The organism is Fibrella rubiginis (genome assembly GCF_017353185.1).
In the GTDB taxonomy this organism is placed as follows: domain Bacteria; phylum Bacteroidota; class Bacteroidia; order Cytophagales; family Spirosomataceae; genus Fibrella; species Fibrella rubiginis.
Genome location: NZ_JAFMYV010000001.1, coordinates 692,059 through 749,729, shown reverse-complemented (window position 1 = coordinate 749,729; position 57,671 = coordinate 692,059). Strand labels below are relative to the sequence as shown.

Below are 57,671 nucleotides of genomic sequence, written 5' to 3'. Positions count from 1 at the left end.
GAGTGTTTCTACGTCATCTGCCCCACCAACCCGAACAATCCGGCGAACGGGAGTGTAGCCTACCAGCCGCACCACCACAGTATGTTCGCCCAGACTGAGCCGGATGCTAAAGTGGCCGTCGCCATCGGAGGTGGTGCCAGTCAGTAGTTTACGGTAGTCGACCACCACGGCCACGCCCGCCAACGGCCGCCCCGTGAGCGAATCGCGTATGGTGCCGTTCACCGTGCCAGTTTGGGCAAGGGCCGTGGTGGATAGACACAGAAAGAGAAGAGCTATTTTCATGAATAATGTTGAGCGAAGCGTTGCTCCGTAGTCAGTGCTGTTGCTTTATCACAGCGGGGCAATGTCCTGCTTAGCAACTATTTATTGATTCCAACCCGGCGGAAGTTGATCGGTGCGGTAGCGACCGGGAACACACAGAGCCGAGGGCAGCCCTTTGCCATATTCCGTTTCACCCTTAGGCACCTCCACGTTGGGGACGCGGCCATTTTGAGCATAAAAAAGCCCCTGAAACTTTCCCGTCGACGTCACATTTTGCCGGTTAATCTTGTACCGGTTCACGGCCACCGACGAGGCGGCAAAATAACCTATCACGTTTTCGGCAGGGTTGGCCCTATTTTTTACATTACCCGAAATTGGGGCCGGGGGGGCGTCGGCCAGGGTGCCGGTGTTCTGCACCTGATCGGCAAAGAGTTTGTAGTACCGGTACGCATTAGCCGATAGCGACAACTGTTCAACCACGATCAGGGCAGGGTCGCGCTGGTAAACAGGTATACTAGCTACTTTATGCCCCACCTGCCGTTGGCCGTTGGTGTAGGTGTCGGCAAACACGTCGATGTCGGAGTTGTAAAATATGTCCCAACAATTTCCCCGGCAAGTGTAGTCGAAGAGGTTCCTGACAGAGAGCGATGAGTCGGGTACACAGCCAATGACTTCAATCGGGCCAGAGCCAACGGGACCAATATCACGCAGCACGTAGCGGCCTTGCTGGCATGTAGCGCACCAGGCCTGGGTTTCGTAGAGTCGCCACCGCCAGAGGTAAAAATTGCGCGTGGCAGCCGGATCAGCAAAGTCGATATAAATATCATTGGCGGGAATGGGCAGCCCGTCGGCGGTCGTTTTGGGACCACGCAGCGTAAACTCATCATAGGCCCGGCTAATGGCCGGCACCGTCGTCATTTCTTCCACCGACGATGCATACTGTGCGCCTTCGCTGGTTCGAAACCGAAGTTGATAGGTGTTGCCCACTTTCCCGCGAAAACCGACGGGCAGCACATAAGTACCCGGCTGCGTTTCGGTCAGCAGCACCGTTTCGGCACCATTCACAATAACCTCAACCAGGGCATTGCTGATGGGTGTGCTGACATTGACGCTGTCCTGGCTCGACCGCGATTGATTTAGCGTAACGGTCTGTTGGTCGGCCAGGTCAGTGATGGTTCCGCTTACCACCACCAGCCGGGAGTTCAGTGCCAGGTCGGGGTCATACGTGCTGACGCAACCCAGCAATAGCCCCAGCAGACCAATAAGACTATACTGTCGAACCTGCATAAACAAAAGGTTTAATATGACTTCCCCGCCCCGCTTACGCCTGGGTATGTACCCACGGCCACTTCTTTCTGGGCAGCCACAGGGCTGGATACCACTACCCCACCCGTCTGAAATGACCAGCGAGCCTGCTTCGTTACCCGGTTGATAGCATATACCCGACCATCGTTACTGCCGACATAAACGGTCTGGCCCGTCACAAACGGCGTTCCATACAGATCGTACTGGGTTTTATAGGTCCATTGCACGGCGCCGGTGGTGGCACTAACGGCATACAGGGCATGGTCGCGGCTACCGATATAAACCGTTCCGATGGCTACCACCGGGCTACCGTTTACCCCCCCGCCCGGCTTCACCGCCCACCGTTGCTGACCGGTAGCGGCATCCAGTGCGTAGACCGTGCCATCGACGGCAGCCAGGTAGAGTACACTGCCCGCCACCACTGGACTAGCTTCAATAGCCGAACCGGCCTGTACCACCCACCGAGGCTGCCCCGTAAGTGCATCTACGGCATAGCACTTTTTGTCGCTGCTGCCTATGTAAACTAAACCGCCTACCACCACAGGGCTGGAAAGAATGTAATCGTTTGTTTTTGTCATCCATTTCAGCGCACCCCGGTCGGCGGTAAAAGCGTATAGATTGCCGTCTAAGCCACCTACATACACGAGTCCGTTGGCTACGGCGGGACTGGAATAGAACCCATAAGCCGCTTTATAAGACCATAATTGCCGCCCTGTCATGGCGTCGAGGGCATAAAAAACCTTATCAATGCTGCCCACAAACACCCGTCCGTCTACCACCGTAGGGCTGGCATACACGTAGGTGCCTGATTTGAAACGCCACCGCTGTTTGCCCGTTTCAGCGTCTACGGCATAGACATACTGGCCATTACTGCCAAAAAACACCAGTCCGTAGGCTATTACGGGGCTGGATCTAATGGCCGTGTCGGCCCGGAACGTCCAGCGGGGTTGACCAGTGAGGGTATCCAGCGCATAGAGGTTTCCGTCGAAACTGGCTGCATAGAGCAGCGGTGCCGTGATGGATACCGCCACGGGTGGCGTTACGCTGCCCGAAGCAGGCTGGGTAACAGGCGTGAGGTCGGGGGTGTTGTGCTGCTTACAACCCGACAGACTGGCTCCGGCACCTGCCAGACCACTCAACAGCCCGGCATAAAGCCAAAGACGGCGAACCGCAAATCGGTAGAAAAACGGCATAAAAGGAGTGTAAACGTTGAGTTAACCGAAAAACCTAGTTAGTTGGTTGATTTACTTTATTGCAGAACGGTTGCTGCTGCCCTGTAGTGGGCTGACGTGGTAGCACCGAAGCTCCAGCTTCGGTAGTTAATGCCTGGCCCGTTGTTCACTCCCGAAGCTGGAGCTTCGGCGCTACAACGGTCTGTCACCTTGAGCCTGTCGAAGGGCCGCGCGTCAGCTCACTACAGCGCGTAGCTAGACCCCGTTCTGTGTCTCTACGGGCTAGGGTGATGAGCTACTCAACAGCGGTTAGTTTGTCAGACCAGTTACAGGATTAGCAGAGCTAATAGGATTAGTTAACAAACTGACAACCAGTTCTCAACCTATCTTACTATAAACCATTAACCAGATTTATATAATCCGTCGCGGGCGGAATGCGTTGTAGAAGAGCGTCTTTATTCTACTCTCTATGCGTTCATCTGCCGGTCTGCTGGCCGTATGTATTGGTTTATCACTGTCGGGTTGCCACCGACCCACGGCCACGTTTCAGCCATCCAGGCGCGAGGTTTTCTACACGCCGATCACGCCCCGCTCCACCGCCGAACCGGCACCAACAACCAGCCAGCCTACCCCCGCCGAACCTGCTGCGCCACCCGTTGCCTACGCCGACGCTACCCCTGCCATCCCATCTGCGTCTGTGCCCGCCACCCAGCGCATTCAGGAACACCACGTCCGCGCCCAACGGCTGTTAATGCCCCGCCCCGCACCTACCCCACCCGTTGCGCCCGACCAGGCAAGCCAGCCAGCAGACGATTTACAAAACGGCCCCGGACCAGGCCCTAAGCAACGCAAAACCCTGCGCGAGATTTTGGGCTTGCCCCCCAAGAAAAAGCTGAACTGGTGGCAACGCATCTCGTGGCAGTTAAAAGCGTCGATTGTGGTGATTCTGGTGGCCGTTGTTTTTGCCATTCTGAACATCACCATCCTGGCCATCATTTTCGGCATCATTGGTGCCTACCTGCTTATCCGGGGCCTGAAAAAGAGCTTCAAAGTGCGCCGGGGCATTTTCGGTCTGGGTGGCGGTTGATCTATCCTGTCTCAGTTAGTGCAGCCATAGAATCGCACTGGAAACGATATGGATTTTAGGGAAAGGGTCATCTACTGTGAAACAGCCCCTTAGCGTTTTATGCTTTTGCAATCAGGCAAACAGAGATCAATCATTTTACTGGTAGTATGTCTACTTGGCGCACTTACCCGTGTGCATGCGCAGCAAGGGTACATCCCCGGTGTAACAGACATTACCACCATAACTACACCGTCGGAATTAGATTCAGCGGGTCACGCTCGGTTCCTGAAAAAGAGCTGTCAGGACTCTACTTGTTTTGTGCGACAGCTTACCGACGTTGAAGGGTTTGTAAACTATAGAAAAGACCTTAGATCTTATGTGATCGAGTATGCCTGGCCCAATACGATTGACAGTAAATGGATTGGTATTGTTTGTCAGTGGCCTCAAGCCACTCATTGGCTGGGTAAACGCGTAATTTTCAGTGGCCGGTATTTTCAAGCTCGTGGATTTGAACCGAAATATGGAGGCGAATCCATTCTGTATCTGCATTTAACGGCTGTCCGATAATATCCTGCCGTTTACGTGCCAGGTCCGGCTAGTCAGTTCTCCTGCCGCGTTGCTTCCTGCTCACTTCTGTATTTCACCGCCAGCCCTTCCATGCTGTACCCGTTGGTGGTGGCGGTGGTGTAGTATTGGTAGGTTACGTTCACCAGCGCAGTGGCCCCAAGGCGCTGCGCCTGTACGGTCAGTTTAGCCAGCATAGCGTCTTTTTCAAGCATGGAGTTGCCCCGGCTCAGCATCCGTCCGCCGCGCACTTTTTGCTTCGTCTGAATGGGCACTTCCTCGCTGATGTAGAGCAGCTTGATGTCGTCATACGGCCTGCCCGGCTGCTGATCGGCGTAGAAGATGTCGATAGGGTATTTAGGGCCAGTCGAGATCGGGATGACAGGACGAAAGCAGGCTGTCTGCGATAGCAGCAAGATGATGCCTATCAGAACAGAACATTTATTTTTAGTCATAACAGCGCAGGGTATAAATCTGGTATAGTAGTTGTTATAAATAGGTAATTACATACAATCATAAGATTTTAACATCATATGAGTAATTCCCTAGTATACGCATTAATTCTGTTTGCACTAAATACACTTACCGGGCTCTCCGCAAGAGCACAAGTATTCTCTGAGAACTTTGAAAACGTGGCCAATACGGCGGCGTTAACAAACAAAGGATGGGTAATTTCCAGTACAGTAAGCATCATCGCCCCCGCATCTTCGCCCCCACCTATCAGTGGCACAGCCAGCATTCAATATGGTTCTGTTTCCAATACAAGCTCCGATCAGATCAATACGCCAGCCATAACTATACGCTCAGGCACGACCGTTTCGTTCAAAGCAACGGCCAATAATACAGGTGGCAATAAAGCAAGTCCTACATTAACTGTATACCTGGCTACATCGGCGGTATCGCCAACGGTTGTCGCCACCATAGCGGTCATTCGTACGGGGCCCGGGTCAACTTCGCTGGGCAGCACGGCTAACTCATTTAATTTTGTCGTGCCAAACACAGTCTCCTATCCAGCTAATTACCGAATCCAGTTTTCGGTGGTTGGTAGTGGCGGCAACGGCACGGTTACGCTCGACGACATCGTCACGACCAACACCACGGTATTACCCGTTACGCTTGTTTCCTTTAGCGGGCAACCTGACCCCGAAGGTAACATGCTGCTCAACTGGAAAACCAGCAGTGAGGCATCTAACAGAGCCTTTGTGGTGGAACGAAGTCATGACCTTCAGCAATGGCACATGTTGGGCGAAATACCAGGTGCTGGCACATCTGGCCAAAGCCATACCTATCAGTTTATCGACACACAACCACTCCGGACAGGCTACTACAGGCTGAAGCAAATCGATGACAACGGTATGTTTACGTACTCCAAGCCTATCGTGCTGATTAGCAGGACTAAAACAGACCCGCTTAGTATCAGTTACAAAGCGAATCAGCGCGAGGTAGCGTTTCAACAAAATCCCGACGATATAGCTTTCCCGGTTGCTGTGCAGTTCTATTCATTGTCGGGGCATCTGCTGTCAACGGATTTGGTTGCTCAGCCAGCAAGTCTATTCACTATAGCTGCCCCTTCGGCAAGAAATCCACTGGTCATTGTACGCGTGGTAGACGCTGTTCAACAGGTACTGGTGACGAAAAGAATTTTATTGACCGATTAAGCCGTCAAGGACTTCCACCACCACACGAGGATAATGGGCATATTCGAGGGCGTGAATTTTCTGCGCCACGTCGTCGGGGGTATCGGTCGGCTCGACGGGGCAGGCAGCCTGGAAAATAACGGCACCTTCGTCATAGTGTTCGTTCACAAAATGGATGGTAATACCGGTTTCGGTTTCGCCCGCCGCCACAACCGCCTCATGTATGTGATGACCGTACATGCCCTTGCCCCCAAATTTGGGTAGCAACGCAGGATGGATATTGATAATCTGTCCCGAAAACGCCTTCACCAACGCAGGTGGCACCAGCCACATAAACCCCGCCAGCACAATCAGGTCGATCTGCTGCGCCTTCAACAGGCGCACAATACGGTCGGTTTGGTAAAACGTGGGCCGGTCGAAGATGAGTACGGGCACGTTTAGCCCACAATCGAACCCACGTCGCGCCCGGTCGATAACCCCAGCGGCAGGGTTGTTTGTCAGGATCAACGACAACTCTATATGCTGATTACCAACAATATACTGAGCAATTTGCTGGGCATTACTGCCCGAACCGGAAGCAAAAATAACGAGTTTTTTCAAGGGAGAACGGAGAACAATGAGCAACAAAGGTAGGAGAGCCTGATTTGGGGAAGCAGGCTTTTATTGAGGCCGTCACCCGGAGTGATAGGCTCAATAAAAGCCTGCTTCCCCAAATCAGGCCAACATTAGGCACGCAGCCGGGTTTATTCCTGTTGACATACCAAAGAACTACTTTATGGAAACCAACCGCGTAAAACAAATACATGATTTCGAGCAAAGTATCTGGCTTGACCTCATCGACCGGCAACTGATGAACAGCGGGTCGTTGCAACGGCTCATCGACGAAGACGGCGTACGGGGGCTGACCTCTAACCCGGCCATTTTCGAGAAAGCCATCAGCGGCAGCAGTGATTACGACGACGATATCCGGCGGCTGGCGCAGGAAGGCAAATCGAACGACGACATCTTTTACGGGGTAGCCATCAGCGATATTCAACGCGCCGCCGACATTTTCCGGCCCGTGTATGACGACGAAGTGGTAGGGGCCGATGGCTACGTGAGCCTGGAAGTGTCTCCCCGGCTGGCCCTCGATACCGACGGCACCATCAAACAGGCCCGCGAACTGTGGAAAGCCGTTGACAAGCCCAACGTGATGATCAAAATTCCGGGAACGGAAGCCGGACTGCCCGCTATTCAGCAGGCCATTGCCGACGGCATCAACGTCAACGTAACGCTGCTTTTTGGCCTGGAACGCTACGAAGCCGTTGCCGAAGCCTACATTGCCGGGCTGGAAGAACGCGCCGCCAAAGGTCTGGCTATCAATAACATAGCCTCCGTAGCCAGCTTTTTTCTCAGCCGTATCGACGTGCTGGTTGACCCGATGCTTGACGAAAAAGGAGCCGGTGACCTGAAAGGTGAAGTGGCGATTGCATCGGCGAAAAAGGCCTACGAAATCTACAAGCGCGTGTTCAGCAGCGACCGTTTCCAGAAGCTGCGCGACAAGGGCGCCACGCCGCAACGCGTACTCTGGGCCAGCACCAGCAGCAAGAATCCGGCGTTTTCGGACGTGAAATATGTGGAAGCGCTGATTGGTCCCAAAACGGTAAATACCCTGCCCCTGGAAACCCTCGAAGCCTACCGCGACCACGGCCAGCCCGAAGCTCGCCTAGAGCAGGACATGGACCACGCCACGCAGGTGTTAGCCCGCGTAAACGAAGTAGGCATCGACCTGCTGGCCGTGACCACCCAACTGGAAACCGAAGGCATCGACAAGTTTATTAAGCCCTACGATAAGCTGCTGGCAGCCATCGACGAGCAGAAAAAGGCACTAGTGTAAGGGCATGCCGTTGTGTGCCGTTGTCGCTTGGCTCTGGCCGAGTGACCCATATCAAAGGGCCTCCGGCCCGTAGTGCGACGTTGAGATAGTTGGTAAAACCCTCTCAAGTTCAAACTACGGGCCGGAGGCCCTTTGATATGGGTCACTCGGCCAGAGCCAAGCGACAACGGGACAACGGCACCCCCGGCAGAGCCGAGCGACAATGACCTGGCAACGTCTCCCCTTACGACAGCACCTCTTTTTCTTCCATTTCCTCGGCATTGCCCGCCATGACAGCCTGGGCTTTTTTCACGACGTTGTCTACCGTAAAACCGAAGTAGGCCATCACCTCGTCGGCGGGGCCAGAAAGGCCGAACCGGTTCATGCTTAGGGAAGCACCCTCGTCGGTGACGTATTTGTGCCAGCCAATGGGTGATCCCATTTCTACCGAAAGCCGCTTGCGAACGGTGGGTGGTAACACCTCGTGCTGGTAGGCTTTGTCCTGCTTTTCAAACAGTTCCCACGAGGGCATACTCACCACCCGCGCTTTCACACCCTGTTTTTGCAGCTCGGTTTGGGCCTTCATCACCAGTTGCACTTCCGAGCCGGTGGCAATCAGAATCAGGTCGGGTGTACCACCCTCGGCTTCGCTGAGGATGTAGGCTCCCTTTTCCAGCCCCCGCGCCGAGCCGTATCGGGTCTGGTCGAGAACGGGCAGTTTTTGCCGCGACAGGATCAGCACAACCGGCGTTTTGGGTTGCAGCATCGCCACACGCCACGCCTCAACGGTTTCGTTGGCATCGGCGGGACGAAGCACAATAATGTTGGGAATGGTACGCAGGCCAACCACCTGCTCCACAGGCTGGTGTGTAGGCCCGTCTTCGCCGAGACCGATGCTGTCGTGGGTGAACACAAACGTGGCCGCCGACTCGGCGAGGGCGGTAAGGCGAATGGCCCCGCGCATGTAGTCTGAGAAGTTCAGGAACGTGCCGCCGTAGGGACGGACGCCGCCATGCTGCGACATACCGTTGAGGGCCGCGCCCATGGCATGTTCGCGCACACCGAACCAGATATTTGTGTCTTCGTAACGCCCCGGCTGGAAACTCACATCACCTTTGGTGGGCATCTCATTGGACGAAGCCAAATCGGCCGACCCGCCAAACAAGTACGGAATACTATCTTTCAGGGCTGTCAGGGCCTTACCCGATGCCTGTCGCGTAGCCATGTCGCCATCGGCGGGAGTGAACCTGGGCAGGTTGGCGTCCCAGCCGTCGGGTAACGATCCGGCCCCGGCAAACGACGTTTTGAACTGCTTCGATTCTGCCGAAAACGCCTTTTCAAACGCAGTGAACCGGTTGTTCCAGTCGTCCTGCACCGCTTTTCCGCGCTGACCGAGTTCGTGTAGATGGGTACGTACCTCATCAGGAATAACAAATGACTGGTTGGGGTCGAAGCCGAAAAATTCCTTCGTCTTGCGAACGTTTTCTTCCCCCAGAGGGCTGCCATGTGTTTTGCTGGTGCCCTGTTGCGGACTACCAAAACCGATGATAGTGCGCACGGCGATAATCGACGGTCGGTCATCCGCCTGTGCGGCTTTGATAGCGGCTTCGATAGCGCCCAGATCGTTGCCATCGGCTACGTGCTGGGTATGCCAGCCGTAGGCGTCGAAGCGGGCCATGCGGTCTTCGGTAAACGCCAGATTGGTTGGTCCGTCGAGCGAGATCAGGTTATCGTCGTAGAGGTAAATCAGCTTGCCCAGTTTCAGATGGCCCGCCAGTGAGGCCGCTTCAGACGCGATGCCTTCCATCAGATCACCGTCGCTCACGATGGCGTAGGTATAATGGTCCATCACGTTATGCCCTTCGCGGTTATAGGTAGCGGCCAGGTGCGCTTCGGCCATAGCCATACCCACGCCGTTGGCGAATCCCTGCCCCAGCGGTCCGGTGGTCACTTCCACGCCCGCCGTCAGGTTCGATTCGGGGTGGCCGGGCGTTTTGGAATGCAGTTGGCGGAACCGTTTCAGCTCGTCGAGCGGCAGGTCGTAGCCGTACAGATGCAACAGGCTATACAGCAAGGCCGACCCGTGCCCCGCCGACAACACAAAGCGGTCGCGGTTGGGCCAATGCGGATCCTGCGGGTTGAAATTGAGGAATTTCGAGAACAGCACGTAGGCCATCGGTGCGGCACCCAACGGCAAGCCGGGATGGCCCGAATTGGCCTGCTGCACCATATCGACAGATAATAAACGGATGGTATTGACGCTTAACTGGTCAAGATCGACAGCGTGGTCAGTCATGGTTGTAGAGGTTGTTTCTCCATACAACCCGTTTAACCAATGGACTGCTTAATTTTTTTATTTCAGCAGCAGCACCTTTTCTGTCCGGTTGTAGGCAGCGAAACAGCCAAGCCCCCCCGCAATATTAGACGGAATCAGTACGGGTTCGGCAAACGGGCTATTGCCCACCTGACGTTGCCGAAAAACAGCGTCGGTATAGCGATAGTAGCTTTCTTCTGTGCTCAACAGTTGCGCCACCACCCGCGCACCCGGATACGTGTAGGTCACGTATTCGGCGGCTTTGGGATCGCCCTTCTGCACTGCAATTGAGGCTACATTGGCCGACTGCGAGGTGAGCAGCCCCCCCTGCTGGCGGTCGTCGCTGAGCACATTACCTGTAACTCTGTCGCGGTTGAATGAGAGGACGAGGATATTGGGCACGGGCACTTCGCTCTGCCCGCCAATGGGGTAGGTAAACTTGCTGTCGCGCCATTGAAAATAGCCCCCATACTGATAGAAGTTGGTTTCGGTGGCCGGGTCCTCCCACACAAAACTGATCCGGTAAGCTTTGTTTTTGGTGGTGCCGGTTGTGGTAATCGTAGAATCGAGGCTGATGGCACTGATGGGTACGGGTTGAGGTACAGTAGCCTGCGCAGTGACCTGCTTGCCGTCGGGGGTAGAGACCGTGAGCGTATACGTTTGCCCCGTACGGATAGGCATGAGCGCTGGGCGGGCCTGATACAACTGCCGGGCACCGTTGTAGCGCATAACCACTACCTGACCACCTGTTGAGAGGGTGACGGTTGCGTTTTCGACCACGTATGGCTGCGCTTCACTGGGCTCAATAAGCACCGGTTTCGACCGCGACACCTTCACCGTCAGCAGGGTATCCTGCGGCGAGATATAGCTGTTGACCACCAGCTTTGCGCCCCCCGCGCTCAACACCGAGGGGTTCACCTCATTGCGCAAACTGCCACAGCCGGTCAGTAGCATCAGGGAAACCAGGTAGACTAAGGTTTTCATCAGCGGATCAGAATTTGTAGGCGTAGCTCACCGATGGCACAATAGGAAAGACCGAATACTTGTACAACGCCGTCATGTCGGGCTGCCCAACGGGCTGTCGCTTGCTTTCGATGTTGTAGAAAAATGGGTTGCGGCGGTTGTAGGCGTTGTAGGCACTAAACTCCCAGACACTCTCGTGGGTAGGGCGTTTTCGGTGAAACTGCACGCCCAGATCAAGCCGGTGGTAGGGTTCAGACCGAAATGTGTTTTTCTCCGGGCCAAAGTCCCGCACCCCCACACTGGTGTAGAGCGTAGGCTGCACGTTGGTCACTGCCCCCTGGTCGTTTTTAATGTAATCAATACCATTGCTGAGGCCATAGGCACGGTAGCGGGCGGTAGGCACGGTGAGCGCCTGGCCCGTACCGTAGACCCACGTAGCCGAGAGGGTAATGCGGGGGCTGAGGTCATACAGGCCCACCACCGAGATGTCGTGCCGACGGTCGTAGCGGGGAAAAAACGGGCGTCCTCCGTTCAGTTCGGCAAACTGCCACTGCGTCCAGGAGAGGGTGTAGCCCACCCAGCCGCTAAACCGGCCTTCTTTCTTTTGCAGCAGCACTTCGGCCCCATAGCTCCAGCCCCGGCCCGCCGTCACGTTGTCTTCCCACTGCACCCGCCGCGCTGAGGTAGGGTCGTCGATAAGCAGAAAACTGGCCCCTTCGCGGTAGTTGATGATGTTATCCATCCGCTTATAGTAACCCTCCAGGGTGAGGGCAAAGCCGGTTGAGGCAATGTCTTTGGCCAGTCCCACCGCCACCTGTTGCGACTGCTGGGGCTTTACCCGGGCAGTGGTGGGCACCCAGAGGTCGGTAGGTAACCCAATACCGGTGTTGCTCAGCAGATGAACATACTGGTTCATCAGTGAATAGGACGCCTTCAACGACAGGTCGGGCCGAATGACATACCCCAACGAAAGCCGTGGTTCGGGCCGAACGTAGGAGACGCCACTGCCTGTAAATGAACTAACCCGTAGCCCCCCGTTGATGCGCCAGTGGTCGTCGGGTTTCCAGGTGTCTTCGGCATATAGACCAGCCTCGATCACGTCGATCTGGTCAATCTCACGCCGGATGTTGGCCAGGCTGTTGTTCTGCAACACAATGGCGCTGGGCGTGAAGCGGTGGGCGGTTGCCTGCACCCCAAACCGCAACGCGTGGGTAGGCACGGGGTAGTAATCGAGGTCATGTTTGACGGAAAAGTCGCGGATACCCGACGTGTAATCGAGCACAAACCGGCTCTGCGCGTCAATCAGCTGGTTAGCGGCAATGTCGAATTTATAATCACTGAAAATCAGCGAGGTGTTGGCAAATAGTTTCTGCGAGAACTGGTGGTTCCAGCGCACCGTGGCGGTGGCATTACCCCAGCCCATGCCCACGCTGGTACCGTCTACATTGTCACTGGCATAGAACCGGTCGCGCCCGAAATAACCACTCACGTAGACCCGGTCGCGGGGGCTAAGGTCATAGTTGATCTTGGCGTTGAGGTCGTAGAAGTAATAACCCGCTGATGTTTCGCCATTGGTCTGCGCCTTCACAATTGGAGCCGACACAATATCGAGATACGTGCGCCGGGCCGACACGATAAATGATGAGCGGCTGGGCTTGCCCGGCGCTGGTTTATTAAGGGGGCCTTCAAGCAGTAACCGACTGGCAATCAGGCCTATTCCTACCTCGCCGTGGAGTTTGTCGCGCGCCCCGTCTTTCATCGTCAGGTCGAGCACCGAGGAGAGCCGCCCCCCGAACCGGGCGGGAAAACCACCCTTGGTCAGTTCCACGCTCTTAAGCGCGTCGCCGTTGAAGACCGAGAAAAAGCCGAACAGGTGCGAGGCGTTGTAGACCACCGCATCGTCGAGCACGATCAGGTTTTGGTCCGGCCCGCCGCCCCGCACATACAGGCCGCTTTGCCCTTCCGAGCCTTTCTGCACACCGGGCATGAGCTGGAGCACCTTGAGCACATCCTTCTCGCCCAGCAGGGCGGGAATCTTTTTGATCTGGGCGATGGGCAGGTCGATCTGGCTCATCTGCGGGCTGTCGCTCACCCGTCCCTGTCCCCGTCTTTCGCTAATAATTACTTCGTCCAGCTGCTGCCCCGGCACAAGATCAACAGACAGCGTCTGACTTTGGCGAAAGGACAGCGTACGGGTTTGGGACTGGTAGCCCACCAGTGAGAAGATCAGCGTAACCGAATCGGCTTCGGGCAGGGTAAGCGAGTAGAAGCCAAATGTGTTCGTCTGGGCACCAACCGGCCTGTCGGCTAATCGGACAGTAGCGCCCAGCAGGGCCTCACGGCTACCCGCTTCACGAACGTAGCCGCTGATGGTGGTGCGGGTGGGTGATTGGGCAATAGCGGTGACTGTCAGCACCAACCAGCATAGCAAAAGGTAGAGCGTTTGTCTCATACGTATAGTTACGCGCAAAACTGCGAAAACTACGTGACATCGCCTGCTACACCTACCGATAAGTCAGTATTGCCTACGGTAGCTCAATGCCTGGTGGTCTGCTTTGGCCCTGAGCCGACCTTAACGAGGTCGTCTGACAAGAACCTCACTATCAACTACAAATCAATTTTATATCATGCGTCTTCGCACTACCTCCCTCATCGCCGTAACGACGATTATTTTTTTGTTTGGCTGTAAAAAAAGCGATTCCGTCGCCGCAGTAGACTCCTGCCAACTGGCCGGTACGCGGGCACAAGCCTATTCCGACGCCATAGTAGCTTATTCTAAAGCGCAGACGCCAGCTAACTGCACGGCCGTCAAAACTACTGCCAACGCTTATCTGGATGCCGCTGCCGGCTGTACAACCGTAACGCAGGCCCAAATCACGGCCGCAAGGGCATCGGTTAATGATCTGAAATGCTAGGGTATTTCAGGACCAGCGGGGCGTAACATGCGGATACCAGAATGAATATTTCTGGTCCGCCTGTTACGCCCCGCTGGGGCTTTGCGTTGGTGAGCCTGTACTATGTGTAGGCTACTACCGATGTTGCGCCCCGCCGGGCCTGGCGAATCTTGCAACTAAACCCCAGTTCCTACTTTAACAGCAACACCTTCTCGGTCCGGTTGTAGGCGGCAAAACAACCCAGGCCGCCCTTCACGTTGGTCGGGATGGGTACCGGCTCGGCAAAGGGGTTGGTACCTGCCTGCTTCTGCCGCAATACGGCCGATGTGTAGGTGTAGAAAAACGCATCGGTATTGGCCAGCCGTAAGGTGAGCCTGGCGCCGGGCAGGCTTTTGCCAACCGACAGGTGTTTGATGGCTTCTGCCGCGTTGGCTTCCTGTTTGTTTATGGTCAGCGTAACCACATCTGCCGATTGGGTGCTCAGCGCACCACCCTGCTGCAGGTTGTCGCAGATCAGGTTATCGGTTGTGGCCTGGGTGATAAACGGGAGCGGTGCTACTGCTGGCACGGTCGACTTTACTTTTCCATTGGCCGTGGGGGCTATTTTGCTATTCCAGGCAAAATAACCGCAATACATGTAATAGTTAGTTTCAGCCGTTGGGTCCTGCCACGTAAAATGAACGCGAAACGATTTCTGCCACTCGGTGCTGGTGCTGGAAATGGTCGAATCGAGCGAAATAGAACTGATCGGCACCTGGTTGGGAACCGTAGACTGAGCCGTTACCTGCTTACCGTCGGCAGAGGTCACGGTCAGGGTGTAGGTTTTGCCGGTCTGGATGGGCAACAGCGTTGCCTTGGCCTGGTAATATTCAGCCGTGTTGTTGTAGGTAAACAAAATGCTTCGGCTACCGTCTGATAGGCTTACCGTGGCATTATTGACGTTGAACGGAGGCACTACAGCCGCCCCGGATACCGCCGGTTTCGAGCGCGACACTTTCACTTTCAGGAGAGTATCCTGCGGGGAGATATAGCTATTGACCACAATTTTTTCACTCTGATCATTCAGCATCGACGGGTTGACCTCCGTTTTCAAATTAGTACAGGCAGTTATCAGCAATACGGGCAACAGGTAAAAAAGAGATTTCATGTTGATAAGAATGTTCACGGTTTGGTGATCTCAATAGGTTAAAAAAGAACGGTTAAAACTTGTACGTGTAGCTCACGGACGGCACTACGGGAAACACAGAATATTTGTAGAGGACGGTAGCCACCGGTTGACCAACACCCTGCTTTTTGCCTTCCAGGTTGTAGAAAAACGGATTGCGGCGGTTATATACATTGTAGGCACTAAGCTCCCAGATACCTTCGTGTTGAGGGCGTTTGCGGTGGAACCGAATGCCCAGATCGAGGCGATGGTATGGCTCGGCACGGAAGGCATTCCGTTCGGCAGAAAAGTCAGATACACCGGTGTTGTTGAACGCCGTCGATGTGCTGGCCGGGGTACCGCCCTCCTGCATGTCCGCGTTGGTGTTCAATCCAAATGCCCGGTAACGCGCCGTGGGTATAGTCAGGGCCTGCCCCGTGCCGTAGACCCACGTAGCCGATAGCGTAATTTTGGGGCTGAGGTCATACATGCCCACCACCGAGATGTCGTGCCGACGGTCGTAGCGGGGGAAAAAGGGGCGGCCCTCATTCAGATCGCTGAACTGCCACTGCGTCCAGGAGAGGGTGTAGCCCACCCAACCGCTAAACCGGCCTTCTTTCTTTTGCAGCAGCACTTCGGCCCCGTAGCTCCAGCCCCGGCCCGCCGTTACGTTGTCTTCCCAACGTGCCCGCCGCGCTGAGGTAGGATCTTCGATAACCAAAAAGCTGGCTCCTTCCTTGTAGTTGATGATGTTGCTCATCTGTTTGTAATAGCCTTCTACGGTCAGCGCCAGCCCCGCATCAGCGAAATCTTTGGCCAGCCCCGCCGCCCATTGCTGCGACTGCTGGGGTTTTACCAGGTCGGTAGTGGGCACCCAGAGGTCGGTAGGCAACCCAATACCGGTGTTGCTTAGCAGGTGAACGTACTGATTCATAAGCGAGTAAGACGCTTTTACCGAAAAGTCGGGCCGCAACATATAGCCCAGCGAGAGGCGGGGTTCGGGGCGGAGGTAAGCCACGCCGGCTCCCGTGAATGAACTCAGCCGCAACCCACCATTAACCCGCCAGTGGGTATCAGGACGCCACGTATCCTCCAGGTACACACCACCTTCCAGCACGTCGGTGGGAGCAGCAGGGCGCTGAATGTTGGTAAGCGTGTTTTGTACAACACTGGCACTGGGCGTGAAGCGGTGAGCCGTAATCTGCACGCCCAGGCGCAGCGCATGGGTTGGGGTTGGGTAAAAATCTAAGTCATGCTTAAACGAGAAATCGCGGATACCCGACGTATAATTCAGCAGGAAACGATTTGTAGCGTCGATGCACTGGTTAGCGTCGATATTGAGTTGGTAGTCGCTGAAAATGAGCGACGTATTGGCAAATAGTTTTTGCGAAAACTGGTGGTTCCAGCGCAGGGTGCCGGTGGCATTGCCCCAACTCAGGCCCACGCTCAGATCGCTGGTGGTATCGCCCGCCCAAAACTTATCCCGGCCCGTGTAGCCACTCAGGTAAATACGGTCGCGGGGTCCGAGGTCATAATTGACTTTGGCGTTGAGGTCGTAGAAGTAGCCCCCGCTGGTGCTGCTACTGTTTTTCGACTTCATGATAGGCGCCGACAGCAGATCGAGGTAGGTGCGCCGGGCCGAGATAATAAACGAGCCACGGCTTGGTTTGCCGTGAGCCGCCTTCGCTAGCGGCCCTTCCAGCATCATGCGGGCGGCAATCAGGCCAACGCCCACTTCACCATGAATTTTGTCGCGGGCTCCGTCTTTCATCGTCAGGTCGAGCACCGAAGAGAGCCGCCCCCCAAACCGGGCGGGGAAACCGCCCTTGGTCAGTTCCACGCTCTTAAGCGCGTCGCCGTTGAAGACCGAGAAAAAGCCGAACAGGTGCGAGGCGTTGTAGACCACCGCATCGTCGAGTACAACTAAATTTTGGTCGGGACCACCCCCCCGTACGTAGAGGCCCGCCTGGCCTTCCGACCCTTTCTGCACACCGGGCATAAGCTGGAGCACCTTGAGCACGTCCTTCTCGCCCAGCAGGGCCGGAATTTTCTTAATCTGAGCAACAGGCAGGTCGATCTGGCTCATCTGTGGGCTGTCGCTGACCTGCTTTTGCTGACCATGCAGGCTGATCACTACTTCGTCAAGTTGCTGGCCAGCCGTCATTTCTACCTCCAGTGTCTGGTGATGACGCAGGGCCATTGTACGGGTTTGGGGCCGGTAGCCCACCAGCGAGAAGATCAGCGTAACCGAATCGGCCTGGGGCAGCGTAATCGAATAGAAGCCAAAGGTGTTGGTCTGGGTGCCTAGCGAGCGATTGGCCAGGCGGATCGATACGCCGGGTAGTGCTTCGTGGCTACCCGTCTCGTGAACATAGCCGCTGATGGTAAAGCGGTTGGGTGTCTGAGCCAGTACAGGCAACAGTGTAAAACAGCAAAATAAAAGAGTAAGTGTTTGTTTGATTCGTAAAGAAACGGACATAAATCGCTGAGAAAAGTTGCGTACAAATCAGGTGGTTTTACGTTTACATGTAGCTACATGGATTCTGGCGCAAACATACAACGTTGTGACAGTCAATGTATTAATATTGAATTAAGTCGTTGTAAATTTTAACATATGTAATTTGTTTCATTCAAAACAAACACAGAATTATACTATTACTAAGCCCCGACAAAACGTCTTGAGTATATATCCTGAGTAGACAGATGGTCTCGGGCTTAAGAGATGAGTCATGTTCAAGGGGGTATGTTGCGGTACAATCGACTACCAAAAAGAAAGGAGTGATTGCCATAGCTATTGCTAAAACAACCACTCCTTAGACATCTGCTGCAACAAGGTGTCACATCAGTCCGCTACTTTCCTCTCGTTTGTGATACTTTTTGTTCAACTTTCACCTGCGTAGTTTCGCTCTGGAATAGGCCGGTGACGGGCCAGATACACATGAAAGCATGAGTAGTTCCTACAAAATTAAAATAATTGTAAACCGAAGTCACTATACGTTAAACGGTCTATAGCGTGTATCCCCCAGCATAGTTGCGCTTCACAAACTGATTGGCGTAATCGTAGTTGGTGATTTTCATGTTATCACCATCCCAAAGCAGCTTTTTGCGACCAGTGAACTGACCGTTTTCACGGGCGAGGAAACTACGGGTAGCAAGGTTACCCATCAGCACGGTCTCGGTCAACGGTCCGGCCTGATCGAAGCCCGACGAGGTGTAGGCGCCAAATCCTTGCTTGCAGGCCTTCACCCACTGCTGCTGATGGCCTTCGGTCTTGCCCTCCACCAACGGACGGATGGGCGCCGGAGCAGCCTGGTTTGCAAATTTCTCAACAGGAAACAGTTTGAAGTTATCGCCGAAAAGCCCTCCCGACAGCATGCCTTTGGTACCAATAAACAACATGCCCCCGTCCTGCGAGGCAAACAGTTGCTCATAGGGTACGCCGTCGGGCAGGGCGGGCCGGATGCCCCCATCGAACCAGGAAAACTTGATTTCTTTTACTTTCCGGTCGTTCGACGGAAACGTCATGTGCACCGATGACGAGGGTGGACAAACGTCGTCGAAGTAAGCCTCCTGGAAAAAATCGGCATAGACCGACCCCACACTGCACTCTACTGAGGTGGGGTATTTGAGGTTGAGCGCCCGGAAGGGTACATCCATAAAGTGGCAGCCCATGTCGCCGAGGGCACCGGTGCCAAAATCCCAGTAACCCCGCCACCGGAACGGCATGTAGGCCGCATGGTAGTCGCGGTAAGGGGCCGTGCCCAGCCATTTGTTCCAGTCTACTTCGGCGGGTACCGGCTGCGATTCCTTCTTGTCTTTTGGCGATTGCACCCCCTGTGGCCATACGGGGCGGTTTGTCCAGCAGTAAACGGTGTGGACGTGGCCAATGACTTTGTCCTGAATCAGTTGTTCAATGTAGCGGGTCGAGTCGCCGCTGCTACCCTGATTGCCCATCTGCGTCACCACCTTGTTGCGGCGGGCGGCTTCAGTGAGCATCCGGGCTTCGTAGATGTCGTGGGTCAGGGGTTTTTCCACATACACGTGCTTACCCATATTCATAGCCGCCATGGCAATGGGCGCGTGCATGTGGTCGGGCGTGGAGACGATCACCGCGTCGACTGTTTTGCCGGCTTTATCGAGCATCTCGCGGTAGTCGCGGAAGTAGGGCGCATTCGGAAACTGCCCCCGGAACTTCACCGCCTGCCGGTCGTCGACATCGCAAAGGGCCACGATATTATCGGTCCCACCGTTATGGGCCAGCCGGATGTTGACGTCGGCCTTGCCGCCGCAGCCCACAGCGGCAATATTGAGTTTGTCGGAAGGGGCCACAAACCCCCGCCCCAGCACGTGGCGGGGCACAATAGTAAACGCGGCAGCGGCCAGCGAAGCCGACTTGATAAAGGTTCTGCGGGAAGTCATGAAGGGTAGTTTAGGGGTTGTTTGTCTGTTTGTGCGTTTGTTTGTTTCTGTCCGTTGTGGTAACTAAACGCTTAACCGCAACGGACAGAAACAAACAAACGCACAAACAGACAAACAACCTAACCTCCTTCCCTTACCCCATTACCTGCCCCATTTTCATGGCGATGCCCATGTCGCCTTTCACTTTCAACTTACCGGTCATGAACGCCATCATGGGGTTCAGGTCGCCGGTGGCCATGCGTTCCAGATCGTCCACTTTCACGTGCAATTCGGTATCGGCGGGCAGGTCGTCGTTAGACACAACGGCGGGGCTCTGCTTACTGTCGATGTAGACAACACCCTGATCCGTAACGAGTTTGGCGGTAGCGTCGAGGCTATCGGCAGTGGCAATGCGGGTACGAATGTTGTCGGTCAGCTCCTGTAGGGTCATATTATTGATCGAAATGCGGTTGTTTTGTGCATCTCCTGTAGTAAAACTATCGCCGTGCCTGCAGGTTTACAAAAGAGTTTAACGTTTGAAGTCCAACGTCTAAGGGTCAATGCCGTTCTGAAGCTCTTTAATCCTGGATGACTTGAGGGATGTTGTTCCTACAACAACTTCGCAGGCGGCCTGGGCAGGGTCGTGTCTGGGCGCGAAGCAACCGCGACGGCGGACCGTTTAAACTTTAGACATTAGACTTTAAACTTCTCCCTAAAATGCGCTCTCAATTCCTCACTATCCTGTGCGTCCTGTCTTTCTTAAGCTGCGGCTGGGGCCTCGCCGAAAGCGGCATTGCGCTTTTTAACCCTGATCGGGTGGCTCAGACGCCTTATACGGGTCATAAAGACACGGGAGCCGGGGAGGAAGATCGCCTTGACCCCAAAAATTTCTATCAGGACAACAGCGCCAACAGCGACAACCCCACCCCCGCCGACCCTGGCCTGGTTCGGCGGCAGAGCCTGGCGCAGTTTGTGTATTCGCTGGTGACGCTGATTGGCGTCATACTGATGTTCCGACTGCGTAGAACAGGCTTTTATGTTTACCTGGCCGGAGTGCTCCTGGGTATCATCATGCCAATTTATTTCGTTGGGTTTGCGGCACTCATTACCTCGTTTGGGGTCTTCGGCAGCGTTCTCTTCGCCGTGATGTATGGGTTTTGTTTACGTGAAATGAAGTAAGGTTTTTTGGACAGGACTTCTTTCTTTGTCCTAACACAACTCCGCTGAATCGAATAGAACCCCCGTTCCTCTACTGAATCCAATCAATCTTGTCCAGAAAATGCGGCTCCTGCTCGAATCTGTGCTGACCTGCCCCAACTGCCGGCATCAACAGGCCGAAACGATGCCGACCGATGCCTGTCAGTTCTTCTACGAATGCCCCGCCTGCCACACGCTTCTGCGTCCCCTTGCGGGCGACTGCTGCGTGTTTTGCTCCTACGGTACTGTGCCCTGCCCACCCATCCAGGCTGGAAAAGGGTGCTGCCAGTAGCCTCCCTGGTTAGCCGCCTGCTGAAACGGTCCGGTTACGGCAACGGCTGAGCCAAGCTGTTGAGCACTGGCGGAACGAAGCGCTGCCAGCCCCCAAAAGCACATTATACTTTTTGCAGCGGTCCAACATGCCGATACGTGTTGATGAACACGCCCGTGGGCGTTACCTCATCGACCTGCCCTGAGTGATCTCCCCACCTTTGGGGATTTACAAGCATTGGTACATGGGCCACCTTTGTCTGGTTGTTTGCTTATCAACCAGCTTCTTCACCTTCACCAGCTAAGACAATGAAAAAGTTAATCGTCTTCCTATACGGGGTACTGGCCTACGTTATCTTCCTGTTTACGTTTCTTTATGCCATCGGATTCGTCGGCAATTTCGTGGTGCCAAAATCAATTGATTCCGGCACTGAAGGCCCCTTTGCACGCTCCTTACTAATCAATGAACTATTGCTGGGGCTGTTTGCCATACAACATAGCGTGATGGCACGGCCCGCTTTTAAGCGATGGTGGACCCGGCTGATTGATCCCGTACTGGAACGTAGTACGTATGTGCTATTGGCTAGTTTGGCCCTGCTTCTACTGTATTGGCAATGGCAACCCTTACCGGCTCTGATTTGGAAAGTAGACACAAAGTTGGGGGCCACGTTGTTGACGGCAATTTCTCTTTCTGGGTGGCTAATTGTCCTTTTATCCTCGTTCATGATCAATCATTTCGACCTGTTCGGTTTAAAGCAAGTCTATAACAACCTGATTAACAGATCAGATCAGGCCATGCGGTTTAAGACCAATCTCTTCTACAACATCGTGCGCCACCCAATCATGCTGGGTTTTCTGATTGCATTTTGGGCCACCCCGGTTATGACACTGGGCCATCTGGTGTTTTCGCTTACAACCACGACCTACATCGTGGTTGCCGTAAAATTTCTGGAAGAAAGAGACCTGCTCAAATCACTCGGAACGGACTATGAGGTATATAAGCAGCAAGTGCCCATGCTCATTCCATTTACAGGCAGACGAACCAGCAAAGCGGCCCCCCCGAAAGCAAAACTGATTGGTTGACATAGCATCATTGATTTTCACGCAAAAAGCCTGCGCATGTTCCTGTGCAGGCTTTTTGCGTGAAAATCACCGAACTCAGTGACAGAAAATCACGCATTTCGGTGGTTTTCTGCGATTGAGATAACCAGGAGCTTTGCTGTACGACTACTGATGTCCAGCCATGCGTGTTATTGTTTATGAAGATACCAGCGCCACGCGCGAAGCCCTTTCTATCCTGCTAGGCGGGACGGTGGATGTTGATTTGGTCGAGATGAAAGCCGGGTTCTTTTTTCGGCCCGCAACGTCCCCTCATACTATGCAATCCGATGCGGAACGCCTGACCCCCCGTGAACAGGAAACCCTCACCTTTTTGGTGGATGGGTTGAGCTATAAAATGATTGCCGACCGCATGGGCGGCATCAGCTACGAAACGGTCCGCTCGTTTATGAAAAGCATCTACCGCAAGCTGCACGTGGCATCGATGACGGAGGCCGTAGCCAAAGCGCTGAAAGACGGGCTGGTATAGTGGGTGCGGTGAATCAGATTCATCGAACCCCCGGCGCGTAGTGGTGTTGCTTGGGTATCACCAGCCTGTCGCGCTAATGCAACCCACGTTCCGAAACCTGAATCCTACCGAAAGTCAGCCCGTTCCGGCGGCACCGGCCCCCTCTCCCATCAACGAATTGCCCCGCGCCGTTTTGCGGCCCAACACCTACATGCTGCTCGACGGCGAGTGGCGGTTTGCCGAAGATGTAGATAACGTGGGCCTGACCGAAAAATGGCAAAACGGCCATAAATACGCCTACACGGCCCATTGGCCCGGCTCCATCGAGTCGCATATTGCCCAGATACGGCAGGACAACGACGGCATTAGCTGGCAGGATTCGGTGGTGGTGTGGTACGAACGCGATTTCGATTTACCCGCCCGTGAACCCGCCACCGGTGACAAGCCAGAGATGATGTATCAGCTTACGTTTGGTGCCTGTGGCTACGAGACGCAGGTATGGCTCAACGGCAAACAGCTCCAAACCATTGAAGGGGAGACGGTTCACTACGGCGAATACACGTCGTTTTCCTACGAACTGGGCGAGAAGTTATTGAAACCCACCAACCGCCTCACTGTGCGCATTGCCGACACCATGGACGCTGATATTCCGCGGGGCAAACAGGAATCGTCGGTGTATAAACGGGGCGGCATCTGGTACCAGACCTATACCGGTGGGGTGCGGTCGGTCTGGCTCGAGCCGGTAGAGCGCAACCGGCTGCGGTCGCGGGTAGGGGTGGTGAGTCAGATCGAAGACAACCTAGTGCGGGTTAACGTGACTACCCGTATTCATGATGCCGGCGACTACATCCTGCGGCTGATCATCACCGATAAGACCAAACCAGAGGCAGGCACGTTGGCAACGTCGGATTTTCCGCTGCACCTTGAATTTGGGCAAAAAAACCAGCGCGTCGTGGTTGAATTACCCGATGCTCAATTCTGGTCGCCAGGAGAACCGCAACTATACAAGCTTACGGCCCAGCTTATTGACAGCCAGGGCAATAAAGCGGAGATAGACGCTCATTTCGGGATGCGCAAAGTAGAGGCGCGAGGCTGCTGCGTCTACCTCAACGGGCAGTCTACCTACCTCGACGGCATCCTCTACCAGCCCGGCACCGCCACCTACGACGAGATGCGGCGGCACTTCTACGCCATGCAAAAATTAGGTTGCAACCTGGTCCGCGTTCACATTGCCGGGGTTGACCCACGGTTGTATAACCTGGCCGACGAACTGGGTTTGCTGCTCTGGGTGGAAGTGCCCAGCCCGCACCGGTCCAATCAACGTAGCCGCCAGAATCACCGCGCCGAGCTAGACCGGATGCTATCGCTGATTGAGGCGCACCCGTCGGTGATCATCTGGAGTTTGTACAACGAAGACTGGGGCGCTGAAGACATTGCTCAAAATGCTGAAACACAGCAATATATAGCCGACACTTATCATTATATGCAGATCAACCATCCCCAGTTTCTGGTGGTCGACAATGACGGCTGGCACCACATTTCGCAGGAAGGGCGATTGAAATCAGACCTGCTTACGGCCCACCTCTACACCCCCGACCTGGAACATTGGAAGAGCCTGCTCGACCGGCTGGTGGCGGGTGACCTGGCCACGGTAGCTTACCGCCCGCTGGTGGTGGGCGACCCCTATTTTTACCGGAAACAGGTGCCGCTGGTGGTGAGCGAGTGGGGCGGTTTTGGGTTTGCCAACTACGGCGGCCCCGCCGACAGCGACGACCGTACCGAGCGGATACGGCAGTTTAAAACCGAACTTCGTGCCCGGTCTATCGCGGGTGACGTATATACCCAGGCCACCAACATCGAAGACGAACGCAACGGCCTGATCGACTTCCACACCGGCGAGCTAACCGTGCCGGAGGGGTTGCTGGGGCCAATACAACCGTCTTCATAAATCCTGTTGCTGTTGTCGCGTTTCGGCAAAGGCAAGCAGGTCCTGCAAGGTTTGAGAAAAATTGGTTAGTCGGCCTTCGCCCAGCACGTTGGCGAAGGCCCAATTCAAATCGGCCAGTGTTGCCGCCAGGTACGTGAGGAAAGCCGTGCCACGGGCCGTTAATAGCACCCGCTGTGCCCGGCTGTCGGTGGGATCAACAGATATCGTTACATAGCCAGAGTTGGCCAGTTCCTTCACCAACCGTCCCATAGTCTGCTTTGTAATGTGTGCCCGTTGAGCCAATACGGTGTTTCGGGTGCCTTCAGGGTCCAGATTACGTAACAACTGCACATGCCCATTCCGCACGTCGGGGTAGCCATCTTTTGCCCAACGATGCTCACTCAGGCCACCCAATAGTCTTGACAATCGGTGTAGATGCCCGACGATGTTGTTTTGCTGAATGTGTTCAACGAGCGCTTTGTGCGTGTCCATAAGCAAAATTAGTCAGCAGGGGTTATTATTTGGTCAGTATAGCTTACTATTGTCTTTTGTTTAACTGGCTTGGCACCACAAAGGACATGCAACAACAGCTGATTGATCAATTAATAAAGGCTGCCCGGCAGGCATCACAACAACAGGGCATTGCTATAACGATAACCCTTGTTGATACTGGTGGCCATATCTGCGCCGTATGGCGGCAGGAGGGCTGTAGTTATTTTGCGCTGGAGAGCAGTCGTCAAAAAGCCGTCACGGCATCACAACTTCGCATTCCGAGCCACGTGGTGGGTGAGCTTGGCCAGAAGTTTCCCACGCTTCAAACTTCTTTTTCCAGTAACAAAGACATCTCCGGCCTACCCGGTGGCTTCCCGGTCATGTGGCAACAATCGCTGGTTGGCGGCCTGGGTATTTCGGGAGGAAACTTTGAGCAGGACCAGGCAATTGGCAGTGCCGTGGTTGCATCACTTACACCCGCAAATTAGCCGGGAAGCCGTACCAAATGCCCTACTGCCTGTCATGAAAAACGGCGGCAAAGCGGTTTCTTTGCGTATCGTCAATCCGTTGCTCACCGCGCTATGCCCCTCCGCTCCTACCGCCCGTTGCTGGCGTTTGTGTTGTTTTTCTGGTCTATAACAACCGGTTTCGCCCAGGCCGTTTTTCAATCGACGCAGCCCGCGCCAACAACCAATAAGTGGCAAAATAGCCTCTGGGAGGCCAAATGGCTGGTTCACCCCACGGCCTCGGCGCGTGCTTACGGGGTGTATCACTTTCGTAAAACGATTAATGTAGCCCAGAAACCTGCCCGCTTTGTGGTGCATGTATCGGCCGATAACCGGTACCGGTTGTTCGTGAACGGGCAGGCCGTGGCGATGGGTCCGGCGCGGAGCGACACGCAGCACTGGAACTACGAAACCGTTGATCTGGCTCCCTTCATGCAGGCGGGCAACAACACACTGGCGGCGCAGGTATGGCACCTGGGCGAGTCGGCCCCGATGGCGCAGATGAGCTACCAACTGGGGTTTGTGATGCAGGGCGACGGTGACGCCGAAAAGGTTGTGAATACCAATAACACCTGGAAAGTGTGTCAAAACCCCGCCTACTCGCCCGTAAAAAACGACATGGCGCGGCTGCATACCTACGTGGTGGTGGGCGACGGCGACCGGGTCGATGGAGCCTTGTACCCCTGGGGTTGGGAACAGCCAGGTTTCGATGATAAGGCATGGACCGCCGCCAGACCGCTGTGGTTTTTGGCCAAAACGCGGGGCCTGGGCAGTGATGGCAACTGGGCGTTGGTGCCGCGTTCTATTCCACCCATGGCCAGTGCGACGGTGCGGCTGAACACCGTGCGACGAGTGGCCGGAGTGACCGTCCCGCCCGATTTTGTACAGGGGAAATCGCCGATTATAGTCCCGGCCAATACCCAGGCTACTGTACTCTTCGACCAAAAAACGCTCACCAACGCCTACCCCGAATTGACCGTTTCGGCGGGAAAAGGGGCTTCACTCACCCTGACCTACGCCGAGGGGTTGATGGACGCGAAGGGCCAAAAGGGCAACCGCGACGAAATCGAGAACCGCACCATGCTGGGCATCGACGATCAGTTCGTGGCCGACGGTGGTCAGAAACGCACCTTCCGTCCGCTCTGGTTCAGAACGTACCGCTACCTGCAATTGAGCGTTCAAACGAAAGACGAGCCGCTGACAATCAACGACCTGACAGGCAAGTATACGGCTTATCCATTTGAGCAGAAAGCCCGTTTCTCCTCGCCCGACAGCAGCCTGAGGCGGGTGTGGGACGTGGGCTGGCGTACGGCTCAACTCTGCGCGGGCGAAACCTACTACGACTGCCCCTACTACGAACAACTACAGTACACAGGCGACACCCGAATTCAGGCCCTGATTTCGCTCTACGTATCGGGCGACGACCGGCTCATGCGCAAGGCCATTCTGGACTATGACGACAGCCGTATTGCCGAGGGCCTCACCCAAAGCCGCTACCCCTCCGCCGACCAGCAGGTGATTCCCACGTTTTCGCTGTTTTGGGTTTGCATGGTCCACGACTACTGGATGCACCGCAAAGACGACGCGTTCATTAACGCCCGGCTGGCGGGTATTGAGAGTGTACTGCGCTGGCACGAAGAGCGGATCGACCGCACAACGGGCCTCAACGGCGCACTGACGTGGTGGAATTTTGTGGACTGGTCGTGGCCCTGGAATCCAACAGACGGTATTGGCGGCGTTCCCGACGGGTCGCACGGGGGCGGGTCGAGCATCTTGAGCTTACAACAGGCCTATACCTACCAAAAAGCGGCGGATGTGTTTGCGCACTACGGCCAAAACCAGAAAGCCGAACACTACCGCGAACTGGCCCGGCGTATCAACAAAGCGGTGATGGAACGCTGCTGGGTGTCCGCCAGGGGCCTTTTGGCCGATACACCAACCAAAAGACAGTTTAGTCAGCATGCCAACATCTTCGGCATCCTGACCAACGCCATTCCCGCCACTCAGCAGCGCGACGTGCTGAAAAAGGTCCTCACCAGCACTCCCTCCGACAGCCTCCGCCCAGCCACGTATTACTTTAAATTCTACCTGTTTCAGGCCCTGAAAAAGACCGGCATGGGCGACGAGTTTCTGCCGCAGCTACAACCCTGGCACACCATGATTGCCAACGGCCTTACCACCTTCGCCGAAGCCCCCGAACCTACGCGCTCTGACTGCCACGCCTGGAGTGCCTCGCCCGTTTACGAATTTTTGTCTACCGTTTGCGGCATCAACCCCGCCGAGCCGGGCTTCCGGTCGGTGCGCATCGAGCCATTTTTAGGCAGCCTCCCCAGCGCCGACGGCACCATGCCCCACCCCAACGGCGACATCTCCGTCCACTTCGAAAAAGCCCCCGGCGGCCTGTTGCGCGGCACCGTCACCCTCCCCCCCGGCCTCACCGGCACCCTCCGCTGGCAAGGTCGCAGCAAAGCATTGGTGGCGGGTAGGCAGGAAGTGAGTTTGTGAAATCAGTGATAAGTTTCTCAGTCGTCTAATCCCGTTTATTTGCTCTATCAAATAATTTTTTCATGTCGTTTAACGCAAAAAACCGGCTAGCCGGTTTTTTGCGTTTTTGGTCGGTCACTCGGATTCTTTATCGTTTTTAGCTCTTTGACCTCTCACAAAAACAAAAGCCAAGGAAGCTAAAACTCCACATGCTATAGTAGCTGCCGCGGTGGAATTACCCATGTAAACACAATACGCGCTAAGTGCGGAAACAATAACAGTGGTTGTGAATCCTAATATAGTGCCCAATCTAGCTTGACCAAATTGACGACGAACAATCGTTTTGTCAGTTTCTCGACGATGCATCCCCTCTGTCTCTGACATAAGCACGATTCGGTTTGCTAAGCCAGGCTGTATTTCTTCGTATCGTGCTAATATATCAGGGTGTGGTAATGGCCCCAGAAACACACTTCTCTGCTCAACGGAAATGCCTTGATTTTGCCTTTTTATGTGTTCAGCAGACACATTACGATTAGCAGGGTGCTTAGCCATCTATAATTAAATGTCACAGCTTTCGAGATCGCCGATTTTAATAACTTCTTGGTCGTAAACCCTTCTGACATCTTGGGCAATTCTCATAGCGTCACTCCGAAGAGCTTCTTCTACAGTTTGATGTTTCAAATCGTCAGTAATAATAGACGCCATACTTCCTGTGAAGTCGAATAGCGATGCTACCCCCCACCAGAAGCGGGGGAGCCTCCTCGTATGATGAAATGTGACAAATTTCATAAGTAGAAGTTTTTGTGTTAAAGCAGCATAAGACAGCCAGTCCGTAGATATACCACATGAAGCCACAATTGTTGTGCTAAAGTACTCTGCGGACCTCTTAACGCTCTACAAAGTAACGAACAAACTGTGTTAATCGTGCTATTCCACTAACCGCTGCTATCATTTGCACGTTAATTAATGGTATAGGTAGCAGACTTGTTATTATATCTCTAAACATGCCTTAGCCAACGGTATGAGCCTTTACTATAAGTGGAGTGCCTCGCCCGTCTACGAGTTTCTTTCCACCGTGTGCGGTATCAACCCCGCCGAGCCGGGCTTCCGCTCGGTGCGCATCGAGCCGTTTTTGGGCACCCTCCCCGCCGCTGACGGCACTATGCCCCATCCCAACGGCGACATTTCGGTTCACTTTGAAAAAGCCCCTGGTGGTACCCTGCGCGGCACCGTCACCCTGCCCCCCGGCCTGGGCGGCACCCTGCGCTGGCAAGGTCGCAGCAAAGCATTGGTGGCGGGCAGGCAGGAAGTGAGTTTGTAATGTCGATTTTGTCGTTGTCGCTCTATCGCTGTCGCTTGGCTTATGCCGTCGTTGTCGCTTGGCTCATACTGTTGTTGTCGCTTGGCTTCTGCCGAGTGACTTGTATCTGAGGGCCTCCGGCCCGTAGCTGGCCTTTGAAACAAGTCAGGCAACATGCTTTAACGTCGCACTACGGGCCGGAGGCCCTCAGATACAAGTCACTCGGCAGAAGCCAAGCGACAACGACAGAGCGACAGCGATAGCGAGCGACAGCAATAGAGCAACGATACTGTATGAGCTTGTAAAAGCGGCTTATGCCTGTTCGGCTTGCAAACTACTTACGTCGGTGGGGGCTTGTTCACGGTCGTGCTTGCCGTAGTCGCGGATGACATTCAGGACGCGTAGCCGGTAATCGGCAAACAACCGCTGGTAGCCGATGGGCATCGTTTTTTGGTGGAAAAGGTTGTTACGCCAGGCCACTACGCTGGCTTCATCGCGCCATGTTTGCAGGGAAAGCAGTTTGTCGGGGGTGGTAAGGCTCTCGAACCGCTCCACCGAGATGAATCCATCCTGCTTTTCCAATTCCGACACCAACGCTTTCGCCAGGTTCAAATACGTCTCCCGCTGACCGGGTTGCATGGTTACTTCAAACAAAACAGTGATCATGTAAAAAAAACGTTAGTCAATCCGAAGATAACTCACTTTTGGTCTGGACTATCCGCGTTTAAACCTCGTCGTAGCTTCATCCGGGCTTAGAATAAGGCAGTAGACCCTACACCTTTAAGCGACTACCTCTAATTGATTTGCGTTTAAACCGCCCTGCCAGACCCTGACTCATCTCCTTTCAGGCCTTTAGGTTCTGCGCCAGTGTACGGTGCCGTCTTCATCAAGCAAATTGCCGTGCATGGGTTCGCCAAGTTCGTGGGTGAGCATGTTCAGGCCGGGGTTCCAGCACACTTCGAGGTCAGGCTCATTAAGGGCCTCGAACTTGGCCCACCACAGAGCCGGGGGGTGGCAGTCGGGGCGGTAGATATTAGCCGTTTCGGCAACGACAACTTTTTTGTCGGGAAACAAGCGGCGCGCCGCGACCAGCATATCGGGAATATCATTCTCAAAATAAATGTTCAGCCCCACAATGTCGAGCAGGTCGGCATGGCCCTGCTGCCAGGTGTAACACTGGTTATCAATCGCTACTGGATCATAACGCCCCAGTATGGTGGTAAAAGGCCGCGCCTGGTCATCCCAGGGCATATCGCCCCAGCCCCAGGGTTCGCTCATGGCGGTCAGGCAGTGGGCATCGCCGGCTTTGAGACCCTGGGCAATGGCGATCGTGATGGCACTGGTCTGTTTGTACACCGCCCACCAGTCGCGCCCGCCAAAGGGCCACTGACGGTTGTTGGGGAGGGCAATCCAGTCGGTCCAGATGCCCAGTTCAACGCCCAGATTATAGCTGCGAAACGCCCCGGCATAGCGTCGGGCAATGACATACGACAGTTCGTACATGGCTTCGGCGGCCTGTCCGTTCCAGAACATGGTCTCGTTTATCCATTCGGGCAGGCCGTAGTGATTCAGGGCCAGTTCGATTTGCCCGTGGCTGACGGCCTGCAGCCGATCGAGCCAGTGGTAGTCGGGGCGGCGGTTGGCCTCATCCCAGAGCACGGTGTCGCGGAAGCGGGTAAGGCCCATCTGACGTGCCCGCCCGTAGTTGATTTCCATCTGACGGACATGCCCCGTAGCGCGGGTGTTGGAGAAATGCAGCAGCCGGCCATCATCGCCCCGGCCCCGCACCACGCTCCCGTCAAAACACATGCCGTAGATCATTGCTGCTGCACCATCGGCCGGATCACTCTCCAGACGTTCTCAGTCACGATGCGGTGGCCCTGCACGTTGGGGTGGATGCCATCGGGCTGGTTTAGTTTGGGAATACCGCCTACGTTTTCGAGCAAAAACGGAATCAGCACCGCTTTGTTTTTGGTGGCCAGTTCCTTGAAAATCCCCCGAAATTCGGCGGTATAGGCTTTACCCAGGTTAGGCGGAATCTGCATACCCGCAATCACAATCTGCGTGGCGGGGTTTTTCAGCCGGACGGTGTCGATGATAGCCTGCAAATTCTCGCGCGACGACTTTAGCGGAATGCCCCGGAGGCCATCGTTGCCCCCCAGTTCAAGCACAAAAATATCGGCTGGCTGGCGTAAGATCCAGCTGATGCGGCTGCGGCCCCCGGCGGTGGTTTCGCCGCTTAATCCGGCGTTGACTACGCGGTAGGGTAAGCCCAGCGAATCGAGGCGGGCACCAATGCGGTTGGGAAAGGCGTCGGCAGTGTTATCGAGGCCATAGCCTGCGGCAAGGCTGTTACCAAAGAAAACGATGACCTTCTTTTTGTTGGAAACAGCTGTTGAAGAGGCCGTTATAGAATCGGCAGCTGCCCTGTCGGTCTTGGTCGTGTCTGTTTTGGTCCCGCAACCGAGGCAGAGAGCGAGGCTGGCAAGGGCAACTACTAGGCAAATGCGCTGCATGTGAAACGAGGTTTCTAGTACAAACCGAATGCAACGCAACAGGTTCAACGGCAGGAATTGAGCCGTTGCGACAACGACAGCTCGTCCTTGTCGCAACGGTAGACCACCCGCTTCTACTCTCTTATTTATGGCAATTTGCCACGATGTTCCACTGGGAGGCCTGACAAAGCGTAATGTCTTCTACCTTACACTCCGATGCATCCTCGGCTACAAGCTTAACGTCCCACTTACCGCAGTCAACTTCCACGTCTACGGTTTCGCCGGGTTTCGGCAGTTCGTCATCGTCCAGGATGTCGTCGCCCCAATGGTCTTCATCGTCGGGCGAAATGAAGATTTGATCGACGGTAAAATTCGTCGTGTTCTTGATATGAATCGTCTTTCTGTCGCTACGCTGGGCGGCTTCAGGGGTAAAACCGGTTATGCCGACCAGGGCAACGAATAGGGATAACAACAATGGGTAGTGTTTCATCTGGACTTGGTTTTTGTGAATTACTGAGCAATACTACGTCGTAGAATTACCCAGCCATATAATTTAGTTACTGAGCGCGGCAAAAGCCTCGTGGCAAACCAAAGGTCAACGGAAAACGAATCCAGTCTGGCGGGGGTTATGTCCACAGAATAGTACCTGAATACAACCGATTTATGAGTTTACGCGTCGAAAACCTGACGAAGACCTACCAGAGCGGAGGGCAAACCCTGACTGTGCTCCACGACGTTTCGTTTGACTTGAAAACTGGCGACAGTTTCGCCATCGTTGGCCCCAGTGGCAGCGGAAAAACGACCCTGCTGGGCCTCTGTGCCGGACTAGACCGGGCGTCGTCGGGTAGTGTGTGGCTCAACGGGGTGCAACTCGATACCCTTGGCGAAGACCAGCGGGCAGCGGTGCGTAACCAGCATGTGGGCTTTATTTTTCAGAATTTCCAGCTATTGCCCACCCTCACGGCCCTCGAAAACGTGATGGTGCCGCTCGAACTGCGGGGCCAGAAAGGGGCCGAGCGCATTGCCCGTGACCTGCTCGACCGCGTTGGGCTGGCCAACAGGGGGCATCACTACCCGCTGCAACTGAGTGGCGGCGAACAGCAGCGCGTATCGCTGGCACGAGCTTTTTCCAACCGTCCTGCTGTACTCTTCGCCGACGAACCCACCGGCAACCTCGACGAAGACACCAGCGCTACCGTAGAGGGCCTGCTCTTCGACCTTAACCGCGAGGCGGGCACCACGCTTGTAATTGTGACGCACAACCTTGAGCTGGCCGCCAAAACCGGGCGCATGATCCGCATTCGGGGTGGGCACGTGGTGGAAGACGTGATGCAGGCGTAACCATCGGCCTAGGGTTTATCCTGAATTATGGCAGGGTAGGGTTTTTGGCAGGGTACCAGCCCTCCATCAACCTTATTTTTGCTGTTGGCAACTGGGCAGCCAGCGCTGAAGATACCTACCCTTTTCAACCCGACTGATGGGCAACTTCTTTTCCTTGTTTCGCCCCGGCCTCCTGCTGGGCTGCTGGCTGGCTGCGGGGCCGCTTTGTGCTCAACCCGTAGCCGAAACTATTCGCCTGAATCAGCTCGGCTTTTACCCCAACGCGGCCAAAGTAGCCATTCTGGTAAGTGAAACAGGTGGTGATACCAGTACCCGGTCGTTTCAGGTAATGACCGCCGATGGCAGGCAAGTGGTGTTCAATGGCCTGTTGAGCCACACCCGCACCAACCCTATTTCCGGGAAACTTGCCCGCACTGCCGATTTTTCGGCGCTACGCACCACCGGCACATTCAGGGTGAACGTGCCGGGCCTGGGGCATTCTTACCCGTTTGCCATTCGTGAGGCCGTGCACCGGAACCTGGCCATTGGTGCCCTGAAAAGCTTTTATTTCCAGCGGGCATCGACCGATTTGCCCGAACCATTCGCCGGACGATGGCACCGCCCGGCGGGACATCCTGATCAGCATGTACTTATTCATCCGTCGGCAGCATCGGCTACGCGGCCTGCTGGCACCACCATTTCGTCGCCCCGGGGGTGGTACGACGCGGGCGATTACAACAAGTATATCGTGAACTCGGGTATTTCGATGGGTACGCTGCTGTCGCTCTACGAAGATTATCCCGATTTCTGCAAGTTGCTGACTACCAATATCCCCGAAAGCAATAACGCGCTGCCCGACTTGCTCGACGAGTCGCTCTGGAATTTGCGCTGGATGCTGACCATGCAGGACCCCACCGACGGGGGCGTGTACCACAAACTGACCAACCCCCGATTCGATGGGATGGTAATGCCCAGCAACGCCCGGCCCGACCGGTATGTGGTGCAGAAAAGCGTGACCGCCGCCCTTGATTTTGCCGCCGTGATGGCGCAGGCCAGCCGGGTTTTTAAAGACTACGCCAACGAGCTACCCGGCCTCGCTGATTCCTGCCGGACCGCCGCCGTGAACGCCTGGCAGTGGGCCAGGCAAAACCCCAACGCGCTCTACGATCAGGACGCGATAAACAACCAGTTTGACCCCGACGTGAGCACGGGTACCTACGGCGACCGTAATGCCGCCGACGAGTGGATATGGGCCGCCGCTGAACTGTACCTGACTACCCGGGACGAAACCTATTACACGGTAGTCAACCTGTTTCCCGACGACAAAACGCCACTCCCATCCTGGCCGCAGGTACGTACCCTGGCCTACTATTCGCTGGCCCGGCTGAGCAATCAGCTTACGCCACGCGGCAGAAAGGATCTGCCCACCATCAAAAACCATATCCTGACGTTAGCCAATACTCTTCGGCAAGACGTTAATAGTCAGGCATTCCAGACACCGATGGGCAAAACGGCCAGCGACTATAGCTGGGGCAGCAGTGCGGTGGCGGCCAACCAGGGTATTGCTCTGCTGCAAGCCTACCGACTCACCAACGACAAATCGTACCTGGCCGCCGCCCTGGCCAATCTGGATTACCTGCTTGGCCGTAACGCCGTGGGCTACTCCTTCGTGACGGGTTTCGGCAGCAAAACGCCCATGCACCCACATCACCGCCCATCCATTGCCGATGGCGTCGAGGCGCCGGTGCCGGGGCTGCTGTCGGGTGGACCCAATGCCAATGCCGCCCGGCAGGACAAATGCGCCGGGTACACGACCACCGTTGCCGACGAGGTCTTTCTCGATGCCGACTGCTCGTACGCGTCCAACGAAATTGCCATTAACTGGAACGCGCCACTGGTGTATCTGGTCACCGCCCTGGAAGCCCTGCAACATGCCCGGCCGGCGCCCGCGAAACAGGCCTCTAAGGGCAGAACAGGCCGTTAGGGCTGGTGATAGTAGGATGTTTCTCGGTTCACGGTGATATTGAGAAATCATATAGCGATTCCCATGAAAAAGCACGTTCTCTTTTTTGCACTGTTGCTGGTCAACCTGGCCGCATCCGGACAGGTGCGGATGGCCCGGCTGTTTTCCGACCACGTTGTTTTGCAGCGGCAGCAGCCTATTCTGGTTTGGGGCTGGGCCAAACCGGGCGAAACAGTGAAAGCAACGCTGGCTGGTCAGCACCAACAGGCCAAAGCCGATGCGGGCGGTAAGTGGCTCGTCCGGTTCGCCCCTCTTGAAGCTGGCGGGCCACACGTGCTGACCGCCACCGCCAAATCGGGCAGTGCCCAGGCCAGCGACGTGCTCATTGGCGAAGTGTGGCTCTGCTCGGGGCAGTCGAACATGGAGTGGCCGGTGAAGCAGGCCGACAACTACGCTGCCGAAAAGAAAAACGCCAACTTCCCGCAGATCAGGCATTTCCGGGTCGAACACGAACTGGCCCTGACGCCACAAACCGACTTAAAAACGGGCGACTGGGCGGTGGCTTCAGCCGAAACAGTAGGCGACTTCACGGCGGTTGGCTTTTTCTTTGCCCGCGAGCTGTACCAAAAACTAAACGTGCCTATCGGGCTTTTGCATTCGTCCTGGGGCGGGTCGCAGGTCGAGGGCTGGATCAGCAAGGAAAGTATGCTGAGCAACCCCGAACTACGCCCCACAGTACAGCAGCTGCCTACCAACTGGGCTGCCGCCGACAGCCTGGTCGACCTGAAACTTCGGCAGCGATTGAAGGTGCCCACCAACCTCACCGCTGCCGACGAAGCCAAATACCTGAGCCCTAACTATGACTTTGCGGGCTGGCGCAAAACCGACCCCATGGGCCAGTGGGAATGGAAAGACATGATGGGGTTCACGGGGCAGGGCTACATGGCCCGCCTGGTGACCATTCCCGACGACATGGTTAACGCCCCGACTACCCTGTCCCTGGCCGAAAACGACAGCCCCAACCAGATTTATATCAACGGGAAGCTTGTCTCAGAAGGCACGATCAGCGGGGTTCGGAAAATTACCATCCCGCCTAATACCTGGCAAGCGGGGCAGAACCGGCTGGTCCTGAAAATGGGTGGCATGGTCAATCCCGCCTGGTATGGCCTGGGCCTGAAGGGATCGAGCAGCGATTTGTACGTAGAAGCTGGCCCTCAGCGCATTAACCTGGCAAACGACTGGCTGCTCATGCCTGCTTTCGGCGAAAAACACCAGTACAAGCGGTTCATGAACAACGTGGCCGTGAGCCTCTACAACGCCATGATTGCCCCGCTTGAGCCGTTTGCCCTGCGCGGGGTGCTGTGGTATCAGGGCGAAACCAACGCGGGGCGGGCCTACCAATACCGGCAGTCCTTTCCACTGCTGATTACCGACTGGCGGCAGAAATTTGGGCAGAACCTGTCATTCTACTTTGTGCAGCTGTCCAGCTTTGGGGCTAACCTGAGCAGCAACCAGGGCAGCAACTGGGCCGAACTGCGCGAGGCGCAAACCATGACGCTCAAGCTGCCCAAAACCGGCATGGCTGTCACCACCGACGTTGGCAATCCCAAAGACATTCACCCCACCAACAAACAGGACGTGGGTCACCGGCTGGCCCTGCATGCGCTCAAACTCGATTACGGTCAATCCGTAAACTATGCTTCACCTACCTTCAGCGGTGTGGCTTTTGAGGGCAACAGGGCCATTGTTTCTTTCGCCAACGCAAAAGTCGGTTTAGTGGTGAAGGACAAATACGGCTACCTGAAAGGATTCGAGATTGCGGGCGACGATCATGTTTTCCACTATGCGCAGGCTCAGATCAACGGCGCTACTGTTGTTGTTTCGAGCGCCGACGTACCCAAACCCGTGGCCGTACGCTACGCCTGGGCCGACGCACCCGAAGAGGCCAACCTGTTCAGCGCCGATGGATTGCCCGCCAACCCGTTCCGCACCGATACGTGGCCCGGTCTAACCACCAACGTTCGGTTTGAGTAGCAGGCGTTAAAGTCAGGTGCTCTAGAGCATGGCCGCGGTGCAGGGCTGGTGCATAGCCCTGCACTGCAACCATACCTTAATCCATTACTGCTACTAAAAATAGTTTGCTTATAATCAACGCTTTATGAACAAAAAAACCTTCTTTTCATTCCTTACCCTGCTTAGTTTGTCACCAGCGGTATTTAGCTATGCCGTACCAAAACCTAAACTGATTGATGCGGGGGCAACCAAAGAAACGCAGGCACTTTACTATAACCTGAGCAAACTGTCGAGGAAGCATATTCTCTTTGGCCATCAGCACGCTACCGAATACGGTCACGGCTGGACGGGCGACGCCAACCGATCAGACGTGAAATCGGTGAGTGGCTCACATCCTGCTGTCATCGGCGTTGATTTCAGCGGGTTGTCGGGCAGGTCTGCGGCGGCGGTGGAGCGAACCAAAGCAAGTTTGCGGACGCAGATTGCCGATACCTACAACCGCGGTGGCGTGACCACCGTGGCCTGGCACTTCTCGAACCCCGTAACGCCCCATACGGGATTCTACTGGAAAGACTCGGTGTCGGCCCCGGCGGTGGCAAACCTGGTTCCGGGCGGGTCGCATCACGCGCAGTACAAAGCCATTCTGAAAACCGTGGGCGACCTGGCAGGCTCGATCCGGGGGCAGGATGGCAAACTCGTGCCCATGCTCTTCCGGCCCTACCACGAGCTTGACGGGGGCTGGTTCTGGTGGGGTAAGCCGCACTGTTCGCGCCACGATTTCACGTCGCTCTGGCGGTTTACGGTCACCTACCTGCGCGACAGTTTGCAGGTGCACAACTTCATCTACACCTTCTCGCCCGACTGCCTGTTCACCTCCGAAGCCCAGTATCTGGACCGGTATCCCGGCGACGACTGGGTCGATATGGTGGGCGTGGACAACTACGCCGATTTTGGCCGAAACGGCAACTACAACGTGCAGGCGGGCATTGCCAAACTCAAAATTGTGTCGGACTACGCCCGGAAAGCCCACAAGCTGGCGGCCTTCACCGAAACTGGGCTGGAGTCAATTCCTGATACGACCTGGTGGACCAATACGTTGTTGAAAGCCCTGAAGGCCGAAAAATTGAAGCTGGCTTATGTGCTCGTCTGGCGCAACGATGCCCGTAGCCCAACGCACTTCTACGCCCCCTACCCCGGCCAGGCCAGCGTGGCTGATTTTCTGCACTTTTACCAGGACCCCTACACGCTGTTTGAAAGCGACCTACGTAAAGTATATCGCCGGAAAAAACTGCTGTTTTTCTAACAGATTTGCTGAGGCGTAAGGCTTCGCGCGGAACGTCCTTCGACTGGCCGTCCTGTGCGAAGCCTTACGCCTCAGCGATACCCAGTAGCAAACCTGATTTAACGGGGGCAAGCCACTTACTTGACCAGCATGATGTTATCGAAGTAGAACGTTTCGTCCTGCTTATCGGGGCCTTTAATGCGGAAACCAAGTTGCTTCATGGTGCTGCCCGGCGTCCAGAAATCCATGTCGGCCAGCTTGATTTTAACGTAATTCCAGACATTAGCCTTCACGTTGACCTGGTTGGCATCAACGAAATTACCAAAGCCTGCTTTGCTGGCATCGGTGGTGACGTAGAGCGCGTAGTCAGCCGAACCGCCCTTGATCCAGCCCGTCAGGTAGGTGTAGGATGGGTCGTAGGCAATCCCCGTCCAGTTGGCAAACGCAATGAGGTGCCAGTTGCCTTTCTGGTATGTTTTGGTGGCCGAGGATACCCCAAAGACGGCAGCTTTGGTTGACACGGCACCCGCGTCGCCCCAGGAGTTATCCTGGAAACCTTTGGCGTAGCCGTCGGTGAAGATCGGGAACGCCTTGTCGATGTTGACAAACTCCTGCCTGGTCCTGATCCGGCCGGTGCCGTTGGTAATCGCCAGTGTGGCCCGGTTGAGCGTGGTAGCTGGCATCTCAATGACCAGTTCCTTCTTCGACTTCGACACAATGGTCGCGGCATCCGACACGCCTTTGACCGAGTCGGCCACAGCCACCGACGTCACATCGTCGAAATTATTGCCGGTGATCGTGATCCTGGTGCCTTTCGTAAAATCATACATCGACACGTTCGTTACCGTTGGGTAGGCCAGCACTTTAAACGGTACCGACACCGTTTGGCCCGCGCTGTTGGTAAACGTCACGTTCTGTTTGCCCCCGGCGGCATCGGGGGGTACGCGGAAAATAAGGGCCTCGCCGGTGTTTAGCGTTGGCTGAAAACCAGCCGGTACGCTCAGCTTTTCGAACAGAATGGTGCGCATATCGCCCAGCCCACTGCCCACTATCGTGACGGTGGTACCGGCCGCTGCCGAGTCGGGCATGATCTTGGTTACCTGCGGATTACCGGGACCGATCTGCGGGCTACCGTCGGTGTCTTTTTGGCAGGAGAGCGTCGCCAGCCCCGCCATAACGGTCAGGACAGACAGGCCCACAAGCCTATTGAGGTGTGTGAAGTTCATGTGATTGCTTTGTTTGGAAGGGTCAACAGCTTATTTGTAATAAGGAACCGGGTCTTTTCCCAGGGCAGGGTCCTGCACAATTTCGCCCGCCGGGATAGGCAGGAATAGCTTGTCTTCGCTGAAATTGGTGAGGTAGGTGCTGTAGGTAGCTGTGCCCCGGTTCTGCTTCTCAATGATGGCTTTTGCCTTCGCATAGCCCTGCCGCTGAATATCGTACCAGTAGTCGCCTTCAAAGGCAAACTCTACCCGGCGCTCGTGCAGGATGTCGGCGTTGGTAATGGCGGCCTTGGCTGGCAACCCCGCCCGGCTTCTGACCTTGTTCAGGGCCTCCAGTGCCTTCGGATCCGTTGTCGAGGCGTTACCGGCCAGCACAGCTTCGGCGTAAATCAGCAGAATGTCGGCGTAGCGCAGCAGCACTACGTTGTTGCCCGAGTTCTGGCCCAGCACCGGCTCACCGCCATAGCCTTTGCCGGGACCGGCGAAATACTTTACGATGTTGGCGCGGGTAGGGCTCAGGCTGCCACCGTCGTTAACCGGCTGGAGGGTATCATACTTGAACCCATTGGCCATGAACGCGTTATAGGCCGGTGCGTTGGCGCGCTGGGGTTTCCAGCTTGGGTTGGTCCAGCCCTGCTCCATCACTGACCATTTGCGGCGCAGGTCGCCAAACTCGTATTCTTTCAGCATGTCGATAGACGGCACGTACATCTCCCAGGCGTCGGCCTCCGACGTGCGCAGGGCACCGGCACCGCGGTCCGGGTTTTTGATGTTGCCCGTTCCCCAGGGGTCCTGGGCAAACTGGTGCTGAATCGAGAAGAGCGACTCGGCGTTGTTATTCATGCTCGCTTTGGTGAACATGCCGGGATAGTCGCTCACCAGCATATACTTACCTGAGTTGATCACCTCTTCGGCCTTGGCTTTGGCGTTGGCGTAGTCTTTCGAGTACAGGTACATTTTCGCCATCAGGCCCTTGGCGGCGTATTTGGTCACCCGGCCCGGCACGTCGGTTTCGGGCAAACCGGCTTCGGCCATTTTTAACTCTTCCAGGGCAAAGCGGAGCACATCTTTCTGCAGATACCGCGGAATGTTGAAATCGCCCGACAAGGCCGTGGCACCCGGATCAGTGATGATCGGCGCGGCGCCCCAGGTGCGGGCAATGAAGAAATACAGCATGCCCCGGATAAAGTGGCATTCGGCAATGGCGGGGTCCAGATAAGCCGCACCACCCCCGGCGGCTTTTTTCTCTTCAAACGTTTTGATCATCACGTTGGCGTAGCCGATGATCTTGTAAAACGCCCCCCACGACGCCCCAATCCGGTCGGAGGCCGACGAGATCGAGAAGTTGAGGTACTCCACATCGGTGTAGGTAAACATGTTGCCGGCCATTACGTCGCCGATGGCGTCCTGCGCCCGGCTTTCGTAGTTGCGCCAGGGCAGGCCGCTGTAAAGCGTGCTGGTGGCACCCCGCACCTCATCGGCGTTGTTGTAGTAGTTGCTGGTGGTGGTACCCGACAGCGAGGGTCGGTCAATGAAGTCTTCCTTACAGGCCGAAGCCGAGAGCAGTGAGGCAGACACCAGCAGGGTATAAACTGATTTGCGTTTCATGGCATTTTATTGAGTGAATGAGCGAATGAGTGATTAAGGAAAGACGCCCTAAGCGATTACGGGAAGAGCGTTGTTCGCTCAATCACTCATTCACTCAATGTTTTTAGAATTGCAGGTTCATGCCGACCGTAAACGTGCGTGGGTTCGGGTAGTGGCCCGTGTCGACGTTGGTGAGCTTGATGCTGTTGTTGAACGAGCCGATCTCCGGGTCGTAGCCCGTGTAGTTCGTGAAGGTCTTCAGGTTCTGAATAGTCCCGTAGAACCGCAGATTCTGAATCTTCACCCGGCTCAGCAGCGCCTTCGGCAGGCGGTAGCCAATGGCAATGTTCTGGATACGCACGTAGGAGGCGTCTTCCACGTAGCGGTCCGACATGGCGGTGTTGTTTTTGTTGGTGTTCGTAAACCGGGGCAGCGCGCCGTTGGGGTTGGCATCGGTATAGCGGTCATTCACCGAGTTCATCTGGTTGGTGTAGGCGTTGTTCATGCCTTCCAGTTGCCAGCGGAGGAAATTAAACGCCTTGGCCCCCTGGCTTCCCTGCAGGAACACCGAGACATCGAAATCGCCGTAGTTGACCGTGTTGGTGAAACCCCAGGTGAACTTGGGCAGCGGACTGCCAATGTAGGTGTAGTCACCCGCGTCGATCTTGCCGTCGCCGTTGATGTCTTTGAAGCGGATGTCACCCAGCCAGGTTTCGGTGGGGTTCACCTTGTAGCCAAACTGCGGCAGCGCTTTGTCCAGTTCAGCCTGCGTGCGGTAGAGCCCGTCGGTAACCAGGCCCCAGAACGACCCCACGGGACGGCCCGGCGTGGTGTGCGTGATGAGGTAGTTGTTGTAGTATACCTTACCGTCGAGTGCCGAGGCCGCGCTGGCCGCCTTGTCGTAGCTGTTGGTGAACTGCGTAAACACAGCATTGGTCTTCCAGCTGAAATTGCCTTTCTTGACGTTGGTCGATGTTACGCTGAAATCAATTCCGGTATTGGTCATCTGACCGGCGTTGCCGAGGGGTGCTTTCAGGTCGTCCCACTGGTCACCCACGCCAATCAGGTTGGGACCGGTCAGGAAGATGATCATGTCGGACGTAATCTTTCTGTACATGTCGATGGTGGCGTCGAGCCGCCCGCCAAAGAAGCCCAGATCGACACCCACGTTGGCCGTTTTCACCGACTCCCATTTCAGGTTGGGATTAGGAATGCCGTTGATCATGTTCGACGACCCGAAGCCCACCGGCCCTGAGAAAAACTGCACCGCCCCTACGTAGGCCGGGTTGGGTGCGCCACCGGGAAAATTCTGGTTACCCACCACGCCGTAGCCCGCCCGCAACTTAGCGTAGTTCAGCACGTTGGCGATGGGTCCTTTCATAAACGGTTCGTTGGATACCGTCCAGCCCGCCGACACGCCGGGGAACGAACCCCAGCGGTTGTTCGGGCCGAAGTTCGACGAACCGTCGGTGCGGAAACTGGCCGACAGCGAGTACTTTTCGTTGAAGGTGTAGTTGGCGCGGGCAAAATAAGACTCCATAGCCCACTGTCCTTTACCACCGTTCAGGCCCCAGGTGGTCTGGTCGGCACTGCCCGTGCTGAGGTCGAAAATGTTGGCCTGCAGATCGACTTTGGTACCCGAAATAGCCTGGTAATACGAGTTCTGCACCTGGTGGCCCGCCGTGGCCTGGAAGCCATGCTTGCCCACATACAGGTTGTAATTCAGGTAGTTGGTGAGTGACCAGTAGTAGCTGTCACTGCGCCCGTCGATCAGCTTGCTGCGGAACGAGGTGGTACCCACGTTACCGGCTTTCTGGTAGGCAACGCTGTTGTCCTGCCCCAGCGAATAAGACAGTTCATTGCGCAGCGACAGCCCCTTCGTGAACTGGAATTCGGCGTAGAGGCTACCGAAAATGTTGTTGGTCGTTTTGGTATTACCCCGGAACTGGCTGTTACCCACCAGGTTGGAGCCGTAGTACTGCACACCACCCACTGTTTGGCCGCCCCCCCATGTGCCGTCGAGGTTTTTCACCGGCGTGAGCGGGCTGGTCGACGCCCCCCACCAGATCGTACCCTCGGCGGCGTCGGCCAGGGACACGTTCTGGATACTGCGCGACACGTTGGCGCTGATGCCTACTTTAGCCCATGTCTTCAGCTGGGTGTCGAGGCTCAGGCGCGACGAATACCGCTTAAAATCGGACCCCAGCAGAATACCCTTGTTGTCGAAGTAGTTGAGCGACAGGTAGTACGTCGTTTTTTCGCGCCCGCCCGAAAAGCTCAACTGGTGGTTGTTGATGGCCCCGCGCTGAAACATAGCGTCCTGCCAGTCGGTGCCTTTGCCCAGCAGATCGGGGTTCTTGAACTCGTCGGCCACGGGGTTGCCAATGATGGGCAGCACCGCATTCTGGTACTTGGCAAACGAACGCAGGTCCATCAGGTCCAGGCGCCGCGCCACCTCCGACACGCCCGTGTAGGCATCGTAGTTGATCTTGCCTTCGCCCTGCTTGCCTTTTTTGGTGGTAATCATGATGACCCCATTGGCCGCCTGCGACCCGTAAATGGCCTGCGCCGAGGCATCTTTCAAGACGTCGATGCTCTCGATGTCGTTGGGATTGAGCATGGCCATGACCGAGTTGCCCGTTTGTCCGTCGCCACCGCCCAGCCCCGCGTAGCCCGTGCTCGATGAGGTATTGCCCCCCACAAACGGTACCCCGTCGATCACAAAAAGCGGGTCGTTGCTGTTGATCGACGTCACGCCGCGCACCTTCACCGACACCCCCCCACCGGGTTGACCGCCGTTGCTGGTGACCGTGACCCCCGCCGCTTTGCCCTGCAACAACTGGTCGATACCCGCCGCCGGAATGTCTTTCAGTTCAGCCGCCTTCACCGTTGTGATCGACGACGTGACGTCGGCTCGTTTCTGAGTACCATAGCCAATCACAACGACCTCGTCGAGCGACTGCCCCATGTTCTGAAGCGTAATGTTCAGCACGCTGCGGGTGCCTACGTCCACCTCCTGCGTGTTCATGCCGATAAAAGAAATGACCAGTATCCGGGACCCTTCCGGCATGTTGATCGAGAACGCCCCGTTGGCGTCGGTGGTGGTGCCCAGTTGCGTACCTTTTACGGATACGGTAGCCCCCGGCAGCCCGCTGCCCTTTTCGTCGGAGACGGTGCCTTTAATCAGGCGTTGCACGTCGGCGGGGGTGGCAGGGCGGCCATTTGCCCGGTTGGTTGAGGCCAGCATCGGCCGACTTTTGTCGGTGGCTGATCGTGCGGTCGTCCGGTCCTGCGCACTGACGGTAAGCCAGCTGCTCAGGATAACGACCCCCGAAAGCATATGTTTAAGCATATGAATTGAGTTGTTTTTAAAAGCTATTTGATTAAAAGTAACAGTTGAGGATACAGTTGAAGCAACCGCCCAATGGGCAGACTGGTCCGCCTCAGGCCAGCATCGGGCTTGTTTTGACTAGTTTTTGCATGGGCAGCGAGATCATGACCGACGTACCCGTTTCGCGCGTGCTCTGCCACATCACCTGCCCACCCAGGTAGGCTATGCGGGATTTGATGTTGCTGATGCCATTACCTTTCGACGGCGCACCGGGCGCATCATCGGGGAAGGTGCCACCCCGCCCGTCATCATCGACGCTCACCAGCAGGGCTTCGTCATTTACCACAATCTGCACGTTGACCGTGTGGGCGTGGGCGTGTTTCAGGGCGTTGTTGAGCAGTTCCTGCACCACCCGGTAGAGCATCACCGATGCCTCGTCGAGCAGGTCCGGCATATCCCCGTAATGTTCGAGCACCAGGCTGGTTTCGTTTACCAGATTCAGCTTCTGAATAAGGTCTTCCAGGGCGGGCAGCAGCCCAAACGTCGAGAGGGCGTAGGGGCGCAGGTTGTTGGAAATGAGCCGGGTTTCGGTGCAGGCTTCATCCAGAAACTGGTTTAGCGGGTCTTTCACCGACAGGGGCAGTTGATCCTGATGCGCCTCGACAAACAGCTTGATCCGCGATAGCTGAATGCCCAGTCCGTCGTGCAGGTCGCGGGCAATGCGGCTGCGTTCGCCCTCCTGCCCTTCAATCATGGCCTGCAACGACTTCAGTTCGAGCTGCCGAATCTGCTGCTGCGAGATAACAGCCTGCTGATGCGCAATTAATTTTTGTTGACGACGCAGAAAAAACAACGCAAAAACGCCCAGGGCACTAATAAATAAAATACCGATCAGCACGGTGTTGATTATACGCTGGTGGCTGCTCTGTTCTTCAGCCAGTTGCTTTTCAACGGCCAGCGTTTTTATCTGACTATCAAGCTCCTGCAGCCGAATACTTTTGGTTTGCTGCGAGTAATAAAATTGATTGGTAAAGGCCAGTGATTTTAGCGATATTTTATACGCATTTTCGTAATCATTGAGGTAAGAATAGCTATCGGCCATATGCCGCGACAACTCACGCAGGGTAGACAAATTCTTTTCAGCTTCGGCCAGCGCGTAGCTCTTTTGGTAATTGTAGATGGCGAGCCTGTGCTGATTTTTAAATTGGTTGACAATGCCGGCGTAAAAATAATTTAGCGCAATCAGCCAGTTCACGTTTAACTGCTTAGACAACACCAGACTACGGCTGATGAAATACTGAGCCGAATCCGGATTTTTTGACCGTAAATAGGTGTCTGCCAGCAGATTTAGGGCGTATGCCTGAAAATTAGGCTGTTTATACAGGATACACATTTTCTCGGTTGCCCGGAGCTGGGCTATCAGCGTCTTCGAAACAGGCGCTTTCTTCTCTTCGATATTGGCTATACCCAACCGGCACTCAATTACTTTGGGGTAATTATGGGTGCGGGCAAAATAAGCCAGGGCCTGCTTCAGGTATTTTTCAGCATAGGTCTGCATGAAATAATCCTGATTGTAATAATTACCAATAAGAATATGCACATTATAATAACCCAGCGAATCGCCGGCCATACTGTAGTTTTTTAAGCCATTGAAATAAGCATCCATGGTGTATTTATTATAACCATACCGTTGATGGTACAACCAGCTCAACTGTTCGTAAGCCTTGGCGGCTTCCACATACTTTTTATCAGCCTGTAATTGCTTTATTTCCCGTTTAACTTTTTCGATAGGTGGCACCTCGGCCGCTACCACTGCCACCAGCGGACCCAGCAGAAAAAAAAGCAGCAGGCGCACAATCGTTGCAGTCAGTGGCATAGGCATGATGGCTAATCAATGCAGTGCATATCCATGGCCGACTTCACCAGCAAAGCCGTATTCGACACACCAAACTTCATGAGCAGGCTACTCCGGTGAAACTCAATGGCTTTGGCGCTGACAAACAGATGGGTAGCCATTTGTTGCGTGGTGAGGCCCTGGGCAATCAGCGACAATACCTCCGACTCGCGGGGGGTAAGGTGCGGTTTCATGCCCATCCCCGTCGGCGACTTGCGGGCTTTGGGGCCATCATTCAGCAAAATGTGGGTGATGGTTTCGTTGAAATACTGCTTCTCGCCATGTACCGTCTGAATCGCCTGGAGCAGTTCGTTCCGGGTGGTGTTTTTTAACAGGTAGCCCTTGGCTCCTTTTTTCACCATCCGCTTAATCAGGCTTGCCTCGTCGTGCATGGTCAGGGCAATCACTTTCGTTTGCGGGTACGTGCGGGCGATCTGTTCGCAAAGCCCCAGGCCATCGTCGATCTGCGGAAACGAGATATCCAGCAGCACCACGTCGACGGGCGATTTGCGAAGCGCATCGACCACCGACGCTACGGTATAACAGCGTTGTGTCACCTCGATCCCGGACGTCCCTGATATCAGCGACTCAATACCCTCCACAAACACATTGTGGTCGTCCGCGATCAATACTCGTATCATAAAGGCGTTGAGTGCTGTGCAGCAGTACTGGCACAGATAGTATTTTGTCTAGCAAAAATAGGACGAATGACACTGGTCGGGAAATAGTGAAAACCCGACACTGACAAAAATTAGGGAATACCCTATATACATACAAGACAATGGCCCGAACTCCTACTGCCCCGACAATTGAACCCAGGTAAACTCATTGTTGGCTCCGGTCGTTGTCAGCATACCTGGTTTGACGGCGCACGTCGGTCGGCAAAAAATCTATGTCATTCATTCTCAACATGGCCTGGCGCGACAGCCGCCGGAGCCGGTCAAGGTTGCTGCTGTTCATTTCGGCCATTGTGCTGGGCATTGCGGCCCTGGTCGCTATCAACTCCTTTGGCGATAACCTGGCCCGCAGCATCGACGAGCAGGCGCAGGAACTGCTCGGTGCCGACCTGACCATTTCGGCAGCACAGCCGCCCTCGCAAAAGATTAAAAATATCCTGCAAAGCCTTGGCGATGAGCGCAGTACCGAAACCGCCTTTGCGTCGATGGTGCTGTTCCCGCGCACCGGTGGCGTGCGGCTGGCGCAGGTGAAAGCCCTCGACGGCGGCTTTCCGTTCTACGGTACCTGGGATGTGCAACCGGCGTCGGCCATTTTGCAGTTTCGGCAGCACAAACCCGTAGCCCTGATAGACGATGCCCTGCTGGTGCAGTTTGGTGCCAACGTCGGCGATTCGGTGCGGGTGGGCAATGCTACCTTTCTGGTGGCAGGGCGCGTGTTGAAAACCCCCGGTGGCACCGCTGCTACTGCCGCCGTGGCCCCCACCGTTTTTGTGCCGGCTTCTTATTTGCTGAAGACGGGATTAGTTCAAAAAGGCAGCCGCGTCAACTACAAGTATTACTACAAATTTGCTAAAACCACCAACGTCACGGCGCTGGTGAAGCATATCGAACCCACCCTCGACAAGGCCAGTCTCACCACCGACACCGTAGCCAACCGCAAGCAGCAAACGGGCCGCGCCTTCGCCGACCTCACCAAATTCCTGAATCTGGTGGCGTTTATTGCCTTGCTGCTGGGCTGCGTGGGCGTAGCCTCGGCGGTGCAACTCTATGTCCGTGAGAAGATTACCTCGGTAGCGATCCTGCGCACACTGGGAGCCAGCGGCTGGCAGTCGTTCCTGATCTTTCTGCTGCAAACGGCGCTGATGGGCCTGTTTGGGGCGGTACTTGGCGCGGTGCTGGGGTCGGTGTTGCAGTGGGCCTTACCGTTGGTATTTGGCTCGTTTCTGCCCGTGGAAGTGAACACGGTACTGTCGTGGTCGTCCATTTTGCAGGGCGTGGTAACGGGGCTGTTTATCTCCCTGCTCTTTGCCGCCCTGCCCCTGCTGCTCATCCGCAACGTGTCGCCCCTGCGCACCCTGCGCTCGTCATACGATGCCGACATTTCGGGGCGTGACCCGTTGCAGGCCGTTGTAGTGGTGCTGATTGTGCTGTTCGTAACGGGCTTCGCCTACTGGCAAACCCGCGACTGGAAACTGGCCCTTGGCTTTGCGGGGGGTATTGCCGTAAGCTTCGGGGTGCTGGCGGGCATGGGCCGGTTGCTGATGGCGGCGGTGCGGCGGTTCTTTCCCCGCAACTGGAGCTTTGTGTGGCGGCAGAGCCTGGCCAACCTATACCGGCCACAAAATCAGACACTTATCCTGCTGATCTCCATCGGCCTAGGCGCCTTTCTGATCACCACGCTCTACCTCACCCAAACGCTGTTGCTGGGCAGGGTGCAGTTTTCGGCCAGCGGCAAACAACCCAACATGGTGCTGTTCGACATTCAGCGCGAACAAACGGCGGGGGTGCGGACGCTGGTGCAGCAATCGGGTTTGCCCGTGATGATGCAGGTGCCCATCGTGACCATGCGCCTGGAGAGCATCAACGGGCGCGGGCTGGACCAAATTCGCAAAGACACGTCGCTGCACATCCCCGAATGGGCACTCAACCGCGAATACCGCGTCACCTACCGCGATACGCTCATCACGTCCGAAAAGATCAGCTCCGGCAAAGTGCAGGCAATGAACGATGGGGCAGTTCCGGCGGTGACGTTTGAGGATGCGTTCATGAAACGAATGCACCTGAAACTCGGCGACAAGCTGACCTTTAACGTGCAGGGTGCCCCCATCGAAACTACCGTGGGCGGCACGCGCCTTGTCGACTGGAACCGGGTACAGACCAATTTTCTGGTTGTGTTTCCCAACGGCGTACTGGAGCAGGCACCACAGTTTAGCGTGCTCATGACCCGCGTGCCCGACACCCAGACGTCGGCCAGATTCCAGCGGGCGCTGGTAAATAAATTCCCGAACGTATCGGCCATTGATCTGGGGCTGATCCTGAAAACGCTCGACGATATTCTGAGCAAAATTTCGTTTGTGATTCGGTTTATGGCCCTCTTCAGTATCTTGACCGGTCTGGTGGTACTGGGCAGTTCGGTCGTGATCAGCAAATACCAGCGGATGCAGGAAAGCGTACTGCTGCGCACGCTGGGGGCCAACCGGCGGCAGATTCTGTTTATCACACTCATCGAATACGGCCTGCTGGGCGGGCTGGCGTCGCTGTCGGGCATTGTGCTGTCGGTGGCGGGTACGTGGGCACTCGCCAGATACGTGTTCGAGTCACCCTACAACCCCAGCGTATGGCCGTTGCTGGTCGTGGTCGCCATCGTCACAACCCTGACCATGCTGATTGGCCTGCTCAACAGCCGCGAAGTACTCACCCGCCCCCCACTGGAAGTATTGCGGGCGGAGTAAAGTGTTTTTGGACAGGATTGGCAGGATTTCAAGATCAACAGGATTTTTGTTTTTGCTTCAGGGTATTTATGAGAGTAAACAAAAATCCTGTTGATCTTGAAATCCTGCCAATCCTGTCCAAAAACCTTTTTTATTGCCGCCTCAACCAATTTTCCTGTCATGCCCTCCTACTCATTCACGAATAAACGTACCAACCTCTACATTTTCCTGAGCGCGGTGTTTCTGGTCAATGCCATCATTGCCGAAATCATTGGTGTCAAAATCTTTTCGGGCGAAGCTACGCTGGGGTTGAAACCGGCGCAGATTCATCTGTTCGGCGATTTCGTGTTGGATTTCAATCTTACTGCCGGGGCGGTGATCTGGCCGTTCGTGTTTATCACGTCTGACATCATCAACGAGTACTTCGGCAAGGCGGGCGTACGGCGCATCTCGTTTCTGACGGCGGGTTTTGTGGCCTACAGTTTCCTTATCATCTACGCCGTGACCACGCTGCCCCCCGCCCAGTTCTGGCTCGACGTGAACAGCAAAGACAGCGCGGGCAATGCCATCAACATCAACAATGCTTTCCAGATGATTTTCCGGCAGGGGCTGGGCATTATCATCGGGTCGCTGACGGCGTTCTTGATCGGGCAGATCCTCGACGCGTCGGTGTTTCAGTACCTGCGGGGTATCACCGGCAGCCAGAAAATATGGCTTCGCGCTACCGGGTCCACGCTCGTCTCGCAACTTATCGACTCGTTTGTGGTGCTGGGTATCGCGTTTTATGTTTTTGGCAACTGGTCTATTGGGCAGGTGGTTGCGGTGGGGATCATCAACTACCTCTACAAAGCCACTACGGCCATTTTGCTCACTCCACTGCTCTACCTCGCGCACAACATCATCGACAAATACCTGGGCAAAGAGCACGCGCAGGAACTCGCCAACGAGTCGTCGATGAGCTCGTTTATGTGATTACCGAAGCAGTACCTGTGCGGTGTCATCCTGTCCATCAATAAACCCGCTGTTGGGCTGGCTGTCGGGGTCAGCCTGATTCGCGCTAATCACCTCTGCACGAATCAGTTGTCGACCGGCTACGTTAGTTCGGATAGCTTTGAATGTCAGCCGTTCCGAGCGATTAGCTGCCACCGCTGGCAGGGCCTGCGTTACAGCCTGCCCAGCATTGGTGCCGCCCGAACCCGGTACGTAAGCAAAGCCGCCGGGCAAGTCAACCCGCACCGAAACACCCGTGGCCGTTAGCCCTCCGGCGTTGGTGACCACCGCCTGAACCGTCACGGTGTCGCCGACGGCCAGCACCAGTTTGCTGGTAATTAATTGAAGGCTGAGGTCTGCTTTGGCCGGGTTCGCAGGGGGCTGGTTTGACAGTAGGGCCGGTAGCGGATACCCATTCGGATTGGGCGACCGACGAAGGGGCCCCTCGGCGTCGATTGTGCGAAAATCAACAAACGCAACATCATCTTCGCCGTCGCCACTACCCGAACCGAGGCGCGAGTCGGGGTCAATCCGCGAGGCAGACACAACTTCCAGGGCATTCAGCACCGTAGCCGCCGTGTCGGGGCGAACCCAATAGCTGACCGTTTCGCTCATACCTGCGGGCACCGTTAGGGGCGGCAACTGCACCAGCCCCGGCCCCACCTGCGTGGCACCGGTCAGCATGGACACGCGTGAAGGAAGTCGGTTCTGCACCACCACGTTCAGCGCGTCGGCAGGGCCGTCATTGTGTACCGTCACGCTCACCAGCACTGGTTGGCCTACTTCGGGCGTTCGGATGTTTACCTGCCCTTCCAGACTCAGATCGGCCATTTCAGACCGGTAATCGACCAGGAGCGAATCGGTGCGGGCACATCCTTCGGCGCTGCGGCTAACCACCCGATAATAGCCGTCGGTGAGGGGCGATGCGGCCCGGCTGATGGCAGTGCCCACCGCCGTAAACTGCCCCGGCCCGGTCCAGGCATAGCTGGCTGCGCTACCCGATGCCTGCATGTTTAGCGAGGGCACGTTCTGCATGTTGGCCGTAAGGCCATAGGCCAGGGTTACGGCTGGCGCTGTGGCATTGCTGAACGTTATGGTTGTTGGCTCCATCAGCAGCGAACAGCCCAAATTCCCTGAATAAATCAACTGCGCTGTATACGTACCCGACTGCCCCACCGTCAGGGTCGGCTGCTGGGCGTTCGGGACGTTGTTGTTGTTATAGAGCCATTGTTGCGTAGTTCGCTCACCAGCCTGGGCCAGCAGGGTATACTGCGTTTCGGGCTGGCAAACAGTGGTTGTCAACCCGGCATTGCCAACCAGACCGATTTGGTCAATATGGCCGTCTATGTAGTTTAAACGGGTCTGCATCCAGCTTTTCAGGTACGCTACCTCACCCGCATACGTGCCCCCGTGGGGCGTAAAGGGCAGGCCATCCTGCGTTAGTACCGGCCACCGCTGGAAGTTGCGCACCTGCGCTTCGTTCACCACCGCCGCCGACGAGTCGACGTAAGCCATCAGGGCATTGTTGCTGAACGCGGTTTGCCGCAGGGCTTTGTAGCGGCGACTCAGTTTAGCCGTAAACGCCGGGTCACGGAGCAGGCGTTCCCACCAGAACGATACGCTGCCCGGCACGTTGCAGACAATGCTTTCGCTCCAGGCCCAGCCCGTGGCCCCCGGCTGCCCGCAGTAGAACCCGTTGCCCCAGGCGTAGTTGTAGTCCCAGAACGGCCCCATGGTGAGCTTCCCGCCTTTGCTGTCGCGGTCTTTCGAGAAGTAAACGCTGACGGCGTAGGCATCGGCGTTTTTGGTCAGTTCGGTGAGCAGAAAGTAATCGACAAACGAATCGACGTCGGCGTAGCGGGCATAGCCGCTGGTGGGGTCTTTGAACTGCGGAGATTGCAGCGCGTTTTCAAAATCACGGATATACTGCTGGATATAAGCAAACTGGGCCGGTTGCAGGTTGGTGCTCTTGGGGTACTCTACTTCAAACTCCGTCACGGTTCCGGCCTGACGGCAGGTGTTGGTGTAGGCAGAACCAAAGCGCTGACCGCCATCGGGTGCATCAATTTTCATCAGGTAACCACCCGTGAGTTTATCACCGCTCACATCGGTTGTAGCGATGCTGGTGATGGGCACCCGGCTGGCTCCGCGCTTGATCTTTTCTTCCAGCACATATACGCCCAGGTACTGATTATCAATAAACAATTCCACAAACCGCGCCCGCGACGAGTACCGACCCATTTGGCGGGCCATCCAGTAGGTAAGCGGGTCACGCATCAGCGATTTGTCCTGATACGAGGCATACAGCACCCAATCGCTTTCGGCGGGCATGCCCAGCAACACACTGCTGAGGGAGGTGCCGTTGGCTTTCCAAAGCTCTATACCGTACGACTTTTTAGGGTTATTCTGTGAGGTGTTGCCCCGCACGTCGATGCCCAGGCGGGTCTTCAGTTCGGCGGTTACCGTGTCGGCAAGGGCATTGCGCCCACCGTTGGGGCTGTTCACTACCCACAGTCGTCCCGGCGTTTTGGGTGTGTCGTTGATAGCCGCACCATTGACCTGAACAACCAGCAGGGGTAAGTTAGAATTTGTAAATGACTGCGTTAAGCAATTCCCGTCAGTAATATAAAGTAGTAAGGTTAATAAACTAAGTAGTTGTTTCATCATTCGGTTTTATTTACACAATCCGAATGTAGTTTGAAACGCTATTCGCGATTACAATATCAATTATTTGGTATTTTCAACTGATTAAATGGTACATAACACCACTTATTGACCCCGTCGCAGGTTATCCAGTAACACCGCCGTGGCAATACTCACGTTGAGCGACTCGGCCAATCCGTAGCGCGGAATGGTTACCCGGTGAGTGATCAATTTTTCCACTGAGGGGCCAATGCCATTGGCTTCATTGCCCAGCACGATCAGGCCGCCAGCCGTTCCAAAAGTTAGTTGGTGAACGTCTTCGCCATCTAGGAAAGCCCCAAAAATGGGTTGGCGGGCCGTTTTCAGTATGGCCTCGAGATCACCGTACCACCACTGTATCCGCGTGAACGAGCCCTTACTGGCCGATATCACCTTTGGGTTGTACACGTCGGCGGTGGTGGCCGAGCACAAAATAGTGTCGATGCCGTACCAGTCGGCAATGCGCAGAATGGTGCCCAAATTACCAGGGTCGCGGACGTCGTCGAGCACCAGCGTCCACTGGTTGGGGGGCAGCGTGGGGGGTGTGTTAGGGCGCATCTGCACCACGGCAATGGCGGCGTTGTTGCTCTCCAGCGTACCCAAGCGGGTCAGCTCGTCGGGGGTAGCGATTTCCACCCGGCACCGTTGCGGGCTGATCAGGGCCGTATTATCGGTAATGAACGCATCGGTAGCCAGCAGCAGTTCGACCCGAAAAGCCGACGATAGCACTTCCTGTACGCTTTTGGCCCCTTCTACCAAAAATAGGTTTTCCTGTTGGCGGTATTTTTTCTGGTGCAGTGACCGCACCAACTGGGCAATGGCTTTAGAGAGCATCGAACGGCATACTGGAACTGATTGGCCCCGCAAGTTCCCTCTTTTTCAGCGGCACGCCAACTGGGCACCAAGCAACATCAGGTGATAAAATTCACATATGAATAGTTAAATAGGTCACTTTTAAAACAATTTTAATCCCCTACCGTTCCGATATAGTATCTTATCCAGACAGGGTGACAATGCGCCCACTTCACTATTGATGGGGCCATGATGCCTACTCAACGCGCAGCCCATGAATTACTTTCTCCCCTTCGCTACCAGCGCTTTACAGGCTGAACGAATCCACCGCCGTATTGCTGATCGCGTCACCAGCCTTGGCTATGCCATCAGCAGTGAGCGTATCTACGAAATCAATTATCGGGACATGGGCATGGCGGTGCACGAAGCCGTGGGTGCCATATCGGCCAACGGCGAAACGGTACTGGCTATTTTCAAAGGCCCGGCCAACTATTTTATCTGCACCTACAGCCGGGGCGTTGTCTGGGGCGAACCCATGCTGGCCTGCCCTACTTCTACCGACTCGGTGGAGTGCTTCGACGATGAAGCAGGGCCCGACGTTGGTTAAGGCGGCAACGACGGGACAGATACACAACCAGGCCTAAAGCGCGTTTTATCGACGGGAAACTGGGCGTAGTGGAATAACTTTACGCCAGCAGTGCTGCCATTATCTGTTAGGGCAGGCTGTCTTTGCGGCGTAGCGTATGGAGTTTATACAAAAGGGAATTCAGTTTATCAGGCATTTTTCAGCTCAACCCCGCAGCCAGCCCAGCGGCATCTACTATTGGCTTCGGCTGCTGCTGGTAACGGGGCTACCCTGGTGGCTCTCGGGCTGCCTGTCGGCCAGGCGAATTCCCGACAATCAGTACCTGCTCTATGCCCAGACCGTAAAAGGAAACCGGGTCGTTTCCACCGACGACCTCACTGCCCTGATTCCGCAACGGCCCAACAAACGCGTTCTGCAAACACCCCTGACCGTGGGGCTTTGGCTCTATCAGGCCTTTTCGGGTAACTACCGGCCCGACTCGGCCCGGCGTGAGCTGGAAGTACGCACAGCCCGGTTTGAACAGGAAAGCCAGGCCCTGGCCAATGATCAGCAGGCGCTGAAAAAGCTGAACCGCCGCTTCGACCGCGAGGCCAAGCGCCTGCAACGCTACATCGAAAAAGGCAACTGGGGCATGCGCACCTTTGGCGAGCCACCCGTGTATTTCGACGAGCAGAACGCCCGCGCCAACACGGCCAAGATGAAGCGGTATCTGAACAACAAAGGCTTTTTTCTGGCGAAATCGTCCTTTCGCGTCGATACCCTGGTCGACCGGCGGGTGCGCGTCAACTACGTGGTCAAAGAAGGCATTCCCTTCATCCTATCCACCATTACTTACGAAATTGCCGACAGGCACATCGACTCGCTGGTGACCCAAACGCTGGCAGCGTCACCGCTGAAGGCAGGTGCCCGCTACGACGAGGCCAACATCAACGCCGAGCAGGTACGGATTGAAACGCTGCTTCGCAATCAGGGCTACTACGGCTTTTCGCGCCAGTATGTTCAGTTCCGCGCCGCCCGCGACACCACGTTTTTACCTACCGATACCGACACCCTCTCGCAACCCGTTGACCTGTATGTGCAGGTGCTGAACCCACCGGGCAAAACGCATCCGGTCTACACCATCGGCGACGTCGACGTGAAGATTTTTCGCGACCCGGCCATTCCCCTCGACACGGTGGTGAACAACGGCATCCGCTATTTTATGGAACCGGGCATGTATTCGCCCCGGCTGCTAAACACCAAGATCTCGTTACGGCCCGGTGCGCTTTACCGCCAAATCGACTATGCCGACACCCAGCGGCAGCTATTTCTGCTCAACCAGTTCAAGTTTGCGTCCGTTAATTTCATCGACACCACCGGGCGAAAACTACGCACGCTGATTTCGGCCACCCCGCTCGACAAGTACGATTACAGCGTGGAGGGGGGCTTCACGCTGCTGTATCAGGCGCAGGGTAATTTGCCGGGGCCTTTCGGTAACCTTTCGCTGCGGGCGCGCAACCTGTTTGGTGGCCTCGAAACGTTTGAGGTGGCCCTCCGCCTGGGCATCGAAGCCCAGACCGGGTTTTCGACCCAGCAAAGTTCGCCCGTTTTCTATTCGGCTCAGGAGTTCGGCGTCACCACGTCGTTGCTCTTTCCGCAGATTCTGTTTCCGGGAAAGGTGCGGTTTCGGTTCAACACGCTCAACCCACGCACCCAGTTTTCGCTCGGCTACAACGCCAGCGTGCGCCCCGACTATTCGCGGCGGAACCTGCGCGGCACCATGACTTACCTCTGGCAAAAGTCACAGACCCGGCAGTTCACGGCCAGCATTTTGGACGTCAACTATTTGCAGTCGAACATCATATCGGCTGATTTTCAGAAGTTTGTCGATAATGCCGTACTCCAGGGCAGCACCATCGACAAGAGTTTTCGGAACGCTTTTTTCTCCAGCGTCAGCTTCGGCTACACCTACAACACCAACGTAATTGGCCAGAACAAGCGGGCTAATTTCTTCCGCGTCACCACCGAGTCGGGGGGCACCACGCTGAACCTGCTGAAAACAACGGATATCCTGTCGTTGACGCAGGCCACCGGGCTTGAGTTTTACAAGTACCTGCGTACCAACATCGACTATCGGCACTACCTGCCCCTGGCCCCCCGCACCACGCTGGCGTTTCGGGCCAACGCCGGGCTGCTGTTTGGTTACGGCCCCAACGAAACGGCCCCCTACGAAAAACGTTTTTTTGCCGGTGGCCCCAACAGCGTACGCGCCTGGCTGCCCCGTCGGCTTGGCTTGGGGGCCTCCTACCCCCAGTCTACCACCGATGCGGCGGGTTATCTGCCCGTATTCCGGGGCCCCTACGGCGAACGATTCGACTACAGCTTTGAGCGCCCCGGCGATGTACTGCTGGAAGGGTCGGCAGAACTGCGGGGGCGGTTGTTTAAGCTCTTCGCCGAAATAAACGGCGCGGCGTTTATTGACGTGGGCAACGTTTGGCTGCTGCGCAACCCGGTTAACCAACTCACGTCAACCACCCCCGCCAACGCCACCGGCGGGCCAGCGAACGCCGTGTTTCGGTCGGGCAACTTTCTCGAACAGTTTGCCGTGGGCACCGGCGTGGGGCTGCGTATCGACTTTTCCATCGTGGTGCTTCGCCTCGACGCGGCCATTAAAGTGTATGATCCGGCCCGTCGCTACCGCACCCTTGAAGGGCAGGAAGTCGACGAGCGATTTATACTGAGGCAGTTTTCCTTTAATCGGCTCACCACCGGACCCAACCCCGTGGTCCTCAATATCGGTATTGGCTATCCCTTCTGAGTAGTGGGTGAG

The 57,671-nt window shown here is 55.7% G+C and carries 46 protein-coding genes (1 of these 46 running past the window's edge); 20 read left to right on the top strand and 26 right to left on the bottom strand.

What is annotated here, in order from left to right; genetic code table 11:
• The 3 genes from J2I47_RS02895 to J2I47_RS02885 form a co-directional block, all read right to left on the bottom strand.
• On the bottom strand, positions 1–282 hold the start of the coding sequence (locus tag J2I47_RS02895; RefSeq protein WP_207363038.1) for a TonB-dependent receptor. The gene continues 2,109 nt to the left of window position 1, outside the view; only the first 282 of its 2,391 coding nucleotides appear in the window; its start codon is at positions 280–282; its stop codon lies beyond the left edge, outside the window.
• Positions 283–363: 81 nt separating this feature from the next.
• Entirely contained in the window at positions 364–1,548 is a 1,185-nt protein-coding gene (locus tag J2I47_RS02890; protein ID WP_207363037.1) for a DUF4249 domain-containing protein, read from the bottom strand.
• Positions 1,549–1,559: 11 nt separating this feature from the next.
• On the bottom strand, positions 1,560–2,759 hold the full coding sequence (locus J2I47_RS02885; RefSeq protein ID WP_207363036.1) for a PQQ-binding-like beta-propeller repeat protein: 1,200 nt from the start codon (positions 2,757–2,759) through the stop codon (positions 1,560–1,562).
• A gap of 448 nt (positions 2,760–3,207) precedes the next feature.
• Here J2I47_RS02885 and J2I47_RS02880 point away from each other — a divergent pair, with 448 nt between their 5' ends.
• Positions 3,208–3,825 (top strand): hypothetical protein, encoded by a 618-nt coding sequence (locus J2I47_RS02880; protein ID WP_207363035.1) that lies wholly within the window; start codon positions 3,208–3,210, stop codon positions 3,823–3,825.
• 578 nt (positions 3,826–4,403) lie between these two features.
• On the opposite strand, the gene J2I47_RS02875 is transcribed toward J2I47_RS02880, so the two are convergent.
• On the bottom strand, positions 4,404–4,823 hold the full coding sequence (locus J2I47_RS02875; RefSeq protein ID WP_207363034.1) for a hypothetical protein: 420 nt from the start codon (positions 4,821–4,823) through the stop codon (positions 4,404–4,406).
• A 534-nt stretch (positions 4,824–5,357) separates the two neighbouring features.
• Between J2I47_RS02875 and J2I47_RS02870 the strand changes: the two genes are divergently transcribed.
• Positions 5,358–6,026: a hypothetical protein gene (locus tag J2I47_RS02870; RefSeq protein ID WP_207363033.1), complete on the top strand. Its 669-nt coding sequence runs from the start codon at positions 5,358–5,360 to the stop codon at positions 6,024–6,026.
• Here the strand turns inward: J2I47_RS02870 and purN are convergent.
• A complete protein-coding gene (purN, locus tag J2I47_RS02865; protein WP_207363032.1) occupies positions 6,012–6,605 on the bottom strand; it encodes a phosphoribosylglycinamide formyltransferase in 594 nt (197 codons plus the stop codon). The genes J2I47_RS02870 and purN overlap by 15 nt on opposite strands.
• A 175-nt stretch (positions 6,606–6,780) precedes the next feature.
• On the opposite strand from purN, the gene tal reads away from it, so the two are divergent.
• Positions 6,781–7,881 (top strand): transaldolase, encoded by a 1,101-nt coding sequence (gene tal / locus J2I47_RS02860; protein WP_207363031.1) that lies wholly within the window; start codon positions 6,781–6,783, stop codon positions 7,879–7,881.
• A 223-nt stretch (positions 7,882–8,104) separates the two neighbouring features.
• Here the strand turns inward: tal and tkt are convergent, their stop codons facing one another.
• From tkt to J2I47_RS02845, 3 genes are read right to left on the bottom strand one after another with little or no spacing between them, the layout of a single operon-like run.
• Positions 8,105–10,156 carry a transketolase gene (tkt, locus tag J2I47_RS02855; protein WP_207363030.1) on the bottom strand — a complete coding sequence of 684 codons (2,052 nt, stop codon included), beginning with the start codon at positions 10,154–10,156 and terminating at the stop codon, positions 8,105–8,107.
• A gap of 57 nt (positions 10,157–10,213) precedes the next feature.
• The gene (locus J2I47_RS02850; protein ID WP_207363029.1) at positions 10,214–11,158 is read right to left on the bottom strand and encodes a DUF4249 domain-containing protein; all 945 of its coding nucleotides are present in this window, start codon (positions 11,156–11,158) and stop codon (positions 10,214–10,216) included.
• A gap of 7 nt (positions 11,159–11,165) precedes the next feature.
• Positions 11,166–13,589 (bottom strand): TonB-dependent receptor, encoded by a 2,424-nt coding sequence (locus J2I47_RS02845; protein ID WP_207363028.1) that lies wholly within the window; start codon positions 13,587–13,589, stop codon positions 11,166–11,168.
• A gap of 175 nt (positions 13,590–13,764) precedes the next feature.
• Here J2I47_RS02845 and J2I47_RS02840 point away from each other — a divergent pair, with 175 nt between their 5' ends.
• Positions 13,765–14,052: a hypothetical protein gene (locus J2I47_RS02840; protein ID WP_207363027.1), complete on the top strand. Its 288-nt coding sequence runs from the start codon at positions 13,765–13,767 to the stop codon at positions 14,050–14,052.
• A 169-nt stretch (positions 14,053–14,221) separates the two neighbouring features.
• Here the strand turns inward: J2I47_RS02840 and J2I47_RS02835 are convergent, their stop codons facing one another.
• The 4 genes from J2I47_RS02835 to J2I47_RS02820 form a co-directional block, all read right to left on the bottom strand.
• Positions 14,222–15,178 carry a DUF4249 domain-containing protein gene (locus J2I47_RS02835; protein WP_207363026.1) on the bottom strand — a complete coding sequence of 319 codons (957 nt, stop codon included), beginning with the start codon at positions 15,176–15,178 and terminating at the stop codon, positions 14,222–14,224.
• Between the two features lie 52 nt (positions 15,179–15,230).
• A complete protein-coding gene (locus J2I47_RS02830; RefSeq protein WP_207363025.1) occupies positions 15,231–17,654 on the bottom strand; it encodes a TonB-dependent receptor in 2,424 nt (807 codons plus the stop codon).
• 527 nt (positions 17,655–18,181) lie between these two features.
• Positions 18,182–19,594: a Gfo/Idh/MocA family protein gene (locus tag J2I47_RS02825; protein WP_207363024.1), complete on the bottom strand. Its 1,413-nt coding sequence runs from the start codon at positions 19,592–19,594 to the stop codon at positions 18,182–18,184.
• 133 nt (positions 19,595–19,727) lie between these two features.
• On the bottom strand, positions 19,728–20,024 hold the full coding sequence (locus J2I47_RS02820) for an SCP2 sterol-binding domain-containing protein (protein ID WP_207363023.1): 297 nt from the start codon (positions 20,022–20,024) through the stop codon (positions 19,728–19,730).
• A 266-nt stretch (positions 20,025–20,290) separates the two neighbouring features.
• Here J2I47_RS02820 and J2I47_RS02815 point away from each other — a divergent pair, with 266 nt between their 5' ends.
• The 5 genes from J2I47_RS02815 to J2I47_RS02795 all read left to right on the top strand — a co-directional run bounded on the left by J2I47_RS02815 (position 20,291) and on the right by J2I47_RS02795 (position 24,555).
• Positions 20,291–20,752, top strand: coding sequence for a hypothetical protein (locus J2I47_RS02815; RefSeq protein ID WP_207363022.1), 462 nt, complete (start codon positions 20,291–20,293; stop codon positions 20,750–20,752).
• A gap of 100 nt (positions 20,753–20,852) precedes the next feature.
• Positions 20,853–21,062: a GDCCVxC domain-containing (seleno)protein gene (locus J2I47_RS02810; protein WP_207363021.1), complete on the top strand. Its 210-nt coding sequence runs from the start codon at positions 20,853–20,855 to the stop codon at positions 21,060–21,062.
• Between the two features lie 287 nt (positions 21,063–21,349).
• A complete protein-coding gene (gene mddA / locus J2I47_RS02805) occupies positions 21,350–22,123 on the top strand; it encodes a methanethiol S-methyltransferase (RefSeq protein ID WP_207363020.1) in 774 nt (257 codons plus the stop codon).
• Positions 22,124–22,283: 160 nt separating this feature from the next.
• Positions 22,284–22,628 (top strand): response regulator transcription factor, encoded by a 345-nt coding sequence (locus tag J2I47_RS02800; RefSeq protein WP_207363019.1) that lies wholly within the window; start codon positions 22,284–22,286, stop codon positions 22,626–22,628.
• A 76-nt stretch (positions 22,629–22,704) separates the two neighbouring features.
• A complete protein-coding gene (locus tag J2I47_RS02795; RefSeq protein ID WP_207363018.1) occupies positions 22,705–24,555 on the top strand; it encodes a glycoside hydrolase family 2 protein in 1,851 nt (616 codons plus the stop codon).
• Here the strand turns inward: J2I47_RS02795 and J2I47_RS02790 are convergent.
• Complete coding sequence (locus J2I47_RS02790; RefSeq protein ID WP_207363017.1) at positions 24,550–25,026, bottom strand: MarR family winged helix-turn-helix transcriptional regulator; 477 nt, start codon at positions 25,024–25,026, stop codon at positions 24,550–24,552. The genes J2I47_RS02795 and J2I47_RS02790 overlap by 6 nt on opposite strands.
• Positions 25,027–25,112: 86 nt before the next feature.
• Between J2I47_RS02790 and J2I47_RS02785 the strand changes: the two genes are divergently transcribed.
• Together J2I47_RS02785 and J2I47_RS02780 are read left to right on the top strand one after the other, a co-directional pair.
• Entirely contained in the window at positions 25,113–25,514 is a 402-nt protein-coding gene (locus J2I47_RS02785) for a GlcG/HbpS family heme-binding protein (RefSeq protein WP_207363016.1), read from the top strand.
• 93 nt (positions 25,515–25,607) lie between these two features.
• A complete protein-coding gene (locus J2I47_RS02780; RefSeq protein ID WP_207363015.1) occupies positions 25,608–28,037 on the top strand; it encodes an alpha-L-rhamnosidase-related protein in 2,430 nt (809 codons plus the stop codon).
• Between the two features lie 114 nt (positions 28,038–28,151).
• Here J2I47_RS02780 and J2I47_RS02775 read toward each other — a convergent pair whose 3' ends face one another.
• Both J2I47_RS02775 and J2I47_RS02770 read right to left on the bottom strand, forming a co-directional pair.
• Entirely contained in the window at positions 28,152–28,568 is a 417-nt protein-coding gene (locus tag J2I47_RS02775; protein WP_207363014.1) for a DUF2335 domain-containing protein, read from the bottom strand.
• 6 nt (positions 28,569–28,574) lie between these two features.
• A complete protein-coding gene (locus J2I47_RS02770) occupies positions 28,575–28,805 on the bottom strand; it encodes a hypothetical protein (protein ID WP_207363013.1) in 231 nt (76 codons plus the stop codon).
• 232 nt (positions 28,806–29,037) lie between these two features.
• On the opposite strand from J2I47_RS02770, the gene J2I47_RS02765 reads away from it, so the two are divergent.
• Positions 29,038–29,337, top strand: coding sequence for an alpha-L-rhamnosidase C-terminal domain-containing protein (locus J2I47_RS02765; protein WP_310587610.1), 300 nt, complete (start codon positions 29,038–29,040; stop codon positions 29,335–29,337).
• A 291-nt stretch (positions 29,338–29,628) separates the two neighbouring features.
• Here the strand turns inward: J2I47_RS02765 and J2I47_RS02760 are convergent, their stop codons facing one another.
• The 4 genes from J2I47_RS02760 to J2I47_RS02745 form a co-directional block, all read right to left on the bottom strand.
• Positions 29,629–29,982, bottom strand: coding sequence for an antibiotic biosynthesis monooxygenase family protein (locus J2I47_RS02760; protein ID WP_207363012.1), 354 nt, complete (start codon positions 29,980–29,982; stop codon positions 29,629–29,631).
• A gap of 186 nt (positions 29,983–30,168) precedes the next feature.
• Entirely contained in the window at positions 30,169–31,125 is a 957-nt protein-coding gene (locus J2I47_RS02755; protein WP_207363011.1) for a hypothetical protein, read from the bottom strand.
• A gap of 8 nt (positions 31,126–31,133) precedes the next feature.
• Positions 31,134–31,832 carry an arylesterase gene (locus J2I47_RS02750; protein ID WP_207363010.1) on the bottom strand — a complete coding sequence of 233 codons (699 nt, stop codon included), beginning with the start codon at positions 31,830–31,832 and terminating at the stop codon, positions 31,134–31,136.
• Positions 31,833–31,953: 121 nt separating this feature from the next.
• Positions 31,954–32,301 (bottom strand): hypothetical protein, encoded by a 348-nt coding sequence (locus J2I47_RS02745; protein ID WP_207363009.1) that lies wholly within the window; start codon positions 32,299–32,301, stop codon positions 31,954–31,956.
• 173 nt (positions 32,302–32,474) lie between these two features.
• On the opposite strand from J2I47_RS02745, the gene J2I47_RS02740 reads away from it, so the two are divergent.
• The 4 genes from J2I47_RS02740 to J2I47_RS02725 all read left to right on the top strand — a co-directional run bounded on the left by J2I47_RS02740 (position 32,475) and on the right by J2I47_RS02725 (position 38,410).
• On the top strand, positions 32,475–33,152 hold the full coding sequence (locus J2I47_RS02740) for an ABC transporter ATP-binding protein (protein WP_207363008.1): 678 nt from the start codon (positions 32,475–32,477) through the stop codon (positions 33,150–33,152).
• Positions 33,153–33,288: 136 nt separating this feature from the next.
• Positions 33,289–35,115 (top strand): glycoside hydrolase family 9 protein, encoded by a 1,827-nt coding sequence (locus J2I47_RS02735; protein ID WP_207363007.1) that lies wholly within the window; start codon positions 33,289–33,291, stop codon positions 35,113–35,115.
• A 63-nt stretch (positions 35,116–35,178) separates the two neighbouring features.
• On the top strand, positions 35,179–37,128 hold the full coding sequence (locus J2I47_RS02730) for a sialate O-acetylesterase (protein WP_229374217.1): 1,950 nt from the start codon (positions 35,179–35,181) through the stop codon (positions 37,126–37,128).
• A 124-nt stretch (positions 37,129–37,252) separates the two neighbouring features.
• Positions 37,253–38,410: a glycoside hydrolase family 26 protein gene (locus J2I47_RS02725; protein ID WP_207363006.1), complete on the top strand. Its 1,158-nt coding sequence runs from the start codon at positions 37,253–37,255 to the stop codon at positions 38,408–38,410.
• A gap of 116 nt (positions 38,411–38,526) precedes the next feature.
• Here J2I47_RS02725 and J2I47_RS02720 read toward each other — a convergent pair whose 3' ends face one another.
• The 5 genes from J2I47_RS02720 to J2I47_RS02700 form a co-directional block, all read right to left on the bottom strand.
• A complete protein-coding gene (locus tag J2I47_RS02720; protein ID WP_207363005.1) occupies positions 38,527–39,615 on the bottom strand; it encodes an IPT/TIG domain-containing protein in 1,089 nt (362 codons plus the stop codon).
• 30 nt (positions 39,616–39,645) lie between these two features.
• Positions 39,646–41,220: a RagB/SusD family nutrient uptake outer membrane protein gene (locus tag J2I47_RS02715; protein WP_207363004.1), complete on the bottom strand. Its 1,575-nt coding sequence runs from the start codon at positions 41,218–41,220 to the stop codon at positions 39,646–39,648.
• Positions 41,221–41,323: 103 nt separating this feature from the next.
• Complete coding sequence (locus J2I47_RS02710; protein ID WP_207363003.1) at positions 41,324–44,551, bottom strand: SusC/RagA family TonB-linked outer membrane protein; 3,228 nt, start codon at positions 44,549–44,551, stop codon at positions 41,324–41,326.
• A gap of 91 nt (positions 44,552–44,642) precedes the next feature.
• Positions 44,643–46,406 (bottom strand): ATP-binding protein, encoded by a 1,764-nt coding sequence (locus tag J2I47_RS02705; protein WP_229374215.1) that lies wholly within the window; start codon positions 46,404–46,406, stop codon positions 44,643–44,645.
• An 11-nt stretch (positions 46,407–46,417) separates the two neighbouring features.
• Positions 46,418–47,065 carry a response regulator transcription factor gene (locus tag J2I47_RS02700; protein WP_207363001.1) on the bottom strand — a complete coding sequence of 216 codons (648 nt, stop codon included), beginning with the start codon at positions 47,063–47,065 and terminating at the stop codon, positions 46,418–46,420.
• Between the two features lie 251 nt (positions 47,066–47,316).
• On the opposite strand from J2I47_RS02700, the gene J2I47_RS02695 reads away from it, so the two are divergent.
• Both J2I47_RS02695 and J2I47_RS02690 read left to right on the top strand, forming a co-directional pair.
• Positions 47,317–49,833 (top strand): ABC transporter permease, encoded by a 2,517-nt coding sequence (locus tag J2I47_RS02695; protein WP_229374213.1) that lies wholly within the window; start codon positions 47,317–47,319, stop codon positions 49,831–49,833.
• Positions 49,834–49,992: 159 nt separating this feature from the next.
• The gene (locus tag J2I47_RS02690) at positions 49,993–50,784 is read left to right on the top strand and encodes a queuosine precursor transporter (protein ID WP_207363000.1); all 792 of its coding nucleotides are present in this window, start codon (positions 49,993–49,995) and stop codon (positions 50,782–50,784) included.
• Here the strand turns inward: J2I47_RS02690 and J2I47_RS02685 are convergent, their stop codons facing one another.
• Both J2I47_RS02685 and J2I47_RS02680 read right to left on the bottom strand, forming a co-directional pair.
• Positions 50,785–53,469 (bottom strand): CotH kinase family protein, encoded by a 2,685-nt coding sequence (locus J2I47_RS02685; protein ID WP_207362999.1) that lies wholly within the window; start codon positions 53,467–53,469, stop codon positions 50,785–50,787.
• Positions 53,470–53,571: 102 nt separating this feature from the next.
• Complete coding sequence (locus J2I47_RS02680) at positions 53,572–54,318, bottom strand: TrmH family RNA methyltransferase (RefSeq protein ID WP_207362998.1); 747 nt, start codon at positions 54,316–54,318, stop codon at positions 53,572–53,574.
• A 232-nt stretch (positions 54,319–54,550) separates the two neighbouring features.
• On the opposite strand from J2I47_RS02680, the gene J2I47_RS02675 reads away from it, so the two are divergent.
• Positions 54,551–54,883: a hypothetical protein gene (locus J2I47_RS02675; RefSeq protein WP_207362997.1), complete on the top strand. Its 333-nt coding sequence runs from the start codon at positions 54,551–54,553 to the stop codon at positions 54,881–54,883.
• 136 nt (positions 54,884–55,019) lie between these two features.
• Positions 55,020–57,659, top strand: coding sequence for a translocation and assembly module lipoprotein TamL (gene tamL, locus J2I47_RS02670; RefSeq protein WP_207362996.1), 2,640 nt, complete (start codon positions 55,020–55,022; stop codon positions 57,657–57,659).
• Positions 57,660–57,671: the final 12 nt, after the last annotated feature.

Excerpts from the sequence above, each read along its gene's own strand:
- J2I47_RS02775 (WP_207363014.1), bottom strand. The coding sequence starts at position 28,568 with ATGGCTAAGCACCCTGCTAATCGTAATGTGTCTGCTGAACACATAAAA.
- J2I47_RS02780 (WP_207363015.1), top strand. The coding sequence starts at position 25,608 with ATGCCCCTCCGCTCCTACCGCCCGTTGCTGGCGTTTGTGTTGTTTTTC.
- J2I47_RS02750 (WP_207363010.1), bottom strand. The coding sequence starts at position 31,832 with ATGCAGCGCATTTGCCTAGTAGTTGCCCTTGCCAGCCTCGCTCTCTGC.
- J2I47_RS02675 (WP_207362997.1), top strand. The coding sequence starts at position 54,551 with ATGAATTACTTTCTCCCCTTCGCTACCAGCGCTTTACAGGCTGAACGA.
- J2I47_RS02720 (WP_207363005.1), bottom strand. The coding sequence starts at position 39,615 with ATGAACTTCACACACCTCAATAGGCTTGTGGGCCTGTCTGTCCTGACC.
- J2I47_RS02800 (WP_207363019.1), top strand. The coding sequence starts at position 22,284 with ATGCGTGTTATTGTTTATGAAGATACCAGCGCCACGCGCGAAGCCCTT.
- J2I47_RS02835 (WP_207363026.1), bottom strand. The coding sequence starts at position 15,178 with ATGAAATCTCTTTTTTACCTGTTGCCCGTATTGCTGATAACTGCCTGT.
- J2I47_RS02830 (WP_207363025.1), bottom strand. The coding sequence starts at position 17,654 with ATGTCCGTTTCTTTACGAATCAAACAAACACTTACTCTTTTATTTTGC.
- mddA (WP_207363020.1), top strand. The coding sequence starts at position 21,350 with ATGAAAAAGTTAATCGTCTTCCTATACGGGGTACTGGCCTACGTTATC.
- J2I47_RS02795 (WP_207363018.1), top strand. The coding sequence starts at position 22,705 with ATGCAACCCACGTTCCGAAACCTGAATCCTACCGAAAGTCAGCCCGTT.
- J2I47_RS02705 (WP_229374215.1), bottom strand. The coding sequence starts at position 46,406 with ATGCCACTGACTGCAACGATTGTGCGCCTGCTGCTTTTTTTTCTGCTG.
- J2I47_RS02850 (WP_207363029.1), bottom strand. The coding sequence starts at position 11,158 with ATGAAAACCTTAGTCTACCTGGTTTCCCTGATGCTACTGACCGGCTGT.
- J2I47_RS02820 (WP_207363023.1), bottom strand. The coding sequence starts at position 20,024 with ATGACCCTACAGGAGCTGACCGACAACATTCGTACCCGCATTGCCACT.
- J2I47_RS02875 (WP_207363034.1), bottom strand. The coding sequence starts at position 4,823 with ATGACTAAAAATAAATGTTCTGTTCTGATAGGCATCATCTTGCTGCTA.
- J2I47_RS02825 (WP_207363024.1), bottom strand. The coding sequence starts at position 19,594 with ATGACTTCCCGCAGAACCTTTATCAAGTCGGCTTCGCTGGCCGCTGCC.
- J2I47_RS02885 (WP_207363036.1), bottom strand. The coding sequence starts at position 2,759 with ATGCCGTTTTTCTACCGATTTGCGGTTCGCCGTCTTTGGCTTTATGCC.
- J2I47_RS02815 (WP_207363022.1), top strand. The coding sequence starts at position 20,291 with ATGCGCTCTCAATTCCTCACTATCCTGTGCGTCCTGTCTTTCTTAAGC.
- J2I47_RS02760 (WP_207363012.1), bottom strand. The coding sequence starts at position 29,982 with ATGATCACTGTTTTGTTTGAAGTAACCATGCAACCCGGTCAGCGGGAG.
- J2I47_RS02715 (WP_207363004.1), bottom strand. The coding sequence starts at position 41,220 with ATGAAACGCAAATCAGTTTATACCCTGCTGGTGTCTGCCTCACTGCTC.
- J2I47_RS02765 (WP_310587610.1), top strand. The coding sequence starts at position 29,038 with ATGAGCCTTTACTATAAGTGGAGTGCCTCGCCCGTCTACGAGTTTCTT.
- J2I47_RS02890 (WP_207363037.1), bottom strand. The coding sequence starts at position 1,548 with ATGCAGGTTCGACAGTATAGTCTTATTGGTCTGCTGGGGCTATTGCTG.
- J2I47_RS02880 (WP_207363035.1), top strand. The coding sequence starts at position 3,208 with ATGCGTTCATCTGCCGGTCTGCTGGCCGTATGTATTGGTTTATCACTG.
- J2I47_RS02740 (WP_207363008.1), top strand. The coding sequence starts at position 32,475 with ATGAGTTTACGCGTCGAAAACCTGACGAAGACCTACCAGAGCGGAGGG.
- J2I47_RS02770 (WP_207363013.1), bottom strand. The coding sequence starts at position 28,805 with ATGAAATTTGTCACATTTCATCATACGAGGAGGCTCCCCCGCTTCTGG.
- tamL (WP_207362996.1), top strand. The coding sequence starts at position 55,020 with ATGGAGTTTATACAAAAGGGAATTCAGTTTATCAGGCATTTTTCAGCT.
- J2I47_RS02755 (WP_207363011.1), bottom strand. The coding sequence starts at position 31,125 with ATGTGTTTTGACGGGAGCGTGGTGCGGGGCCGGGGCGATGATGGCCGG.
- J2I47_RS02685 (WP_207362999.1), bottom strand. The coding sequence starts at position 53,469 with ATGATGAAACAACTACTTAGTTTATTAACCTTACTACTTTATATTACT.
- J2I47_RS02785 (WP_207363016.1), top strand. The coding sequence starts at position 25,113 with ATGCAACAACAGCTGATTGATCAATTAATAAAGGCTGCCCGGCAGGCA.
- J2I47_RS02735 (WP_207363007.1), top strand. The coding sequence starts at position 33,289 with ATGGGCAACTTCTTTTCCTTGTTTCGCCCCGGCCTCCTGCTGGGCTGC.
- J2I47_RS02725 (WP_207363006.1), top strand. The coding sequence starts at position 37,253 with ATGAACAAAAAAACCTTCTTTTCATTCCTTACCCTGCTTAGTTTGTCA.
- J2I47_RS02730 (WP_229374217.1), top strand. The coding sequence starts at position 35,179 with ATGAAAAAGCACGTTCTCTTTTTTGCACTGTTGCTGGTCAACCTGGCC.
- J2I47_RS02745 (WP_207363009.1), bottom strand. The coding sequence starts at position 32,301 with ATGAAACACTACCCATTGTTGTTATCCCTATTCGTTGCCCTGGTCGGC.
- J2I47_RS02690 (WP_207363000.1), top strand. The coding sequence starts at position 49,993 with ATGCCCTCCTACTCATTCACGAATAAACGTACCAACCTCTACATTTTC.
- J2I47_RS02695 (WP_229374213.1), top strand. The coding sequence starts at position 47,317 with ATGTCATTCATTCTCAACATGGCCTGGCGCGACAGCCGCCGGAGCCGG.
- J2I47_RS02840 (WP_207363027.1), top strand. The coding sequence starts at position 13,765 with ATGCGTCTTCGCACTACCTCCCTCATCGCCGTAACGACGATTATTTTT.
- J2I47_RS02700 (WP_207363001.1), bottom strand. The coding sequence starts at position 47,065 with ATGATACGAGTATTGATCGCGGACGACCACAATGTGTTTGTGGAGGGT.
- tkt (WP_207363030.1), bottom strand. The coding sequence starts at position 10,156 with ATGACTGACCACGCTGTCGATCTTGACCAGTTAAGCGTCAATACCATC.
- J2I47_RS02790 (WP_207363017.1), bottom strand. The coding sequence starts at position 25,026 with ATGGACACGCACAAAGCGCTCGTTGAACACATTCAGCAAAACAACATC.
- J2I47_RS02680 (WP_207362998.1), bottom strand. The coding sequence starts at position 54,318 with ATGCTCTCTAAAGCCATTGCCCAGTTGGTGCGGTCACTGCACCAGAAA.
- J2I47_RS02710 (WP_207363003.1), bottom strand. The coding sequence starts at position 44,551 with ATGCTTAAACATATGCTTTCGGGGGTCGTTATCCTGAGCAGCTGGCTT.
- J2I47_RS02810 (WP_207363021.1), top strand. The coding sequence starts at position 20,853 with ATGCGGCTCCTGCTCGAATCTGTGCTGACCTGCCCCAACTGCCGGCAT.
- J2I47_RS02845 (WP_207363028.1), bottom strand. The coding sequence starts at position 13,589 with ATGAGACAAACGCTCTACCTTTTGCTATGCTGGTTGGTGCTGACAGTC.
- tal (WP_207363031.1), top strand. The coding sequence starts at position 6,781 with ATGGAAACCAACCGCGTAAAACAAATACATGATTTCGAGCAAAGTATC.